General features: G+C 59.8%; 54 protein-coding genes (2 of these 54 cut by a window edge). 33 read left to right on the forward strand and 21 right to left on the reverse strand.

What is annotated here, in order from left to right:
* The 6 genes in view from HX814_RS27585 to HX814_RS27610 are tightly spaced (at most 55 nt apart) and all read left to right on the forward strand, a layout consistent with a single transcriptional unit that may run on beyond the window.
* A protein-coding gene (locus tag HX814_RS27585; RefSeq protein ID WP_003210841.1) for a Rieske 2Fe-2S domain-containing protein crosses the window boundary here: on the forward strand, positions 1-135 show its final stretch. The gene continues 1,242 nt to the left of window position 1, outside the view; only the last 135 of its 1,377 coding nucleotides appear in the window; its start codon lies beyond the left edge, outside the window; the stop codon is at positions 133-135.
* Positions 132-620: a benzoate 1,2-dioxygenase small subunit gene (gene benB, locus HX814_RS27590; RefSeq protein ID WP_008433833.1), complete on the forward strand. Its 489-nt coding sequence runs from the start codon at positions 132-134 to the stop codon at positions 618-620. The genes HX814_RS27585 and benB overlap by 4 nt, the downstream gene beginning before the upstream one ends.
* Positions 621-630: 10 nt before the next feature.
* On the forward strand, positions 631-1,653 hold the full coding sequence (gene benC / locus HX814_RS27595; RefSeq protein ID WP_177009961.1) for a benzoate 1,2-dioxygenase electron transfer component BenC: 1,023 nt from the start codon (positions 631-633) through the stop codon (positions 1,651-1,653).
* A gap of 10 nt (positions 1,654-1,663) precedes the next feature.
* Positions 1,664-2,425: a 1,6-dihydroxycyclohexa-2,4-diene-1-carboxylate dehydrogenase gene (locus HX814_RS27600; protein WP_008433831.1), complete on the forward strand. Its 762-nt coding sequence runs from the start codon at positions 1,664-1,666 to the stop codon at positions 2,423-2,425.
* Between the two features lie 55 nt (positions 2,426-2,480).
* Positions 2,481-3,815, forward strand: a complete 1,335-nt coding sequence (locus HX814_RS27605; RefSeq protein WP_177009962.1) for an MFS transporter — start codon at positions 2,481-2,483, stop codon at positions 3,813-3,815.
* A 30-nt stretch (positions 3,816-3,845) separates the two neighbouring features.
* Entirely contained in the window at positions 3,846-5,093 is a 1,248-nt protein-coding gene (locus tag HX814_RS27610) for an OprD family porin (RefSeq protein ID WP_102604629.1), read from the forward strand.
* Here the strand turns inward: HX814_RS27610 and HX814_RS27615 are convergent.
* On the reverse strand, positions 5,090-5,308 hold the full coding sequence (locus HX814_RS27615) for a DUF2790 domain-containing protein (protein WP_102369131.1): 219 nt from the start codon (positions 5,306-5,308) through the stop codon (positions 5,090-5,092). The two genes, HX814_RS27610 and HX814_RS27615, sit on opposite strands and share 4 nt — an antisense overlap.
* 110 nt (positions 5,309-5,418) lie before the next feature.
* Here HX814_RS27615 and HX814_RS27620 point away from each other — a divergent pair, with 110 nt between their 5' ends.
* On the forward strand, positions 5,419-6,336 hold the full coding sequence (locus tag HX814_RS27620) for a LysR family transcriptional regulator (RefSeq protein WP_087694537.1): 918 nt from the start codon (positions 5,419-5,421) through the stop codon (positions 6,334-6,336).
* A gap of 2 nt (positions 6,337-6,338) precedes the next feature.
* On the opposite strand, the gene HX814_RS27625 is transcribed toward HX814_RS27620, so the two are convergent.
* Entirely contained in the window at positions 6,339-7,133 is a 795-nt protein-coding gene (locus tag HX814_RS27625) for a helix-turn-helix domain-containing protein (protein WP_003217152.1), read from the reverse strand.
* 127 nt (positions 7,134-7,260) lie between these two features.
* On the opposite strand from HX814_RS27625, the gene HX814_RS31815 reads away from it, so the two are divergent.
* The 4 genes from HX814_RS31815 to HX814_RS27645 are packed head-to-tail and all read left to right on the forward strand — an operon-like array spanning position 7,261 to position 10,442.
* A complete protein-coding gene (locus tag HX814_RS31815) occupies positions 7,261-7,449 on the forward strand; it encodes a DUF1656 domain-containing protein (RefSeq protein ID WP_032899212.1) in 189 nt (62 codons plus the stop codon).
* Between the two features lie 10 nt (positions 7,450-7,459).
* Positions 7,460-8,368 carry an HlyD family secretion protein gene (locus HX814_RS27635; protein WP_177009963.1) on the forward strand — a complete coding sequence of 303 codons (909 nt, stop codon included), beginning with the start codon at positions 7,460-7,462 and terminating at the stop codon, positions 8,366-8,368.
* Positions 8,368-10,236: an FUSC family protein gene (locus tag HX814_RS27640; protein ID WP_177009964.1), complete on the forward strand. Its 1,869-nt coding sequence runs from the start codon at positions 8,368-8,370 to the stop codon at positions 10,234-10,236. Before HX814_RS27635 ends, HX814_RS27640 begins: the two co-directional genes overlap by 1 nt.
* Before the next feature lie 20 nt (positions 10,237-10,256).
* A complete protein-coding gene (locus HX814_RS27645) occupies positions 10,257-10,442 on the forward strand; it encodes a hypothetical protein (RefSeq protein ID WP_003217145.1) in 186 nt (61 codons plus the stop codon).
* A gap of 415 nt (positions 10,443-10,857) precedes the next feature.
* Here the strand turns inward: HX814_RS27645 and HX814_RS27650 are convergent, their stop codons facing one another.
* The 10 genes from HX814_RS27650 to HX814_RS27695 all read right to left on the reverse strand — a co-directional run bounded on the left by HX814_RS27650 (position 10,858) and on the right by HX814_RS27695 (position 20,963).
* Positions 10,858-12,312: an autotransporter domain-containing protein gene (locus HX814_RS27650; protein ID WP_177009965.1), complete on the reverse strand. Its 1,455-nt coding sequence runs from the start codon at positions 12,310-12,312 to the stop codon at positions 10,858-10,860.
* Positions 12,309-12,695 carry a hypothetical protein gene (locus HX814_RS27655; RefSeq protein ID WP_177009966.1) on the reverse strand — a complete coding sequence of 129 codons (387 nt, stop codon included), beginning with the start codon at positions 12,693-12,695 and terminating at the stop codon, positions 12,309-12,311. The genes HX814_RS27650 and HX814_RS27655 overlap by 4 nt, the downstream gene beginning before the upstream one ends.
* Positions 12,696-12,846: 151 nt before the next feature.
* Entirely contained in the window at positions 12,847-13,455 is a 609-nt protein-coding gene (locus tag HX814_RS27660) for a TetR/AcrR family transcriptional regulator (RefSeq protein WP_177009967.1), read from the reverse strand.
* Positions 13,456-13,524: 69 nt separating this feature from the next.
* Positions 13,525-15,189: a cation/acetate symporter ActP gene (gene actP / locus HX814_RS27665; RefSeq protein WP_106803955.1), complete on the reverse strand. Its 1,665-nt coding sequence runs from the start codon at positions 15,187-15,189 to the stop codon at positions 13,525-13,527.
* A complete protein-coding gene (locus tag HX814_RS27670) occupies positions 15,186-15,497 on the reverse strand; it encodes a DUF485 domain-containing protein (protein WP_177009968.1) in 312 nt (103 codons plus the stop codon). The genes actP and HX814_RS27670 overlap by 4 nt, the downstream gene beginning before the upstream one ends.
* A gap of 264 nt (positions 15,498-15,761) precedes the next feature.
* Positions 15,762-16,571 (reverse strand): AraC family transcriptional regulator, encoded by an 810-nt coding sequence (locus HX814_RS27675; protein ID WP_177009969.1) that lies wholly within the window; start codon positions 16,569-16,571, stop codon positions 15,762-15,764.
* Positions 16,572-16,698: 127 nt separating this feature from the next.
* The gene (locus HX814_RS27680) at positions 16,699-17,883 is read right to left on the reverse strand and encodes an acetyl-CoA C-acyltransferase family protein (RefSeq protein WP_177009970.1); all 1,185 of its coding nucleotides are present in this window, start codon (positions 17,881-17,883) and stop codon (positions 16,699-16,701) included.
* A 40-nt stretch (positions 17,884-17,923) separates the two neighbouring features.
* A complete protein-coding gene (locus HX814_RS27685) occupies positions 17,924-19,075 on the reverse strand; it encodes an acyl-CoA dehydrogenase family protein (protein ID WP_177009971.1) in 1,152 nt (383 codons plus the stop codon).
* Positions 19,057-20,172, reverse strand: coding sequence for an enoyl-CoA hydratase/isomerase family protein (locus tag HX814_RS27690; protein ID WP_106803951.1), 1,116 nt, complete (start codon positions 20,170-20,172; stop codon positions 19,057-19,059). The genes HX814_RS27685 and HX814_RS27690 overlap by 19 nt, the downstream gene beginning before the upstream one ends.
* Before the next feature lie 17 nt (positions 20,173-20,189).
* Positions 20,190-20,963 carry an enoyl-CoA hydratase gene (locus tag HX814_RS27695; protein ID WP_106803950.1) on the reverse strand — a complete coding sequence of 258 codons (774 nt, stop codon included), beginning with the start codon at positions 20,961-20,963 and terminating at the stop codon, positions 20,190-20,192.
* A gap of 204 nt (positions 20,964-21,167) precedes the next feature.
* Between HX814_RS27695 and HX814_RS27700 the strand changes: the two genes are divergently transcribed.
* The 4 genes from HX814_RS27700 (at position 21,168) to HX814_RS27715 (ending at position 27,341) form a co-directional block, all read left to right on the forward strand.
* Positions 21,168-22,226, forward strand: a complete 1,059-nt coding sequence (locus HX814_RS27700; protein ID WP_371318539.1) for an AraC family transcriptional regulator — start codon at positions 21,168-21,170, stop codon at positions 22,224-22,226.
* A 37-nt stretch (positions 22,227-22,263) separates the two neighbouring features.
* Complete coding sequence (locus HX814_RS27705) at positions 22,264-22,455, forward strand: hypothetical protein (RefSeq protein WP_106803948.1); 192 nt, start codon at positions 22,264-22,266, stop codon at positions 22,453-22,455.
* 133 nt (positions 22,456-22,588) lie between these two features.
* Complete coding sequence (locus HX814_RS27710) at positions 22,589-26,071, forward strand: indolepyruvate ferredoxin oxidoreductase family protein (RefSeq protein ID WP_106803947.1); 3,483 nt, start codon at positions 22,589-22,591, stop codon at positions 26,069-26,071.
* A 40-nt stretch (positions 26,072-26,111) separates the two neighbouring features.
* Positions 26,112-27,341: a pyridoxal phosphate-dependent aminotransferase gene (locus HX814_RS27715; RefSeq protein WP_218175068.1), complete on the forward strand. Its 1,230-nt coding sequence runs from the start codon at positions 26,112-26,114 to the stop codon at positions 27,339-27,341.
* Here the strand turns inward: HX814_RS27715 and HX814_RS27720 are convergent.
* Positions 27,259-28,077 carry an AraC family transcriptional regulator gene (locus HX814_RS27720; protein ID WP_106803946.1) on the reverse strand — a complete coding sequence of 273 codons (819 nt, stop codon included), beginning with the start codon at positions 28,075-28,077 and terminating at the stop codon, positions 27,259-27,261. The genes HX814_RS27715 and HX814_RS27720 overlap by 83 nt on opposite strands.
* Positions 28,078-28,152: 75 nt before the next feature.
* On the reverse strand, positions 28,153-29,178 hold the full coding sequence (locus HX814_RS27725; RefSeq protein ID WP_177009972.1) for a GlxA family transcriptional regulator: 1,026 nt from the start codon (positions 29,176-29,178) through the stop codon (positions 28,153-28,155).
* A gap of 96 nt (positions 29,179-29,274) precedes the next feature.
* On the opposite strand from HX814_RS27725, the gene HX814_RS27730 reads away from it, so the two are divergent.
* The 7 genes from HX814_RS27730 (at position 29,275) to HX814_RS27760 (ending at position 36,541) form a co-directional block, all read left to right on the forward strand.
* Positions 29,275-29,991 (forward strand): NAD(P)H-dependent oxidoreductase, encoded by a 717-nt coding sequence (locus HX814_RS27730; RefSeq protein WP_106803944.1) that lies wholly within the window; start codon positions 29,275-29,277, stop codon positions 29,989-29,991.
* Positions 29,992-30,008: 17 nt separating this feature from the next.
* Positions 30,009-30,824: an enoyl-CoA hydratase/isomerase family protein gene (locus HX814_RS27735; protein ID WP_177009973.1), complete on the forward strand. Its 816-nt coding sequence runs from the start codon at positions 30,009-30,011 to the stop codon at positions 30,822-30,824.
* Between the two features lie 18 nt (positions 30,825-30,842).
* Positions 30,843-31,610, forward strand: coding sequence for an SDR family NAD(P)-dependent oxidoreductase (locus HX814_RS27740; protein WP_177009974.1), 768 nt, complete (start codon positions 30,843-30,845; stop codon positions 31,608-31,610).
* Positions 31,611-31,761: 151 nt separating this feature from the next.
* Positions 31,762-33,027: an OprD family porin gene (locus HX814_RS27745; RefSeq protein WP_177009975.1), complete on the forward strand. Its 1,266-nt coding sequence runs from the start codon at positions 31,762-31,764 to the stop codon at positions 33,025-33,027.
* A 154-nt stretch (positions 33,028-33,181) separates the two neighbouring features.
* Positions 33,182-34,867, forward strand: coding sequence for an AMP-binding protein (locus HX814_RS27750; RefSeq protein ID WP_177010024.1), 1,686 nt, complete (start codon positions 33,182-33,184; stop codon positions 34,865-34,867).
* A gap of 59 nt (positions 34,868-34,926) precedes the next feature.
* Entirely contained in the window at positions 34,927-35,697 is a 771-nt protein-coding gene (locus HX814_RS27755) for an enoyl-CoA hydratase/isomerase family protein (protein ID WP_177009976.1), read from the forward strand.
* A gap of 13 nt (positions 35,698-35,710) precedes the next feature.
* On the forward strand, positions 35,711-36,541 hold the full coding sequence (locus HX814_RS27760) for an amidohydrolase family protein (protein ID WP_177009977.1): 831 nt from the start codon (positions 35,711-35,713) through the stop codon (positions 36,539-36,541).
* Between the two features lie 19 nt (positions 36,542-36,560).
* On the opposite strand, the gene panB is transcribed toward HX814_RS27760, so the two are convergent.
* Positions 36,561-37,394 carry a 3-methyl-2-oxobutanoate hydroxymethyltransferase gene (gene panB / locus HX814_RS27765; protein ID WP_177009978.1) on the reverse strand — a complete coding sequence of 278 codons (834 nt, stop codon included), beginning with the start codon at positions 37,392-37,394 and terminating at the stop codon, positions 36,561-36,563.
* 25 nt (positions 37,395-37,419) lie between these two features.
* Positions 37,420-38,037, reverse strand: a complete 618-nt coding sequence (locus HX814_RS27770; RefSeq protein ID WP_177009979.1) for a LysE family translocator — start codon at positions 38,035-38,037, stop codon at positions 37,420-37,422.
* A gap of 148 nt (positions 38,038-38,185) precedes the next feature.
* On the opposite strand from HX814_RS27770, the gene HX814_RS27775 reads away from it, so the two are divergent.
* Complete coding sequence (locus tag HX814_RS27775; protein WP_177009980.1) at positions 38,186-38,638, forward strand: Lrp/AsnC family transcriptional regulator; 453 nt, start codon at positions 38,186-38,188, stop codon at positions 38,636-38,638.
* On the opposite strand, the gene HX814_RS27780 is transcribed toward HX814_RS27775, so the two are convergent.
* Both HX814_RS27780 and HX814_RS27785 read right to left on the reverse strand, forming a co-directional pair.
* On the reverse strand, positions 38,558-39,997 hold the full coding sequence (locus tag HX814_RS27780; RefSeq protein WP_177009981.1) for an MFS transporter: 1,440 nt from the start codon (positions 39,995-39,997) through the stop codon (positions 38,558-38,560). The genes HX814_RS27775 and HX814_RS27780 overlap by 81 nt on opposite strands.
* A 141-nt stretch (positions 39,998-40,138) precedes the next feature.
* Positions 40,139-41,071: a LysR substrate-binding domain-containing protein gene (locus tag HX814_RS27785; protein WP_177009982.1), complete on the reverse strand. Its 933-nt coding sequence runs from the start codon at positions 41,069-41,071 to the stop codon at positions 40,139-40,141.
* A 111-nt stretch (positions 41,072-41,182) separates the two neighbouring features.
* Between HX814_RS27785 and HX814_RS27790 the strand changes: the two genes are divergently transcribed.
* The 8 genes from HX814_RS27790 (at position 41,183) to lhgO (ending at position 51,459) form a co-directional block, all read left to right on the forward strand.
* Positions 41,183-42,904 carry an acyl-CoA dehydrogenase family protein gene (locus HX814_RS27790; protein ID WP_177009983.1) on the forward strand — a complete coding sequence of 574 codons (1,722 nt, stop codon included), beginning with the start codon at positions 41,183-41,185 and terminating at the stop codon, positions 42,902-42,904.
* 30 nt (positions 42,905-42,934) lie between these two features.
* On the forward strand, positions 42,935-44,122 hold the full coding sequence (locus HX814_RS27795) for a CaiB/BaiF CoA-transferase family protein (protein WP_177009984.1): 1,188 nt from the start codon (positions 42,935-42,937) through the stop codon (positions 44,120-44,122).
* Between the two features lie 32 nt (positions 44,123-44,154).
* A complete protein-coding gene (locus HX814_RS27800; protein ID WP_177009985.1) occupies positions 44,155-44,949 on the forward strand; it encodes an enoyl-CoA hydratase in 795 nt (264 codons plus the stop codon).
* A complete protein-coding gene (locus HX814_RS27805) occupies positions 44,946-46,493 on the forward strand; it encodes a 3-hydroxyacyl-CoA dehydrogenase (RefSeq protein ID WP_177009986.1) in 1,548 nt (515 codons plus the stop codon). The genes HX814_RS27800 and HX814_RS27805 overlap by 4 nt, the downstream gene beginning before the upstream one ends.
* Positions 46,494-46,511: 18 nt before the next feature.
* Positions 46,512-47,714 carry a 3-oxoadipyl-CoA thiolase gene (locus HX814_RS27810; RefSeq protein WP_177009987.1) on the forward strand — a complete coding sequence of 401 codons (1,203 nt, stop codon included), beginning with the start codon at positions 46,512-46,514 and terminating at the stop codon, positions 47,712-47,714.
* 93 nt (positions 47,715-47,807) lie between these two features.
* Entirely contained in the window at positions 47,808-49,133 is a 1,326-nt protein-coding gene (locus HX814_RS27815) for an OprD family porin (protein ID WP_177009988.1), read from the forward strand.
* 81 nt (positions 49,134-49,214) lie between these two features.
* Positions 49,215-50,201, forward strand: a complete 987-nt coding sequence (gene glaH / locus HX814_RS27820) for a glutarate dioxygenase GlaH (protein WP_177009989.1) — start codon at positions 49,215-49,217, stop codon at positions 50,199-50,201.
* A 61-nt stretch (positions 50,202-50,262) separates the two neighbouring features.
* Positions 50,263-51,459 (forward strand): L-2-hydroxyglutarate oxidase, encoded by a 1,197-nt coding sequence (lhgO, locus tag HX814_RS27825; RefSeq protein WP_177009990.1) that lies wholly within the window; start codon positions 50,263-50,265, stop codon positions 51,457-51,459.
* Positions 51,460-51,465: 6 nt separating this feature from the next.
* Here the strand turns inward: lhgO and HX814_RS27830 are convergent, their stop codons facing one another.
* Positions 51,466-52,374, reverse strand: coding sequence for a LysR family transcriptional regulator (locus tag HX814_RS27830; protein WP_177009991.1), 909 nt, complete (start codon positions 52,372-52,374; stop codon positions 51,466-51,468).
* 85 nt (positions 52,375-52,459) lie between these two features.
* On the opposite strand from HX814_RS27830, the gene HX814_RS27835 reads away from it, so the two are divergent.
* Positions 52,460-52,969 (forward strand): SRPBCC domain-containing protein, encoded by a 510-nt coding sequence (locus tag HX814_RS27835; protein ID WP_177009992.1) that lies wholly within the window; start codon positions 52,460-52,462, stop codon positions 52,967-52,969.
* Here the strand turns inward: HX814_RS27835 and HX814_RS27840 are convergent.
* Positions 52,941-53,837, reverse strand: coding sequence for a LysR substrate-binding domain-containing protein (locus HX814_RS27840; RefSeq protein ID WP_256344150.1), 897 nt, complete (start codon positions 53,835-53,837; stop codon positions 52,941-52,943). The genes HX814_RS27835 and HX814_RS27840 overlap by 29 nt on opposite strands.
* A 99-nt stretch (positions 53,838-53,936) precedes the next feature.
* On the opposite strand from HX814_RS27840, the gene HX814_RS27845 reads away from it, so the two are divergent.
* The gene (locus HX814_RS27845) at positions 53,937-54,719 is read left to right on the forward strand and encodes an NAD(P)H-dependent oxidoreductase (RefSeq protein WP_177009994.1); all 783 of its coding nucleotides are present in this window, start codon (positions 53,937-53,939) and stop codon (positions 54,717-54,719) included.
* A gap of 768 nt (positions 54,720-55,487) precedes the next feature.
* Here HX814_RS27845 and HX814_RS27850 read toward each other — a convergent pair.
* Positions 55,488-56,765, reverse strand: partial view of a hypothetical protein gene (locus HX814_RS27850; RefSeq protein ID WP_177009995.1) — the 3' portion only. The gene runs 270 nt beyond the window's last position; 1,278 of the gene's 1,548 nt are visible here — the last part of the coding sequence; its start codon lies beyond the right edge, outside the window; its stop codon occupies positions 55,488-55,490.

A 56,765-nucleotide genomic window follows, 5' to 3' on the forward strand; every position in this document is an offset into this window, starting at 1 on the left:
CAGCTCAGTGGCGTCAAGACCGAGGACGAAGGCCTGTTCGTGCGCCAGCACGCCCACTGGGCCCAGAGCCTGCAACGCGCTATCGAACGGGAGCAGCAAGGCTTGATCGCGACGGACAAGGAGGTGCTGGCATGAGTGCTTCCCGTGACCGCCTGCTGGACTTTCTGTACCGCGAAGCCCGCCTGCTGGATGACCGCCAGTGGGATGAGTGGCTCGAATGCTATTCACCCAAGGTCGAGTACTGGATGCCGGCCTGGGACGACCACGACACGCTGACCGAAGACCCCCAGAGCGAAATCTCGCTGATCTATTACCCCAGCCGCGACGGCCTGGAAGACCGGGTGTTCCGGATCAAGACCGAGCGCTCCAGCGCCAGCACCCCGGAGCCGCGCACCGCGCACCTGATCACCAACCTCGAAGTGCTGGCCGACGACGGGCAGCACGTGGAGTTGCGTTTCAACTGGCAAACCCTCAGCCATCGCTACAAGACCACGGATACGTACTTCGGTACCTCGTTCTATCGCCTCGACATCCGCGCCGAACAGCCGCTGATCACGCGCAAGAAGGTGGTGCTGAAAAACGACTACATCCATCAGGTCATCGATATCTACCACATCTGAGGACACGCCCATGACGTACTCCATTGCCCTGAACTTCGAGGACGGGGTAACCCGTTTCATCGACTGCAAGGTGGGTGAAAAGGTCCTCGACGCGGCCTTTCGCCAACGTATCAACCTGCCCATGGACTGCTCCGACGGTGTGTGCGGCACCTGCAAATGCCGCTGTGAAACCGGCGTTTATGACTTGGGCGACGACTACATCGAAGACGCCCTGAGCGAGGATGAAGCCGGCGAACGCCAGGTGCTCACCTGCCAGATGGTGCCGCAGTCGGACTGCGTGATTGCCGTGCCGGTGCCTTCCGGTGCCTGCAAGACCGGCACCGCGCAATTTGCCGCGACGGTGGCGAGTATTACCCGGCATGCCGATGCAGCATTGGAAGTCAGCTTCGAACTGGATCAGGCGCCGGTGTTCCTGCCGGGGCAATACGTGAATATCGGCGTGCCCGACAGTGGGCAGACCCGCGCGTATTCCTTCAGCAGTCGCCCCGGCGACAAACGCGCGAGCTTCCTGATCAAGCATGTGCCCGGCGGGTTGATGAGTGGCTGGCTGGAGCGTGCCCAGCCGGGCGACGCGGTGCCGATGACCGGGCCGCTGGGCAGTTTCTACCTGCGCGAAGTGGCGCGGCCACTGCTGTTGCTGGCAGGTGGTACGGGGCTGGCGCCGTTCCTGTCGATGCTTGAAGTGTTGGCCGAGCGCGAGGAAACCCGGCCGGTCAGGCTGGTCTACGGCGTGACGCGGGACCAGGACCTGGTGATGGTCGAGGCGCTGGAGGCGTTCGCCCAACGCCTGCCCAACTTCGGTTTTGTCACCTGCGTGGCCGACCCCCAGACCGCTCACCCCCGGCAGGGGTATGTCACCCAGCACATGGCCGCTGACGTGCTGAACGATGGCGACGTGGATGTGTACCTGTGCGGGCCGCCACCGATGGTCGACGCGGTACGCCAGCACTTCAAGAACCAGGGCGTCACCCCCGCCAGCTTCCACTACGAGAAGTTCACCCCCAACGCCATCGTCACCGGCGACGCCGCCTGAGGAATCCCCCATGACTCCACGTTTCAACACCCAGGTTGCGCTGGTGACCGGCGCCGCCCAGGGCATCGGTCGGCGGGTTGCCGAGCGTTTGCTGGAAGAGGGCGCCTGGCTGGTGGCCGTCGATCGCTCGGAACTCGTGCATGAATTGCAGCATGAGCGGGCGCTGATCCTCACCGCCGACCTGGAGCAGCATGCCGAATGTGCCCGTGTGATGGCCGCTGCCAAGGCGCGGTTCGGGCGTATCGACATCCTGGTCAACAACGTCGGCGGGACTATCTGGGCCAAGCCCTTCGAGCACTACGCCGAGAACGAAATCGAAGCCGAGGTGCGCCGCTCGCTGTTCCCGACCCTGTGGTGCTGCCATTGCGTGTTGCCCTACATGCTGGAGCAGGGCAGCGGTGCCATCGTCAATGTCTCGTCCGTAGCCACGCGCGGAGTGAACCGTGTGCCGTATGGCGCGGCCAAGGGCGGCGTCAACGCCTTGACCGCGTGCCTGGCCCTGGAGACCGCCGGCAGCGGCATTCGGGTCAACGCCACCGCACCCGGTGGCACCGAGGCGCCACCGCGGCGGATCCCGCGCAACAGCCAGCCCCAGAGCGACCAGGAGCGCGTCTGGTACCAGCAGATCGTCGACCAGACCCTCGACAGCAGCCCGATGAAGCGCTACGGCAGCATCGACGAACAAGCCGGCGCGATTCTGTTTCTGGCCTCTGATGAGGCCTCCTACATCACGGGCGTTACCTTGCCGGTAGGAGGCGGCGACCTCGGCTGACCCAGCGCCGTACCTGCAGACACTGACTCACAACAACAATAATGAGAGCACTGCCATGCGTACCCATGACGTCAATTCGATTATCGATAATGCCCGTTTCAATCGTTTCCACTGGCTGGTGGTCAGCCTGTGTGCTGTGCTGTTGATCTTTGACGGTTATGACTTGTTCATCTACGGCGTGGTCTTGCCGTCGATCATGAAGGAATGGGGACTATCGCCCCTGCAGGCCGGCGCTCTGGGCAGTTATGCGCTGTTCGGGATGATGTTCGGCGCGCTGGTCTTCGGCAGCCTGGCCGACAAGTTCGGTCGCCGCAAAGGCATCGCCATCTGTTTTGCCTTGTTCAGCGTCGCCACGGTGATTAACGGTTTTGCCAGCAACCCGACTGAGTTCGGAATCTGCCGGTTTATTGCCGGGCTCGGCTGTGGCGGCCTGATGCCCAATGCGGCCGCACTGATTACCGAATACGCACCGAAGAAAATGCGCAGCATCCTGATGGCGGTGATGTTTGGCGGGTACTCGCTGGGCGGCATGCTGTCGGCCGGCGTGGGGATTTTCATGCTGCCGCGTTTTGGCTGGTCGTCCATGTTCTTCGCCGCGGCGATCCCGCTGCTACTGATGCCGTTGATTGTGTACTGGCTGCCTGAGTCCATCGGGTTCCTGATTCGCCAGGGCCGCAAGGAACAGGCGCGTGAGCTGCTCAAGCGCCTGTCGCCGCAGACCCGGATCGACCCGCAAGACCAACTGCTCGTCAGCGCCGGTAAAGGCAAGGGCGCTTCGGTGCTGGAGTTGTTCCGCCACGGCCTGGCCTTGAGGACGGCGGCGATCTGGGTCGCGTTTTTCTGCTGCCTGTTGATGGTCTACGCCCTGAGTTCCTGGCTGCCCAAACTGATGGCGGGTGCCGGTTACAGCCTGGGATCGAGCCTGTCGTTCCTGCTGGCGCTGAATTTTGGCGGCATCGCCGGGGCGCTTGTCGGTGGCTGGCTGTGTGACCGGCTTAACCTGGTGAAGGTGGTGATCGGTTTCTTTATCGCCGCGCTGCTCTCCATCAGCCTGCTGGGTATCAAGAGCCCGATGCCGGTCCTGTACCTGCTGATCTTTTTTGCCGGCGCCACCACCATCGGCACGCAAATCCTGCTGTACGCCGGCGCCGCACAACTCTATGGCTTGAACATTCGAGCCACCGGCCTGGGCTGGGCTTCCGGTATCGGTCGTACCGGCGCCATCGTCGGCCCGCTGCTGGGCGGCGCGCTGATGGGGATTGAACTGCCGCTGCACCTGAACTTCATGGCCTTTGCCATCCCCGGGGCCATCGCCGTGCTGGCGATGACGGCGTATGCGCTGAATGAACGTCGGGGCCGGCAGGAGGTGATCGCCGCCCCGGCGCAGTAACTGTCGATAACAATAACTAAGAGCAACGACATGAACACACAACGTATCTGGCTATCCCTGTTGGGCGTGCCCCTTGCGGCGACGGCGGCCGAGGGCGGGTTTTTCGAGGACTCCACCGCCACCTTGCAGGCGCGCAACTATTACTTCAGCCGCGATTTCTCGGACATCGTCGGCGCCAACAAGCAATCAAAGGCAGAGGAGTGGGGCCAGGGTTTTATCCTGACCTATAAATCCGGCTACACCCCGGGGCCCGTGGGCTTTGGCCTGGATGCCCTGGGCACCCTCGGCCTCAAGCTCGACAGCAGCCCGGACCGCACCAATACCGGCCTGCTCCCGGTCAAGGGCGACGGCAGCGCCCCGCATGATTACAGCCGTTTGGGCCTGACCTTCAAGGCCAGGTTTTCCAGGACCGAATTGAAGGTCGGCGAACTGCAACCGAACCTGCCGGTGCTGGCCTTCAGCGATATCCGCTTGCTGCCGCCGAGCTATCAGGGCGTGAGTGTCAGCTCCGGCGAAATCGCCGGCCTTGCGCTGCAGGCCGGGCACTTGACCACCACCCGCCTGCGCAACGAAGCCGGCGACGAGAAAATGATCGCCATGCTCGGCCATGTGCCGCAACGCGGCGCTGAAAGTGATGGGTTCAACTACGTCGGCGGCGACTACGCCTTCAACACCAACCGCACCAGCGTCAGCTACTGGCATGGCCAACTCAAGGACATCTACCGCCAGGACTTTGTCGGCCTCAAGCACAGCCAGCCAATGGGTGAGTGGACGCTCGGCGCCAACCTCGGCTACTACGATGCCCGGGAAGACGGCGACAAACTGCTCGGCAAGATCGACAACCAGGCGTTTTTCTCGCTGCTGTCGGCCAAGCATGGCGGCCATATCTTCTACGTCGGTTATCAAGCCATGTATGGCGACAGTGCCTTCCCGCGGGTCTTCGCCAACATCACGCCGCTGGGCAACGAAGTACCCACCTACGAGTTTGCCTACACCGACGAGCGCTCCTGGCAAGTGCGGTACGACTATGACTTCGTGGCGCTGGGCATTCCGGGGCTGACCACCACCGTGCGTTATATCACCGGTAACAACGTGACCACCGGCGCGGGTTATGAAGGCAAGGATCGCGAGCGCGACCTGGATATCGGCTATGTGGTGCAAAGCGGCACATTGAGCGGCCTGGGCATTCGGGTGCGCAATGTCATGGCCCGTTCAAACTACCGCAGCGACATCGACGAGAACCGGCTGATCCTCAGTTACACCTGGAAGCTGCTTTAAACCCCGCCCTGGCACGTGCCCATGACCTGGTAGTTGACAGTGTGGCTGGCGCCCTGGCTGTCGAGATACACCATGGTCGCCGGTTCTACCTGGCAACTGCCCGGCACGGGCGTGATTGAAACAACGTGTTGGATATCCAGCGCTTCATTGCTGCCGGCCGCCATGGCGCCGGCGGCGGTGAAAAACAGGAGCAGGCTGAGCCATTTGATATTCATGATGAGTTCCTCTGTGAGTAGGGTTCATTTTAGTGATTGCCGCAGCGGGATAAAGACAGGAACAGGTGAATGACTCGTACGTATCACGTAGCAATCGAGGGGCAATGTTGATGGATTTGCTCAATGGCATGCAGGTGTTTGCCCGGGTTGTCGACACAGGCAGCTTTGCTGCGGCGGCCGAGGCGCTGGACCTGTCCGGGGCACACGTATCACGGTTGATCTGCGAGCTGGAAAAACACCTGCAGACCCGCCTGTTGCAACGCACCACCCGGCGCCTGGGCCTTACCGATTCGGGCGAGCGCTTTCTGTTGCGCTGTCGCGACATTCTTGAAGACGTCAGGGAAGCCACGGCAGAAGCCAGCGGCGCGCACCTTAACCCGCGCGGGCGATTGCGGGTGCATTGCATGAGCGGGTTGGGGGTGCTGATCACGCCGCTGATTGCCCGCTACAGCGAGCAATACCCGGACGTGTCCATCGAGTTGACCCTGTCCCAGCACAACCCGGACCCGCTTGAAGAGGGTCACGACGTGGTGATCTCCATCGCCCATTCGTTGCCGGATTCGGCGCTGGTCAGTCAGACGATCGGGCAGTTGTTCAGTGTGCCCTGTGCGGCACCGGGGTATCTGGCCCGGTACGGCGTGCCCGAGCATCCGCAGCAGTTGATGCAGCATCGACGGTTGCATCTGCAGGATTTCCAGGAGGATGCGTGGTTGTTCAAGGGGCAAGAGGGCGAGATTGCGATTTCGCCGGGTGACACCTTCAGGACCAATGTCGCGGATGCGATGGTCAAGGCGACTCAGGAAGGAATGGGCATCAGCTTGTTGCCGTTCTTCAGCGCCAACCCGGCGCTGCGCGAGGGCTCGTTGGTGCGGCTGTTGCCCGGATATCGGCTACGGGAGCGGAGCATTTTCGCGGTGTATCCATCAAGGCGCTTTCTGGATGCCAAGGTGCGGACGTGGGTCGGGTTTTTGCAGGCGCGATTGCCGGGGTTGTTGGCGGAGCAGTTGGCAGTGATTGAGGCACCTTGAGGCTAGCGCGTTGCCGTACGGCGAATGTAGCGCGCCGGCGACGAGCCCAGTGTCTTGCGAAACATGCTGATGAACGAACTGACCGACTCGTACCCCAGCGCCTCGGCGGTTCGTTGCACCGACTCGCCCTCGGCCAGGCTCTGCAAGGCCACGATGATTTGCCATTGTTTGCGCCATTGGCCAAAAGTCAGGCCCGTTTCGCTCTTGACCAGGCGGGCCAGGGAGCGCTCGCTCATGGCCACCTGGCGTGCCCACTGGGCCATGGTGCAACGGTTTGACGGGTCCTGGGCCAGGCCGCGGGCGATGAAGCGCAACTGCGTAGCAGCGGGGAGCGGCAGGTACAACTGCTCCGAAGGAGCCAGTTCCAGTTGTTCAAGGAGCACGCTCGCCACGCGCGAATTGGCAGAGGCAGGCGGATAATCCTGGGGCTGGGCACTCAGGTGCAGGATCAACGCCAGGACCAGCGGCGAAAGCACCAGCGTGCAGCATTTCTCCGGTAGCGCGGCGGCGCCGGGCTCGACAAACAGATAGCCGATCCTGCCGTTGGCGGTCACCCGGTTGCTGTGGGCGATACCGCCCGGAATCCACACGCCGAAGCCCGACGGCACCATCCACACGCCATCCTCTACGGTACACACGATACCGCCGTGATACGCCACCACCAGTTGGCCTTTGCGGTGGCTGTGCACGGGGAATTCGGTGTCGTTGCGCTGGCTGCCGAGCATCAACGCGACGGCGGGCTGATCAAAACTGTCCAGTTCGAATTGATCAACGCCCTGGAGCTTCATCTCGCCCATGTTGCACCGCCTCGATTGTCTGAAATTGATTATATCCTGGCAGCATACTCAATATCGGCACGACCTTGCAGTCCCTACCATCTTCATCAAGGCGATCAAGGTGATTGCCGACTGCGAGATTCAACCGATGCTCAGCGAAATCACGATTGCCCACCTCTACATTCCTCCGTTCTTGCTCTACGTCGGCGTTGCAGCCCTGGTGTACGGGCTACTGGAGCGGGCCCTGCGGCGCTGGCTGGATTGGGCCTGGCACCCCAGCCTGGCGCGTTTCTTTGTGTCGCTGATCGTGCTCTCGACCTTGGTTCTGAGCTTTTGAGGGCAGCGCGATGATCATCAAACACATCCTCAAGACCCTCGTCACCCTGGTGCTCGGGCTGGCCGCATTGCTGTTCTGCACGCAACTGTGGCGTGCCTATGAGTTGGCCCCCTGGACGCGGGACGGGCGTGTCAGCGCGCAAGTTATCCGTATTGCCCCCGAGGTGTCCGGCCAGGTCGAACACCTGCTGGTGGGTGACAACCAGTGGGTCGCCAAGGGCGCGTTGCTGTACCAGATCGATCGCAGCAGCTACTTGCTTGCCCAGCAACAGCGCACGGCCGAGCTTGCCGAGGCGCGCAGTGTTTTCGAGCAGCGCAGTGCACAGCTCAAACGCCGCAACCAGCTCGGCGATGCGATTGCGCGGGAGGAAGCCGACAACGCAGCCCGGGACCTGGCGGTGGCCAGGGCGCGCCTGGATGCGGCCCGCAGCCAACTGGCCCATGCGCGGCTGGATCTGGACCGCACGACGATTCGTTCGCCGGTCGACGGCTATGTGACCCAGTTGCGGCTGCAGCCGGGTGACTACGCGGCAGCGGGCGAGACCAATATCTTTGTGGTCGATAGCCATAGCTTCTGGGTCACCGGTTACTTCGAGGAGACCAAGCTGGCCGGTGTTCGGGTGGGGGCTGCGACGTCCATCAAGCTGATGGGTTTTTCACCGCTGCTCGAAGGGCATGTGGCGAGCATTGGTCGGGGCATTGCCGACGGTAACGAGCTGCGCAGTAACAGTGGTTTGCCCCAGGTGGCGCCTACGTTCAGCTGGATACGCCTGGCCCAGCGCGTGCCCGTGCGGATTGAACTGGACAAGGTGCCGCCCGGTGTGGAGCTGGCGGCGGGGATGACCGCCAGCATCGAGGTTGCCGAGGAGGGCACGGCGCCGCGCTGGAGGCTGGTGCAATGGCTTCAGGCGTTCATGTGATGCTCCGTGCACTGCGCATGCTGGGGGCATGGGAAGCTGCTACCTCGGGCTATGTGCTGCGTAGTCTTTTGGCGGCCTCATTGGCCCTGTGGCTGGGGTTCCAATTACACCTGGATTCGCCGTTCTCGGCCGCCTCAACCGTGTTGTTGCTGATCCATCCGCTGCAGGGGGCAGTGGTTGGCAAGGGCTTCCACCGGGCACTGGGCACCCTCGTGGGGTTGGCTGTGGCATTGGTCCTGACCAGCCTGTTCGCCCAGCAAATGCTGCTGTTTATCCTCGGGATCGGGGTATGGCTGGGCCTTTGTGTCGGCGCCATGACCGTGTTTCGGCACTACCAGGCCACGGCGGCGGTGGTCGCCGGCTACACCGTTTGCCTGGCCCTGGGGCCCGCCATCGTCGCGCCACAGCAAGGTTTCGAACATATCGTCGGGCGGGGCACGGCCGTTGTTCTGGGGGTGTTGAGCCTGAGCCTGGTGGCCACATTATTCAGCCGCAAGACCGTCGAGCGCACACTGACCATGGCACTTCGCGACGTCTCGTCGCGCACCCTGCGGTTATTGGCCGTGCGGTTTGACGGCGGGCCGGCGCGTGCGCAGGACCCGCTGGCCATCGATATCAGCAAAGTGGACGACCTTCTCGGGATTGGTCGGGGCGAGTCGGTGCTGATCCGCGCCAGGCTGGCGACCCTGCAGGCAGGACTTGCGTATCTGCATGCCGTGGTGCTCGACGAATGTGCGATACCTTCGCACGCTGGAATCGGCGCACAGTTGCGCCAGCTGGCTGAAGCCATGCCCGGGTTTTGCGTGGCGGCCGATCGTGTCCGGGAGCTGCAAGCCAGCCTTGAACCAGCCGCGAGCCAGCGGCGTCTGAATGAACCATTGGCCGAACTGGCCAGCGCCTTGTCGAGTTTTGCCTGCCTTGAGCGCGCGCCCCTGCCGCCGGCCCGCGCCGTGGGGTTTCACCGACACTACGGCGCTGCACTGCGTAACGGTGTGCGAGCGTTGCTGGCCACGCTGGCGACCGGTGCTGTCTGGTACCTCACCGGCTGGGACCAGGGGCCAACCTTGCTGGCCGTACTGGGTCCGTTCTGCACCTTGTTGGCCACCAGCGCGGCGCCCGAGCAAGGCATTGCGAGCCTTGCCAGGGGAACCTTCTACGCAATCCTGGCAGCGGCGGGGTGTAAGTTCCTGCTGTTGCCGCACATCAGCGGGTTCGGGTTGCTCACGGTGGTGCTGGCTGCGTTCTGGGCGGTCGGGATTCATGCCACGACCCGGCCGCGCCATGCCCTGCAAGGCGTCGCCTACCTGATTACGTTCAACACCCTGGTCGGCACCGCCGGGACCGCCCAATACGACTTCGCTGACTTCGTGAATCAAGCCCTGGCCTGGATGGTGACGCTCGCTATCTGCCTGCTGGCCTTCCAGTTGCTGCCGGGGAAACCCGCCAGCCACGCCGACGTCCTGAGGACCGCGCTGCACAAAGACACGCGCCAGTTACTGCGTCGCTGGCACCGCATGGATCTTCTGAAGTGGCAGGCCACGCAACAGCACCGGATGGTTGCCCTGCAAGCGCTGTCGGGCGCCGATGAGGCCGGTGCCGTCTCGCTTCAACTGGGTCGACAGTTAAGGTTGCTGCACCGCAAGACACGCGACCTGGAGCCTGATTCGTCAATCGCCAGGTGTGTGCAAGCGGGCGATCGGCGTATTGCCAGATATGCCTTCGATTCAGCGATCAGCGCGGCCCAGGCCCGGCGTACGTCGAGATCACTGATCCGCCTTGGTGCCCGCGACCTGGCTGCTTGTTACCGGGATTTGGCGCGGTTGCTCGACCAATACCAGCGTGCCGATATCCGAACCAGTTTCAGCTAAAACAACGAAGGTGAGATGAAATGAAGCAACTCCTTATCTGGACGCTTTTCGGGATGATCGTGTCTGTGCCAATGGCGGTGCAGGCATCGGACGGGGCTGAGGCGCTGGCACGCTGGCAACAGCAATTCAAACAAGAGCAAAAAAAGCTCGCCGAGCACCGGGCGCCTGGCCGTGATTCAAGGCCCAAGGCCGATCGCCAGCGATGAGCCGGTTCCCGGGGAATTGCAATCTGTTCAGAGCGAAGTGACGAGTTCGGTGTGATGCCCGGCGGTGCTGTTGCTTTATAGGCTGTCCGGGTCGCCAAAAAACATTTTGATTGGGCTCTAGGACAGTATTTTCAGACATGAAATCTTAAAATATGCCCCCAATCTTGCCCCCAGTAGCATAAGGTAAAGAGCGATCGCGAGCGGCGTTTTCTGATAGAGACCAAGATGGATTAAGGTGTCTTTCAGTGTAACTTCTCATTGGATATGGTGGGGGAGTGCAGGGCTCATCAAGAACAAGCAAATCCGCTCTCGGTCGAGAGCAGCAACTCCGATAGGCTATGCTCGACACAATATTGATCGCCGCTAATGTAGGGCTAATGCACAGCGATCGCCAGTCTCACGGTCCATTACCGCGTTAGAGATCGTAGCTAAAGCTAGCCATTATCGAGCGATCATCCTGCCGGTTGCCAAAGGTACTCATCGCATTCAAGTTCATGCCCCATCCTGAGGGAAGATGAATATCGACTTGCGCGCTCAGGCGCCCGAATGGTCTTTCGTCCGTCCCGTTGACGGGGGTTTTGATGTTGAAATTGGGCGCGTTGCGTTGAAAGCTTTCAAGCGTTCGATCACTGTCGGTCAGGACTTGCTCTGTGGTCAGGCGCAGCAGTGACTCTACGGATGCCCCGTGGCTATTGATGCGCTTTCCTATCTGCCCACCCAGGCTGGCATTCAGTTGTTCGTATTGCTGGCCGCGCGCACCCATTTGTAGTAATGAATCGCCTTGCTCGGAGTAGCCACTGATTCTGCTACGCCAGTAATCCAGGCCGATCACCGGGGCCAACTCAACCGACTCAAAGTGAAACCACCGGCCTGCACGTACTGCGGCACTCAGCACATTGGCATTGGGTGAGGCAGCCAGGTTGTCGAACACGCCGGCCCGTGAGATATCGAACTGGCCGGCGCCATAGGCCAACCCCATGTTGATAAATGTCCGTTGTGCGGCAAAGCTCGCCATGACCGCGGCCTGGCCCATCTGCAATGCGGTGTTGCTGCCACCTTTGCTTGCTTGCCTCGATTCAATATCTGAGTAGTTAAGAGCCGCGCCGAGCGTCCATTCACTTGAGAGTCGGTAGTCGACTCCGATACTGATGGCGTTGTTCTTGAAGGTGTCTTTTCCAGGGGCGAGCCCAGGCCCGGGCATCTGCGAATGGTCGGCCCCATTAGCGACGCCACCGTTGATAAAAACTGTCCAGGGTGAAGCCTGATTACGCGCCTCAATATCGATACCCCGCAGGTCATATCGACTGATCAGCGGCTGAAGAAAGTGGTTGCCTGCTGAACCGACCATGGTCGATTGCACGCTGAGGGTGTTTCGAGCATTGATGATATTGGCGATATAACTCGCAATCAGCCTTTCAAAGCGATCGGTGTAATGAATGCTGTCCTTCATTAAATAGGTGTTCTGTTGCGCAAGGGACAGTGTGTCGCATTGGTTGGCCTCGCAATTATCCAGGCTGGTGATATGAGTGAAACCATATTTCGCGGGGTCACTTACCGTGTTTTTTAGTAAATTCAGTACATCGAAATAGTAGATGTTAACGTTGGAAATATTAAGCGCCAGCAATTGCTGGTTGAAGGTCTTGGCACTAATTGAAAGCGCTTCAAGGGCCGGGTCTGCCGCGAGCGAAGGGTCTGTCAATAACGAGACGTCATCAGAACCGATCAGCACAAAGTTATGTGCGCCCAGTGCCTGAAGTGTTCGGATGCCGGTTTCTATATTGCTGACGTAGGTATCCAATGCGGCGAGGGACGCATCATCGAAAATATCGTTGGTGCCAATCCAGATGCCAATCAGGTCATTTTTGCTCAAGGATTTTTTCCACTGACCACGTCACTGCTGAACTTTTCTATTTGGGTCAGAAAACCGGTGGGCGCCCCCACCAAGGCGTCGTCAAAACCGGTATATCCGCTCTTTGCGCCGCCGATTGCATAACCGTTGGTATCGCTGAAGGCCAGCCCGGACAGGCCGGGTAGGACCTCGGCCCATGTGCTGCCATTGGTGAATTTCCCATCCGCGCCCGGGTAGCGACCAGGCGCGTTGCCGATGGCTGCGCCAAGTTCACGCACAGAAATGCCGTTGTCGGTGAGGCTGTCGCCAAAGGAATAGAAAGAATTGCCCTGGGCGGAGTAAGACGATAGCGACAATACGCCGGCGATCAGGATACTGCGGACTCGCGTGTCTGTGATGTTCACTGTCTCTACCTGTTTTTATTGTTTTGGCAGCGTTTCCGACACTGCGGAAAAGTGTGTTGGTTATGCAGTCACATGTTTATGTCAGCGAGGATTATGCGCAGGGCAAGGCGTGATACAAATGTCAGAACTCAAAAAATCACTTATGTGTTTTCTAAACTAAACGACTGAGAGTTGTACGTTTATGTGTTAGCAACTTGTTTATTGCTGTGGTGAGGAAATCTTGCAGGAATTCATGCTGTTGGTGCTGATCCAGCGCTAAACCCGTCAGCCAGGCGGGCGCGCACTGCAGCAAGTTGGCGATCATTTTGGCAATCGGTACTGCATGAGGATCAACGATCTGGGCAGGTGCGCCCAAGGTCATATGAAGACCGCCTTCGTAGTCTTCACGCAGCCTGTACAAGCGCTGCTGTTGTTCTTCGGTCAAGCACCCAATGTCCCGCTCCGCCAGGCGCAAGTGCCACGGCATTTCTGCATGCAGGCGCAGGTGTACCTGGATCAACAGGTTGAGTTTTTCCGGCTTTTTTACCGCTGCGCGCCTCACGCTGGCGACGCCGGCAAGCAACTCCTCATACAGCTCTTCAATCAGGTCGAACAACAGCTCCTGCTTACTGGGGTAATGGTGATAAAGCGCACCCGGTGACAGGCCCAGGGAGGAGGCAAGTTCACGCATGCCGACCTGACTGAAACCTTTGCTGGCCAGCAGTTCCAGCACCTGAGGACGGTACTGGGTGAAATGCGAGCGTCGTTCAGAAACAGGCATCGTCGGGCCTCCCGATAACGCAAAAAAAAGGAGCGTGACGCGATGGCGCCACGCTCCCGGAAAGAGTTTTCAGTGTTGTGCGGCTTTCTCCGCCCCCCAGCCGGTTTCGGCGCGCACGCTTTGCTGCTCGTAGGCATCCCGCTCGGTAGTTGTGCTCGGACTGCGATCCAGGCAGGAAACGCCCCACGCGACGGCGAAGGCCAACGGCATCGAGAACAGGGCGGGGTAGTCGTACGGGAACAAGGCCTCGGGGTGATGCAGTACCTTGACCCATACCCCCGGCGACAGCAGCACCAGCGCAAGGGAACTGACCAAACCGCTCAGCCCGCCCCACAGTGCGCCACGGCTGGTCAGGCCTTTCCAGTACATGGCCAGCAGCAGAATGGGAAAGTTTGACGAGGCCGCAATACCAAAGGCCAGCGCCACCAGGAACGCCACGTTCTGCCCCTTGAACAGAATCCCCAACGCAACTGCCAGCACACCCAGGATCACGGTGGCCCAACGGCTGACGCGCATTTCCTTGCCACTGTCGGCTTTGCCCTTGCACAACACGTTGGCGTAGAGGTCATGGGAGATGGCGGACGCGCCGGCAAGCGCCAGGCCCGACACCACGGCCAGGATCGTCGCGAAGGCGACGGCGGCGAGGAAGCCGAACATCAAATCACCGCCCAAGGCTTGCGCCAGATGCATGATTGCCATGTTTACGCCGCCCACCAGTGGCCCGCCGATCACGCCTTGGTCGAAGTAGCTGGGGTCGGTGCCGACGATGCTGATGGCAGCGGTGCCGAGGATGCACACCAGGATAAAAAACAGACCGATCAAGCCATAGGCTACCAACACCGATTTGCGCGCCGCCTTGGCGTCCGGAACGGTGAAAAAACGCATCATGATATGCGGCAAACCGGCGATGCCGAACACCAGCCCCAGGGACAGGGAAATCATCGACACCGGGTCCGTGGCGATCTTCAACGGCCCGAGAATCAGCTGTCCGCTCTGATGTGTCGCGACGGCGCTGTCAATCATGCGCTCCATGCTGAAACCAAAGTGCTGGAATGCCAGCCCGGTCAGCAGGATGCCGCCACTGAGCAACAGCACGGCCTTGATGATCTGCACCCAGGTGGTCGCCACCATGCCGCCGAAAGTGACGTACACCACCATCAGCACACCGACGCAGACCACTGCAACTTCATAGTCGAGGCCGAATAGCAAGTTGATCAATTGCCCGGCGCCGACCATCTGCACAATCAGGTAGAAACATACGATGACGAACGAGCTGAACGCCGAAAACAAGCGAGTGGTCACCGGGTCGAGGCGATAGGCGATGATGTCGGCCAGGGTGTAGCGCCCTAGGTTGCGCAGACGCTCGGCCATCAGAAACATAATCAAGGGCCAGCCAAGAATCGCGCTGACCGAGTAAATCATGCCGTCGAAACCGGTTGAAAACACCATGCTCGAAACACCCAGCAGCACGGCGGCGGACATGTAGTCGCCGGCAATCGCAAAACCGTTTTGTACCCCGCTGATGCCGCCGCCGGCAGTATAGAAATCCGCCGCTGAGCGTGTGCGGCCAGCCGCCCAGTAGGTGATGCCGATGGTGGTCACGACGAACGCCAGGAAAATCGCAATGGCAGTCATGTTGGGCTGGCGCGCAACGGCTTGGCTGGTTTGAGCCAGGACCGCAAAGCTGCACAGGCAAAGCACCGCCGTGGCGAATAACAGGCGAGAGGCCTTCATGGTTGCACCTCCAACAGCAGCGCCTGGTTCAGCTTGTCGAACACGTGGTTGGCGCGAAACACATACAGCCCGGTCAAGAGCCAGGAGCCGACAATCAGGATGAGTGCCGACCAGATCCCCACCGTGATGCCACCGCCCACAGGCACATGCAACAGGACATGGGGGAACCAGGACACCGCCGCGACAAACAGCGAATAAAGCGCTAACACAATGGCACTGAGGGTGAAGGTCAGGCGAGTGCGACGCCGGACCAGTTCGCGATAACGCGGGCTGCTGCGCAACGCCTGATAGGCAGGGTGCAATGACATGTTGAGCTCCTTGATACCTTGATTGTTATTGGCTGGAGTTTTTTGTTATGGGGTTGCCGTGCTTGCGCACCGCGGGTGCTGCACTACGCCCCGCCGCGTTTCCATAACGCGTGGAGTGCGTGCCGGAATCAGCCTTGCAGGTGTGATGAGGACGTCATGTCCGGTGTAGGTGGCGTTAGCTTATCCAGTGCCTCACAGGCATTTAAATAACCCGATGCGCCGATTAACTTGCATAACCCGCCAGTTCATTGCGGCGTCTGGGCCTCAGGTTCTTCGCGGGCTGCACCAGCGCGTGGGGGAAAGGCCGAAGGCCTTCTTGAAGTGCCGGGTCATATGACTCTGGTCGAAGAAGCCGGCTTCGATCGACGCATCCGACAAGCCTTGCCCGGCTTGGACGAGAGCCTTTACGCGATCGAGGCGACGCAGCGTCAGATAGCGATGGGGGCTGGTGCCGAAAAACTCGCGGAAGTCACTCGACAGGCTCCAGCGGTCGCGCCCGGCGCAATGAGCGAGGTCATCGAGGGTGATTGCCTGGTCGAGGTTGTCGTCGATGTATTCGCGCGCGATGGCAGCAGCCGCAAAGTGATGGGACGTACTGACAAGGTCACTGCTGGCGACGCTGGCGAGGGTGATGACAAATGTGTAGAGCGCGTCATCCTCGGCCATGGAGTCCAGGTCGGCATCCAGTGTGTTGAGCAGTGCGTCGGCGGCCACCGCCAGTTGCTGATTCTGAGTGATACCGGCGCCGAAAAAGGGCAGGGCGCTGCCCTTGATGATGTCTTGAACCAGCGAGGGCGGCACATACACGCCGCGATAGTGGAAACCAGCGTCGGAGCCGGCGCAACCATCATGGGATTCATCCGGGTGAATGATCATGGTTTCGCCGGGCAGGCACAGTTTGGATTCACCTCGATAGTGAAAGCGGTGTACGCCCGACAGGGTCCGCCCGATTGCGTAGGTATCGTGTCGGTGCGGATCAAACGCGTGCGAACCGAAGTAGGCTTCAAAACGCTCTACTTTTGAGGTCGGCGCTGCGTGTCTCACCCAGTCTTGTTTCGGTTGGTCGTTTTGCATGTTGGCGCACCGAGGCGATACCGCTGTTGTCTGGCAGAGCATAAGCAGATGCAACGCCGTTTGGCTTGGACGTTTGTGGGTTTAACCTGGCCTGACGGTTTTCGCGGGGCAAAAGCCGACCGGCGGGTTACATCCGCTCGAGAACGGCGGCAATCCCTTGCCCACCGCCGATGCACATGGTGACCAGGGCATAGCGTCCGCCACTGCGTTGCAACTCGTGGATCGCCTTGATCGCAATCACTGCACCGGTCGCCCCCACCGGGTGCCCGAGGGAGATGCCCGAACCATTGACATTGACCTTGTCCGGGTCAAACTCCAGTTGCTGTGCCACGGCACAGGCCTGGGCCGCAAAGGCTTCATTCGACTCAATCACATCGATGTCCTGGATGCTCAAGCCGGCGCGCTTGAGGGCCAGGCGGGTCGCCGGAACAGGGCCGATGCCCATGTAGTCCGGATCGACACCGGCATGGGCATACGCGACCAGGCGCGCGAGGGGCTGCAGGTTGTGTTGCTGGATCGCGCTGGCGTTTGCCAGCACCACAGCAGCCGCGCCGTCGTTGAGGCTTGAGGCATTGCCGGCGGTGACCGTTCCGCCTTTCTGGAACGCCGCATGCATTCGGCCCAGTTGTGCGAGGTCGAGATTGGCGCGCACGTTTTCATCGGTATCGAACAGCACCGTCTGGCGCTTGACTTGCACCTCAACCGGGACGATCTGCTCCTTGAATCGGCCTTCGCTTACCGCGCGAGCAGCGCGTTCCTGGCTCTGCAGGGCCAGACAGTCCTGCATGTCACGGGTAATGCCATAGCGCTCGGCAATATTTTCGGCGGTCACGCCCATGTGCGTGCGCTTCCACGGGTCATGCAGGATGCCATTCATGTAATCCACGGCCTGGCTATCACCCAGACGGCTGCCCCAGCGCAGGCCGGGCAGCAAGTAGGGGCCACGGCTCATGGACTCCGCGCCACCGGCTACGGCCACTGAATAATCCCCCAGCAGAATGCCCTGCGCTGCACTCAGGATGGCTTGCAGCCCGGAGCCACACAGGCGATTGACGTTAAAGGCCGGGGTTTCCTGGGGTATCCCGGCACCCATCGCCGCGACTCTGGAGAGGTAAGCATCCCGGGGCTCGGTGGGCACCACATTGCCCATGACAACGTGGCCGATAGGCTCGCCACCGATCCCGGCATGGATCAAGGCGCCTTTGACGGCGACGGTGGCCAGGTCAACAAGTGGCACATCTTTCAGGCTGGCGCCAAAACTGCCGATGGCGGTACGCGCCGTGCCAACGAAAAACACATCTTTGTGGGCCATGGAAGGCTCCCGTTTTGAGAAGTAAAGGTTCGAGGGGTAGTCAGATCGAGTAGTTCGCCAGCTCGCGGGCAATCAGCAACCGCTGGATTTCGCTGGAACCTTCGTAGATCTGAGTAATACGGGCATCGCGGTAATAGCGCTCCACCGGGTAATCCTCCAAGTAGCCATAACCGCCATGAATCTGGAGGGCTTTGGAGCACACGCGCTCTGCCATCTCCGAGGCAAACAGCTTGGCCTGGGAGGCTTCGGACAGGCAGGGAAGGCCCGCGCTTTTCAGGCGTGCAGCGTGCTGGATCAACAAGCGTGCGGCATTGAGTTGTGTGTGCATGTCGGCCAGCAAGTTGGCAATGCTCTGGTGCTCGTTGATCGGCTTGCCAAACTGCACGCGGTCGCGGGCATACACCAGTGCCGCCTCAAACGCCGCGCGGGCGATGCCCAGCGCTTGGGCGGCGATGCCGATGCGCCCGCCTTCCAGGTTGGACAGAGCAATCGACAAGCCCTTGCCCCGTGCGCCGAGCAGGTTGGCTTCGGGTATACGGCAATCGTTCAGGGTGACGGCGCAGGTATCGGAGGCGCGAATGCCCATCTTTTTCTCACTGCGCTCAACGCTGAAACCTGGGGTGTCAGTGGGTACCAGAAACGCCGACAGGCCTTTCTTGCCCAGCGCAGGGTCCGTGACCGCAAACACAATCGCCAGCTTGGCCCGCTTGCCGTTACTGACAAACTGCTTCGCGCCATTGAGCACCCAGTGCCCCTCATGCAGTTCTGCGCGGGTCCGCAGGTTATGCGCCTCTGAGCCGGCCTGGGGTTCGGTCAGGCAAAAGCAGCCGATGGTTTTGCCGCTGGCCAGATCCACCAGCCACTGATTCTTTTGGACCTGGCTGCCGTAGTTCAGGACCGGGCCGCAGCCCACCGAGTTGTGGATGCTCATCAGTGCCCCCACTGCACCATCGCCTGCGGATATTTCTTCCACGGCCAGGGCATAGGCCACGTAGTCGATGTAGGTGCCGCCCCATTCCTCGGGCACGACCATCCCGAGCAGACCCAATTCGCCCATTTGGGCTACCAGGTCATCTGTGATCCAGCCGGCTTTCTCCATGGCTTCGGCCTGGGGGGCAATCTCGCCACGAGCGAAATCGCGGGCCATGTCGCGGATCATGCGTTGTTCGTCGCTCAGTTCGAGATCGTGCATGCCAGTGCTCCTGGGTAGCGGCGAGCAGCGCCGGGGGCGAAGTCGCAGAAAAAATCCTGCACCTGTGCAGGCTCAAGCTGGGCCAGGGTCGCCGGACGCCAGACAGGGGTTTTGTCCTTATCGATGAGCAGTGCGCGAACGCCTTCCATCAGGTCTCCCGCCGCGAACCACCGAAGGTTGAGTTGCAGCTCCTGGGCAAAACAATCGCTTAGAGACAGTTCGCGGCCACGGCGCAGCAGCTCAAGGGTGATGGCCATCGCCATAGGCGACCGGCTATTCAGGACATCGACCGTTTCTTCGGCCCAGTCCTGAAACTCCGGCGTCGTTTCTGCCTGGAGTGCTGCGTGAATCGACTGCACGTCTGGGTGCGAGAAGTGCTGATCAATGGCGGGCTGCATTGCCTTAAGCTCCGACCCAGGGAATTTATTGACACCCAGTGTGGCGATCAGCGACCGCAACGCTTGTCCGGGTTGCTGGGGCCAACTCATGTTGTTCAGACAGTGATCCAACTCCGCGATCTGCGTGCTGCTGATGCACCAGTCTGCGAGCCCGGCATACAGGGCGTCGGCAGCGCGCACCTGAACACCCGTTACGCCGAGGTAGTCGCCCAAAGCGCCCGGCAGGCGCGACAAGAAATAACTGCCGCCGACATCGGGGAAAAAACCGATCGCAACTTCAGGCATGCCCATTCGGGTGCGCTCGGTGATCACGCGCAGGCTCGCGCCTTGGACCAGTCCCATGCCACCCCCTAGTACCAGGCCGTCGATCAGCGCCAGCACTGGCTTTGGATAGGTATGAATGTACTCATCCAGCGCGTATTCCTCGGCGAAGAACACCTGGTGCACGCCATCAGCTACTTGTTGGCTTTCGTACAACATGCGGATATCGCCGCCGGCGCAAAAGGCCTTCTCGCCAGCCGCGCGCAAGACCACTGCCACCACGTCCGGATCCTGCTCCCACGCGTGCAAGTGTTGCTGGAGCAGGCGCACCATGGTGAGTGTCAGCGCATTGAGGCTCTGCGGGCGGTTTAGGGTCAGGTGGCCTATGCGATTACGTACGGTTGCCAGAATCGAGGGTTCAATTTCTGTGCTGCTCATGCTGAGTCCTCGGCCTATCAGCAGTGTTTGAACTGCGGCGCACGTTTTTCGACGAAGGCGGCCATGCCTTCCTTCTGATCTGCAGTGGCAAACAACGAATGGAACACCCGGCGCTCGAAACGCACGCCTTCACTGAGGCTTGACTCGAAGGCGCGGTTGATACTTTCCTTGACCAACATGGTGGCTGGCAGGGAGTTTTCGGCGATGGCGCTGGCGACCTTGAGGGTTTCCTCCAGCAGCGTTTCAGTCGGAAAAACGCGCGCGACCACGCCGGCGCGTTCGGCTTCTTCTGCGCCCATATGGCGCCCCGACAGGCACATTTCCATGGCCTTGGCTTTGCCAATCGCACGGGTCAGGCGCTGTGTACCACCCACGCCCGGCAACACCCCCAGGGTGATCTCCGGCAAGCCGAAGCGTACATTGTCGGCCGCGTAGATGAAGTCACACATCAAGGCTAGTTCGCAGCCACCGCCCAGGGCATAGCCGGCCACTGCGGCGATCAATGGCTTGCGGCGACTGGCAATGCGGTCAGCGGCCGAGAAGAAATCATCGAGAAACACCTGGGGGTAGGTGAACTCGGCCATTTCCTTTATATCGGCACCGGCGGCAAAGGCCTTGGGGGAGCCGGTGATGACCATGCAGCCGATTTTCGGGTCTTTTTCCAACTGATCCAGGGCCAGATTCAGCTCGGTGATTACTTGGGTGTTAATGGCATTGAGTGATTTAGGGCGGTTCAGCGTGATCAGGCCCACACGCTCATGGACTTCCAGCAGCAGGGTTTCAAAAGGCATGGTTCAGACTCCGTAGGTTTGCATTAACGGCCAGACCGTGGCGGCTTACTTAAGGTGGCCATTCGAGTAAGGTTGCGTTGGATATGGACTTTGGCCTAGCTTAGCCAGCGTACCCGGTGCCTTGAAATAACCCGACCCGCCGAATAGTTTGCATATCGCGCCATGTCAGCCGTCAGCAGAGGAGTGCAGCAGGTGGACCATTCCGTGGATAACACCTTACCCATGACCTTCGTTCAAGGCCTGCTGCAAGGGGCTCTGAACATCTGCAGCGAGGCCGATATCCGGGCTTTCATCGGCGCCGCAGGCATAGCCGGGCACTTGCTGGAGGCGCCGGGCGCGCGGGTCACCTACGACCAGTTTGTGCGCTTGTACCAGCAGGTTGCGTTGGGCACCGATGATGAAGTGATGGGGCAGTTTTCCAGGCGCATGCGCAGCGGCACGCTCAAGTATTTGTGTTCGAGCCTGCTTGATGCTCGTTCGCTGGGCAACGCGATGTACCGCTTCACACGGTTCTGGAACCTGTTGCTGGACGACTATCGTTTTAGCTACAGCGAGCACGAAGGCCAACTTGTTATCTCGCTGGAGGCACGTAACCCAGGCGCCAACGCCCAGCGCTGGGGTCACGAACTGATGATGAAACTTGTGCACGGCGTAGCGTCGTGGTTGGCCGGCCAGGAGATCCCGCTGCACAGCGTGGCGTTTCCTTTCGCGACGCCGGTGTATGCGTCGGAATACATGCATATGTTCCCTGGCCCCATCCGTTTCGAGCAGCCGTGCACGGCGTTATCGTTCGACGCCGCGTGGGGTGCACTGCAGTTTCGTCGCAGCAAGGCCGAGTTGCTGCCGTTCCTGCGCGAAGCCCCGCGATACTGGCTGTTCACCACGCTCAAGGAGCGCCTGGTGGCGCAACAGGTGCGGCAATACCTGCTGGCCCATCTCAAGCAGGCTGACACCATCCAGGGCGCGGCGACCGCGCTGCTGCTGTCCACCCGTACGTTGACGCGCCGGCTCAAGGAGGAGGGCACCAGTTACCAGATGGTCAAGGACGCACTACGCCGAGACATCGCCGTGCAGCAGTTGATCCACACAGACCTGTCCATCACGCAGATTGCCCTGGGCTTGGGGTTTGATTCCACGGCGGTGTTTCACCGTGCTTTTCGCGGCTGGACCGGCAGTACACCTGGCGCGTATCGACGCCCAGGTGCGGACCTACAAACGTACAATCCAATTGCGGCGCCAGCCGATAAAGTCAGCTCCACATGACGGCTGATCCAGGCTGTCATCGCTACGGAGCAAGGTTATGACCCCCTTTCTGAGTTTGATCATTCGCCCTCATCGCAAACGCAGCGACAGTGTCTACCTGCTGCTGGCGCTCCTGATGGGGGGCTTCTTCGGTGGCGTCATGGGGCTCAAGATTTCACTCGCGGCAGGGCTGGCGATTGGTGCGTTCTCCACGCTGGTGCTCTACACGATGTGGCGTTCGCCGGGCTAGCCAGCCCTCTTACCGCTTAGCCCCAAAGACAGACGTAATACGCGCGGCCGCCCCATGCAGCCGCGTGAGGTCAAGTCGCGCCTGCTCTTAACTAAAAACAATAAATACCCCAGCCAAGGGGTGGAGTTGAATGATGACCCTGAAGACCGTCCAGCTTGACGATAAATACACGCTTTCCCATGGGCGTATTTTCATCACCGGCACCCAAGCCCTGGTTCGATTGTCGATGACCCAGCGTCAGCGTGATCAGCAGCAGGGCCATCACACGGCCGGCTACATCTCCGGCTATCGGGGCTCGCCGTTGGGCGGTCTGGATGATCAGTTGGGCAAGGCGAAAAAGCACCTTGAGCAGCACCACACCCTGTTTGTGCCGGGTATCAACGAAGATCTGGCGGCCACCACCATCTGGGGGGCGCAACAGGCTCATCTGAGCGGTGAGGGCAAGTACGACGGCGTGTTCGGCATGTGGTACGGCAAGGGACCCGGCGTTGACCGCACAGGTGATGCGTTCCGGCATGCGAACCTCGCGGGCACCGCGCAGTTGGGCGGGGTGCTGGTGCTGATGGGCGATGACCATACTTGCGAATCGTCCAGTACTTGCCACCAGAGCGAATTTGCCATGGTCGACGCCATGATTCCGGTGCTCAGTCCGTCCGGCGTCCAGGAAATCCTCGACTTCGGTCTGATCGGTTGGGCGTTGTCGCGTTACAGCGGCTGCTGGGTCGGCATCAAATGCGTCAAGGACACCGTCGAAGCCACGGCGACCATTGACGTGGACATAAACCGCGTGAAGATCCATATCCCCCAGGACTTTGCCCTGCCGCCGGATGGCCTCAATATCCGCCAACCCGACACCCCACACGCACAGGAAGCGCGGCTGCACCGCTACAAGCTGAATGCGGTGCGCGCCTTTGCCCGTGACAACGCGCTGGACCGCGTAGTCATTGATGCCCCTGGCGCTACGCTTGGCGTGATCACCCACGGCAAGAGCTACCTGGATGTACTGCAAGCACTTGACGACCTGAACCTCAGCGAACAGGCCGCCGCTGTCATGGGGTTGCGCATTTACAAGGTCGGGATGGTCTGGCCTCTGGAACCCAAAGGCGCGCTACGTTTTGCCGAGGGTCTGAACAAAATCCTGGTGGTGGAGGAGAAGCGCAGCCTGCTCGAATTCCAGCTCAAGGAGCAGTTCTACGGCCGCGCCGTCGCCCCGGTCATTGTCGGCAAACTGGATGAGGCGGGCCAGACGCTGTTCCAGTCGGAAATGGCCCTTGACTCCAACCAGATCGCTATCGCCCTGGGTGAACGCCTGCTCGAACTGGGTAGCAACTCCAGCCTGCGTCTGCGCATTGAAGAGCTGCGTGCCTACCAAGTGGTTAAGGGCGACACCGAGTTGCTGGCACGCAGTTATTACTTCTGCAGCGGCTGCCCGCACAGCTCGTCCACGGTGCTGCCGGAAGGCAGCAAAGGCTACGCCGGTATTGGCTGCCACTGGATGGCGCAATCCATGGACCGCTCCACCCTGGGCTACACCCATATGGGCGGCGAAGGCATGGTGTGGGTCGGCGAGGCGCCGTTTTCCAAGCGCAAGCACATGTTCCAGAACATCGGCGATGGCACCTATTTTCACTCCGGGTATCTGGGCATACGCGCCGCCGTATCCGCCGGCACCAACATCACCTTCAAGATTCTGTTCAACGACGCCGTGGCCATGACCGGCGGGCAGAAACACGATGGCGCATTGACCGTGCCGGCCATCGCTCATCAAGTCAGTGCCGAAGGGGTCAAGCGCATCGTGGTGGTCAGCGATGAGCCCCACAAATACCCGCTGGAGACCGCCTGGCCCGCCGGCGTGACCTTCCATCACCGAGACGAACTCGACAACGTCCAGCGCGAGATCCGCGAGGTGCAAGGCACGTCGGTGCTGATCTACGACCAGACCTGCGCAGCGGAAAAGCGTCGGCGCCGCAAGCGCGGTACTTTCCCCGATCCGGCCAAACGCATCGTGATCAACGACCTGGTGTGTGAAGGCTGTGGTGACTGCGGCGTGAAGTCCAACTGCGTGTCAGTGCAGCCGGTGGAAACCGAGTTTGGTCGCAAGCGTGCGATTGATCAGTCTTCCTGCAATAAAGACTATTCCTGCGTCAACGGCTTCTGCCCAAGCTTTGTCACCGTTGTTGGCGGCAGCCTGAGCAAGCCGGAGGCGGCCGTGCAGGGGCAGGCGGTACCGTTGCTGCCGGAACCGATGCGGCCGAGTATCGATGATCGGGTCTACAGCATTTTAGTCGCGGGCATGGGCGGCACTGGGGTCGTCACCATTGGCGCCATTTTGGGCATGGCTGCGCACCTTGAAGGGCGCGGCTGTGGCTTGCTCGATATGGCGGGCCTGGCCCAGAAGGGGGGATCGGTGTGGAGCCATCTGCGCTTCGGCCCCGACCCGCAGTCGATCAAGACCATCCGTATCGCCGCCGGTGGCGCCGACCTGGTGCTGGGCTGCGACCTGATTGTGGCGGGCAACACCAAGACCCTCGCGGCAACGCGCCATGGCAGCACCTACGTCCTGGCCAACACCCAGGAAACCATGCCGGGTGCCTTTACTCGCAATGCCGATATGCAATACCCCACCCAAGCGCTGCGGCGCAATATCGTCGAGGCGGTGGGCCAGGATCATGCCGAGTTCGTAGATTGCGGTCGCATCGCCACAGCGCTGTTGGGCGATAGCATCGCCGCCAACATGTTCATGCTCGGGTTTGCTTACCAGCGCGGGCTGATTCCTATCTCTGCGACTTCAATCGAATCGGCCATCGAACTCAATGGCGCGGCCAAAAAGATGAACACAGAAGCCTTCCGTTGGGGGCGCCAGGCAGCGGTCAACCCGCAAGCCGTCGAGCAATTGCTGGAGTCCAAGGCTGCCGGCCAGGGTGTGCGTATTTCACCGGAGCCCGTCAAGACACTGGATGAGGTGATCGCTGTCCGTCAGCAGTTCCTTACCGAGTATCAGAACAGTGCCTACGCCCAACGCTACAGCGCCTTGGTCGAACAGGTACGTAACGCAGAACAACGGCTCGGCACTGGACGTAGCGAACTGACCCAGGCCGTTGCCAAGTACTACTTCAAATTGCTGGCGATCAAGGATGAGTACGAAGTCGCACGCCTGCATGTAGAAAGCGGTTTCCTTGACCGCATCTCCCAGCAGTTTGAAGGCGACTACAAACTGGTGTTCAACCTGGCCCCACCGCTGTTTGCCAAACGCGCGCCTGATACCGGACTGCCGAAGAAAAGCGAATTTGGCCCCTGGATCGTGCCGGTGTTCCGCCTGCTCGCCAAGCTGCGTGGGCTACGGGGGACTGCGCTGGATGTGTTCGGCTACTCCGTCGAGCGCCGTCAGGAGCGCGCGCTGATCCAACGCTACGAGGCGGTGATTGCTGAGGTATTGCCGCTGCTGGAGGACGGTGGCGCGCATTACGACACGCTGCTGGAGCTGGTTTCGCTACCCGAGCAGATCCGCGGTTATGGGCACGTTCGCGCCAAAGCCATGGCGTTGGCCAGGCAGCGCGAAAGCGTTTTGCTGGATGTGTTGCGCGGTCGTGTGATCGCGCTGAAAAAAGTGGCTTGATTCACCCAGGTCGCACCGATTATCAATGGAGGATAAAACCATGAACTCACTGATCAAACCGCCCGTTATCGCCGCCCGTATGGACGATGTGGCGCCGTTTCATGTGATTGATATCCTGACCCGCGCCAAGCGGCTGGAGGCGGAAGGGCGCGACATTGTGCACATGGAGGTCGGCGAGCCCGACTTCCCGACACCCCCCGCCATCATTGCTGCCGGCCAGGCGGCCCTGGCCAACGGCAAGACCACCTACACCCCGGCGCTGGGAATTCCCGAACTGCGCCAGGCAATCGCCGATTACTACTTGCAGCGCTATGGCGTCACGGTGCCGGCGGCACGCATCGTGGTGACGGCGGGTGCTTCGGGTGGGCTGTTACTCGCACTGGCCTGCCTGGCCGAGCCGGGCAGGGAATGGTTGCTGACCGATCCTGGATACCCGTGCAACCGCAATTTCGTGCGAATCTTTGAGGGCGTGCCTACCTCGATTCCGGTGGGCGAAGCGCATAACTTCCAGCCCACCCTGGCTGACCTTGAAGCCCATTGGAATGATTCGACCGCCGGCGCGCTGTTTGCCTCACCGGCCAACCCTACAGGCACCATGCTCAGCCTCGAACAGGTCCGCACGTTCGCAGAATTTATCCGCGCCAAGGGCGGGCATTTTATTCTCGATGAGATCTACCAGGGCCTCACCTACGACCAGGAGTCCACCACCGCACTGCAGTGCTGCGAGGGCGTCTGGATCGTTCAAAGTTTCTCCAAATACTTCCAGATGACCGGCTGGCGCCTGGGCTGGCTGGTGGTGCCAGAAGGCTATACGCGGCACATCGAAAAGCTTGCGCAAAACCTGTTCCTGTCGCCGTCGGCACCAGCCCAGTACGCGGCGCTGGCAGCCTTTAAGCCCGAAACCCTCGACTTGGTGGAAACGCGTCGCATGGAGTTCCAGTGCCGTCGCGACTTCCTTTCTGCCGAGTTGGCAAGGTTAGGCTTTCGTGTGGTGGCCAAGCCGGAAGGCGCGTTTTACATCTATGCCGACTGTTCAGCATTCACCACCGACAGCTTTGCATTCGCCATGACGCTGCTGGAAGAGGCTGGGGTGGCAACGGGGCCGGGTCTGGATTTTGGGACCAATCAGCCGGAGCGCTATATCCGCTTCTCCTACACGACCAGTATTGAAAGGCTCATAGAAGCGGTTAGTCGTATGGAGCAGTTTCTGCAGGTGCGCCATGCTCTGGGAAAAGCCAACGGGAAGGGGCAATCCCAAAACTGCGCGTGAAGTGCCGGGACATATGGCTCTGGTCGAAGAAGCCCGCATCGACCGCGGCTTTGGACAAGGTCTGCCCGGCTTGTACCAATAGTTTTACGCGGCTTAGCCGGCGTGCGGTGATGTAGCGATGGGGGCTGGTACCGTAGAACACCCGAAAATCCTTTGACAGGCTCCAGCGGTCGCGCCCCGCGCACTCTGCGAGCTCGTCAAGGGTGATTGGGCCGTCCAGGTTGTCATGAATATAGTCCCGCGCCCTGCGCGCGGCCTCGAAATGATGGGCCGTGCGTGTGCGGGGTTGGCCGGTAACGGCCGCGAGGGTGGTCACGAAGGATAGCAGTGCATCTTCTTCAGACATGGGATCGAGGTCTTGCGCGTGCAAGAGTTCGAATACCGTCGTCGTCAGACGTGGGTCCTGGGATACCGCGTTTTTCAGGAACGGCAACGGTTTGCCCTGGAGGATTTGTTGTACCAGCGCGGGCGGCAAGTACAGGCCCTGATAGCGAAAGCCAGCGTCGGTACCGGCGCGGCCATCATGCTGTTCGTCGGGGTGCACTACCATCACTTCACCAGGGGCGCAAACTTTGGCCTCACCTCGGTAATTGAAGCGGTGCGCGCCGTGCAGCGTGATGCCGATCGCGTAGGTATCGTGCTGGTGCGTGTTGAACGCATGGGTGCCAAAAAATGCTTCGAGTCTCTCTATGGGGGAGGTCTGCGGCGCGTGTCTGACCCAGTCTTTTGTCTGCATCGGGAGCGGCTACTCAGTGATTTCCCGCAGAGTACGTCTGCACTGGGGGCCGTGGCTTGCACGTTTGTGGTTGGACTATCGTTGTCGATTGCCACCCGTTGTCGCGAACCGACTGCGATAAGCGGCTGGCGTCGATCCCACTTGCTGGCGAAACAATCGCGTAAAGGAACTGGCGTTCTGATAACCGACTTGATTGGCAATCTCCTCGATGCTCAGATCGCCGCTCTCGAGCAGGGTCATGGAGATCTCAATACGCAGATTTTGCAGGTAGGCGAGGGGCGTTGTCCCCAGCACGCTGTTGAAGTGGCGGATCAGCGTACGCACGCTGACTGACAGCGCAGAAGCAAGCTCAGGCAGGCTTATATCCTCGGCGAAGTGCTTGAGCAGCCAGTGCTGTGCCTTGGCGACCATGGTGTCGCTGTGCACCGTTTCCATCTGCAGGGGCAGATAAGGCAGTTGAGTGGTCTGGCTGGTGTCGATAAGCATCGTTTTGGCGGTCAGGGTCGCGGTATTCGCGCCACAGAAATGCTCAACCATCCTGACCCCTTGCAGCAGATACGATGCATTGGCGCCGGCACACCACAGGCGGTCTTCCTCAGTCACCATCGAGCGCAATTGCAGGTTCACCGTGGGGTGGCGCTCGCGAAACAGCCGCTCCAGCCACCAGGTGGTAGTGGCCTGGCGGCCCTGCAATAAGCCTGTTTCGGCAAGCAGGAAGGTACCCGTGCAATTAGCGGCCAGCACCGCGCCCTCGCGCCATTGCGCCTTGAGCCACTCTAACTGCGGAGCGGCGGATTCGAGCATCTGTTCGAAAGCGTCATGCCCGGCGTAGTACAGCCCCGGAATAAAGATCATATCGACCTTCTCTTGCGGCAGTGGGGTGGCAATGTTCAACGCCAATCCATTGCATGCCGTGACGGGCTTACCCTTGTTCGACACGAACTGCCAGGAAAAAGGCCGGGCAATGGCTTTACCGGTCTTGTGTTGCTGGCGACTGAGGTGCGCATTGGTGACATGGAACACGTCGGCGATGCCGGCGAGGCTGGAGGCATAACAGCCATCGAGGGCAAGAATGGCGACGCGTACCGGGGCGATTTTCATAATGGCAAATTACGCATAAAAATAGTCATTAATGCCAATTTAGCACCGCGATCCGCTTCCGTACAGTGAGCTCATCAGCCATTGACCGGAGCTTTCATGAACGTACTGATTGTCCACGCGCACAACGAACCGCAGTCATTCAACACGGCCATGTTCAACCTCGCTGTGGAGGTGTTGAGCGGGCAGGGGCATGAGGTGGACGTGTCTGATTTATACGCGATGAACTTCAACCCTGTCGCCAGCGCCAGCGACTTTGGCCAGCGCGCCAACAGCGAGCACCTGGTCTACGCCCTGGAGCAGCGCAACGGTTACACCACTGGCACCCTCGCGCCGGACATCCTCGCTGAACTGGAGAAGATCAAGCGCGCCGACCTGATCATCTTCAACTTCCCGATCTACTGGTTCAGCATGCCGGCGATCATGAAGGGCTGGTTCGACCGCGTGTTCATTTCGGGGTACTGCTATGGCGGTGCACGCATTTATGACCGCGGAGGCTTGAAGGATAAAAAAGCCATGCTCGCGTTCTCCCTGGGCGGGCAGGACCATATGTTTGGTCCCGGCGCTGTGCACGGTGAGCTGGAAATCCTGTTGCAGCCCATCCAGCGCGGTGTGCTGGGCTATGTCGGTCTTACGGTGCTGCCGCCATTCGTGGCCTTCCATGTGCCCTATATCAGCCAGGCGGCGCGTGAGGACTACCTGGCGAAGTACCGCGAGCATCTGTTGACCCTGGATCAGCGTGCCGCGCTCGAGTTTCCGTCGCTTGACGACTACGACGAAATCCTGCGCCCAAAACCTTCGACGGCTCACGCGTGAAGGTCTGCGAGGTCGATATGACAGCTGCTTTAAACACAGATGCAGGCGTTCAAGTCGAACGCCAAGGGCTCATTGGTTTCATCACGTTGAATCGTCCTGAGACGGGCAACAGTGTGGATCTGGGCATGGGGCTGGCGCTGAGAGATGCGGTGCGCTCGTTGGTAGTGAACCCGCCAAGCGTTGTGGTGCTGCGCAGCAGTGGCGCGCACTTCATGGTGGGGGGCGATGTGCGCCGCTTCGAGGCTTTGTTGAATGTCTCCAACGCGGCGTGCGCCGATGAGTTGGAAACCCTGATCAGTGCCGTCAACGAAGCGGTAACCGGGCTGACGCAATTGCCCTGTCCGGTGCTGGCTTTGATCAACGGCGCGGCCGCTGGCTTTGGCCTGTCGCTGGCCTTGGCATGCGACATTCTGGTCGCGGCCGACGATGCAAGCTTCCTGATGGCGTACAGCGCAATTGGCGCAACGCCAGACGGCGGTGCTACCTGGCATCTGCCACGGCAGGTTGGGTTGCATCGGGCCATGGCCATCGCGTTGTTGAACCCGAAACTGAGCGCCGCGGACGCGAAGGCCGCGGGCCTGGTGACTGAAGTGGTGCCTCGCGATGAACTACACACCGCTGGCCTGGCCATCGCCCAGCGTTTGGCCGACGGCCCCGCGGCGGCGCATGCGGGGATCAAACGCTTGCTGCGTAGCGGCCTGGACGCAACCCTGGAAACGGCCTTGGCAGCCGAAAAAGCCACGTTCGTGGCGGTTTCCGCCAGCGCTGACTTTGCAGAGGGCGTCGCCGCGTTCTGCCAGCGACGCAAAACTCAATTTGGTGCTTCTCGTTAATTCTCCAAGAGGTCTTTCATGAACATCGAAGGTTCGGTTTTTTTCATCACGGGTGGTGCTTCAGGGTTAGGCGCTGCCACAGCCAAATGGTTGGTCGAGGCCGGTGCCCAGGTAGTGTTGGCTGATCTCAATACAGCGGCAGGTGAAGCGCTGGCGAATGAACTCGGAACGGCCGCGTTGTTTGTGCATGCGGATACGGTCGACGAACACTCCATGCAGGTCGCTATTGATAAATCGTTGAGCCGCTTCGGTCGGGTGGATGGACTGATCTGCTGCGCCGGCGTTGCGCCTGGGCAGAAGGTGCAGAGTAAAGTGGGGCCGCATGACTTGGAGACCTTTGCACGGGCAATCACGATCAATCTGGTGGGTACGTTTAACGCCATCCGATTGACCGTCGCCGCCATGAGCAACAATGTGCCCAATGGCGATGGCGAGCGCGGGGTGATCATCACGACCGCTTCCGTGGCCGCCTTTGATGGGCAAATCGGTCAGGCGGCCTATGCGGCATCCAAGGCTGGCGTGGTTGGCATGACACTGCCGATTGCCCGCGAGCTGGCACGTGTCGGCATTCGAGTCGTGACCATCGCCCCCGGCATCTTTGAGACGCCGATGCTGCTGGGTCTACCGCCAGCAGTACAGGAGTCCCTAGGCAACACGGTGCCGTTCCCGTCACGCCTTGGACGCGGTAGCGAGTACGCGCAACTGGTAGCGTCGATCGTGCAGAACCCCATGCTCAACGGCGAGGTGATTCGCCTCGATGGTGCACTGCGCATGGCCGCCCAATAAGAAGTAACGCAAGTTACAGCTTAATGTGAACAGGAAGTTTGAATAAGTTTGGTGACGTTGGGAGTCATTCCAGCGGCACTAAAGTGTGCGTCACAGTCGAAAACAATAAAAAACAGCAATAACAATAAAAATAGCGAAAGGTAGACTAACCATGCATTTCAACTTCGGTACAGTTATGCCCGCACTCTGCGCAGGCGCGGCCCTGGGTATTGTCGGATCGGCTCACGCAGACTTTCTGGGGGACAGTAAATCCACTTTGGAACTGCGTAACTTCTATATGAATCGCGACTTCCGACAGGGCGGCTCGGCGCAAAATAAAGCAGAGGAATGGGCGCAAGGATTTATGTTGCGCTTAGAGTCCGGCTACAGCGAGGGCCCGGTAGGTTTCGGTATTGATGCCATCGGGATGCTGGGGCTGAAACTGAACTCCAGCCCTGATCGGGTTGGCACTGGCTTGCTCAAGACCAATGCGGTCGGCCCAAAGCGTGCCAAGGATGAATATGGCGAATCTGGCTTTACTGCCAAGGTACGTATCTCCAAGAGCACCTTGAAGCTCGGCACAGTCCAGCCGGTGTTGCCGCCTCTGATGCGCAATGACTCACGCCTTATGCCGCAGACCTTTCGCGGGGCCTGGTTGGCCAGTAACGAGATCGAGGGTTTAAACCTTGACCTGGGCCGTCTTGATCGGGTCAATCAGCGCGACTCTTCGGACAATGAAGTGATGACGGTCTTCAATGGCGGCAAGCGCAATATAGTGCTGGGAAGTGCCAAAACCAGTGATGAATTTCTGTTTGGCGGAGGTCGTTATCAATGGACCCCGACACTGTTCACCAGTTATTACTACGGTGGTCTTGATGGCATCTACAAACAACACTTGATCAATCTGGTGCACCAATTGCCGTTGGGGGGTGGGCAAAGCCTTAAGTCCGATATCCGATTTGCACACTCGGGTGCCGATGGCGGAAGTAACGTGGACAACGATGCTCTGGGCGCCTTGTTTACCTACAAAATGCTTGGCCACAGCTTCAGCGCCGGCTACCAGCACCTAAGCGGTCGCACCGGTTTCGCCTACGTCAATGGCGCGGACGATGCTTTGCTCAACCAGGTACAGATCAACGACTTTGGCAACCGCGATGAGCATTCATGGCAGGTGCGCTACGACTATGACTTCGCCGCGTTGGGCATTCCCGGGTTGACCCTGATGACCCGCTATCTCTCGGGTGACAACGTGGACCGCGGGGCGGGGCTGAGCGAAGGCAGAACCTGGGAGCGCAACACGGATCTGGGGTATGTCATTCAGAGCGGACCACTGAAAAACCTGGCGTTGAAGCTGCGTAACGCCACCACCCGCAGCAACTTCCTGAGTGATCTGGATGAGAACCGCCTGATCGTCAGCTACAGCTTGCCACTCTGGTAGGCCCGAAATAGTCGCAGACTGGCGCACACCCGCAGGGAATTACTGGCTTGGCAAGATTGGCATAAAAAACGTCAATTTTGCCAATGTGCCAGCGCTGTCGACTCTCGTACTGTGCATACAGGCACAGCAGTACTTCAATGTTGAGACAGACACGATGAACACAATAAAAAGAAGTTATTCGCGTGGCGCGGTTCATATTCCGTTGATAGAGAAAACCCTGGGAGATTTCTTTGACGACGTGGTCGCGCGATTTCCCGATAATGAGGCGCTTGTTTCGTGTCATCAGAATATCCGGCTTAGCTATTCTCAACTTCAAGCTGAAGTAAACCAACTGGCGAGTGCCCTGATTGCGTTGTCACTGGCGCCAGGCGATCGTGTGGCCATCTGGGCAAACAACAGCGCCGAATGGTTGATAACCCAACTGGCGACGGCCAAGGTCGGGATCATCCTGGTCAACTTCAATCCAGCCTACAAAACCATGGAACTTGAGTACGCGTTGAACAAGGCGGGCTGCAAGGCATTGATCACCCTGTCGGCATTCAAGACCACCGATTACCTGCAAGTGATCAGAACGATTGCCCCGGAAATCACCACCTGCGCGTCTGGGCAGCTCAGTGCTGCGAGGCTGCCCGCGTTGCATACGGTGATCCACCTGGGCGAGGAGCAAGTGCCCGGTTTTATGCGCTTTCGCGATCTGATGAGCCTGGGGAATGCCTTGGACGAGCGCGTCCCGCGTGTCGCGGCGACGCTGAAGAACACTGATGCGATCAACATCCAGTTCACCAGCGGCACCACGGGCTCGCCTAAGGGCGCAGCGCTGACCCATCGCGGCATTCTCAATAATGGATTTTTCCTCGGCGAGGGCATGAGCCTCACGGCCACTGACCGTCTGTGCATTCCCGTGCCGTTGTTTCACTGCTTTGGGATGGTGGTTGGCAACCTGGCGGCATTGAGCCATGCCAGCACCATTGTCTACCCAAACGATACGTTTGACCCGGTGCGCACCCTTGAGGCAGTACAGAATGAGCGCTGCACCGCCCTGCATGGGGTGCCGACGATGTTCATCACCGAGCTGGACCACCCACGGTTTCACGAATTTGACCTGTCCACCTTGCGCACCGGCATCATGGCCGGTACGGCGTGCCCGATCGAGGTGATGCGCCGCGTTCAGCGCAACATGCATATGCGCGATGTCACCATTGCCTACGGCATGACCGAGACCAGCCCCGCCAGCTATCAAAGCACGTGTGAGACACCGCTGGAAAAACGTGTGTCGACCATCGGCAAAGTGCATCCCCATCTGGAAGCCAAGGTGGTCCACCCTGAGTCAGGAGATACTGTGCCGACCGGTGTAGTGGGGGAGTTGTGTATTCGCGGTTATTCGCTGATGCAAGGCTACTGGAATGATCCGGAAAAGACCGTTCAAACCATCGACAGCGACGGCTGGATCCACAGCGGCGACCTGGCCACGATGGATGCCGAGGGCTACGTCAGCATCACCGGGCGTATCAAGGATATGGTGATACGCGGCGGCGAAAATATTTCCCCGCGCGAAATCGAGGAGTTCCTGTATCAACACCCGGCCATTCAGGATGCGCAGGTGATCGGTGTGCCGGATGAGAAGTACGGCGAGGAGCTGTGTGTCTGGGTCATCGTGCGCCCAGGCCTGGTGATCAACGAAGACGAAATACGCGAGTTCTGCAGCAGCCAGATCGCTCGTTACAAAATCCCACGCTACATACGCTTCGTAGACGGCTTCCCGATGACGCTCTCCGGCAAGGTACAGAAGTTCAGGATGCGCGAAATCATGGAAGAAGAGCTTGCGTTGGCTGTGTGCTAGAGCGTTGCTGACATTCAATGATGCGCCAATTCAGAGGCGCCACCGATAAGGAGTGAAACATGGCATGGCAGATTGAAGTGATGGAGGGGTGTGCGGTTGTGCGCATGAATACTAACAAGGTCAATGTGCAGAACGACACCTTCTTCAAGGACCTGCATGATGCCTTCGATCGGCTCGAAACCGAGTTCAGCGAGTTGCCGGTGATTCTAACCGGGCAGGGCAATGCCTTTTCAGCCGGTATCGACTTCAAGTACAGCTTTGATGTATTTGGCAGCCAGAACAACGAGCGAATCCGCCAGTGGTACGCCGAATACCGCGCGACCAACCTGCGTATTTTCCAGTACCCGCGCCCCACGGTGGCAGCGATCAACGGGCATGCCATTGCCGGCGGTCTGATCACGGCTCTGGATTGCGACTTCCGTATCGCTGCGCGCAAAGAGGCCAAGTTCGGCCTCAACGAAGTGCCTATCGGTATTCCGATGCCCGCCGCGTATGTGGAAATCATCAAGTACGCGTTGGGTGATCAGGTCGGCGCGCTGACCACCCTCAAGGGTGAGCTCTATTCGCTGGAGCAGGCCGAGAAGCTCGGGTTCTTCCATGAGGTGGTGGAGGAATCGCAACTGCTGGCCACCGCGATTGCCTATGCGCGCTGCATTACCCCCGATTGCAACGTGGCGTATGCCATGTCCAAGAAGGCCTTGCAGGATTCGGTCATGCAGCAGATTGACCTGCGTACCACGCTGCTCGACCAGGAACTGCCCACCGGCATGAGTGATGAGGGTAATCGCCGGGCCCAGGACAAACGCCGCCGGGAAATCATGGGTGAATAGGAGTTAAAACGCCGTGGAAATAATCGACGCCTGGATGCAGTTTCCCAACAAGCGTTTTTTGCAGGACTCGATGTTTGAGTCATTGCGGCGCTGGCCAACAGCATGGAAGGCTTTAGCCGAAAATACCCCTGACATCACCACGGCCGAGGCGCTTGAGACCTTCCGAAAGGGCGGAGTATCCAAGGTCTTTGCCAGTGCCTGGTGGGGGCCGGCTGGGCCGATGATCACTAACGAAGAAGTGGCGGCTGCGGTCTCGGCGCAACCGGAGCGGGTCATTGGCGTAGCGTCAGTGGACCTGAGCCGGCCGATGGATGCGGTAAGGGAGTTGCGTCGTTGCGTCAGGCAATATGGCTTCAAGGCCTTGCGCGTGTTGCCCTGGCTATGGGGGCTGCCGCCTGATGACCGCCGATACTATCCGCTATACGCCGAGTGCATCGAGCTGGATATCACCTTCTGTTTGCAAGTGGGCCATGCAGGCCCGATGCGCCCGTCTGAGCCCGGGCGCCCGATGCCTTATCTGGATAACGTAGCACACGAGTTTCCTGAGCTACGCATCGTCGGTGGACATATCGGCTTTCCGTGGGTGGCCGAAATGATTTCCCTGATGATGAAGCACCCGAATGTCTACGTGGATACATCGGCCTACAAGGCGTCGCGGTTTCCTGACGAGCTGGTGGCGTATATGCGTGGGGCGGGAAAGGGGAAGGTATTGTTTGGCACAAACTACCCGATGCTGACGCCGGCGGATTGTCTGGATGGACTCGCAGCCTTGGGTCTGGACGATAATGTCCGGCGTCTGTTCCTGGCGGAGAATGCGCGCCAGGCGTTCAAACTGAGTCGTTGAAACGCCTGGGTTCCGAGGGTCAGAACGTATGTTCAGGCCCCGGGAACTCGCCGGCCTGCACCTCTCGCGCAAAATCACTGGCGGCGGTATGGAGCACAGACCTGAGGTCCGCATATTGTTTGACGAAGCGCGGCAGCCGGCCATTGCGCAGCCCCGTCATGTCCTGCCAGACCAGCACCTGTGCATCGCACTGGTTACCTGCGCCAATGCCAACGGTCGGAATCGATACCGCTTCAGTGATCTCACGGCCTACCTCGCCCGGCACCATCTCGACCAATAACGCAAAGGCGCCGGCTGCCTCGAAGGCCTTTGCACTATGGATCAGACGTTGTGCGTCTTCACCGCGCCCCTGCACCCGGTAACCACCCAGCTGATGCTCCATCTGAGGCGTGAAACCAATGTGCGCCATGACCGGAATACCGCAGGTCGTCAGCTTCTCGACCTGAGGCAGCATTTCAATGCCGCCCTCCAGTTTGACCGCATGGGCGCCGGCCTCTTTCATAAAGCGCACGGCAGTGTGAAAGCATTGTTCCGCCGAGGCCTGGTAGGAGCCGAAAGGCAGGTCGGCAATTACCAGCGCTCGTTTCGTTGAACGACTGACTGCGCGCACCAGCGGGATCAGTTCGTCCACAGTGACCGAGAGCGTAGATTCGTTGCCATAGACATTGTTGGAGGCCGAATCACCTACCAATAGTACCGGGATGCCGGCCTCCTCGAAGATGGCTGCGCTGTACATGTCGTAGGCGGTGAGCATCGCCCACTTCCGGCCCTCCATCTTCATCTGCTTCAAGTGCGGAATACGGATACGAGAAGCCGGTTGGGCATTGCCATAGGGTGCAGGCTGATCAGTCATTCTTGTCGCCTCACTGAAATAGGGGTTAACCCAGTAATTGCTCGATGAACAATACGATCGCGATAAGGATCATGGCTGCACCGGAAAAGCGACTGACACGCCGTGCCGCAGCAGGCCGTGCCCGCAGCACTGTCTGGGATCCATAGCCGACCAACAGATAAACCACTGCGCAGCTCAGCGTATGAACGAGCCCCAGCGCAATCATCTGCATAGGTACCGGCCAGGTCGCCGTGCTATCGGTGAATTGCGGCAGCAGGGCCAGGAACAGCAGGAATACCTTGGGGTTCAAACCACTCACACACAGCCCCTTGATCGCCCAGCGTTGCCACGAATCGGACACCTGAACCTGATCAGCGTGGGGCGTGGAAGGGTGAGCAATCATATTCACGCCCAGCCACAGCAGGTAGCCCGCGCCGGCGACAGTCAGCACTGACAAGGCCAGTGGATGCCTGGCAACCAGTGTGCCGACACCGCCAGCAACGATCAGGGTGGCGATGATATGCCCGGACAGCAACCCACCGATGGCAGGCAGGACCACGCGGCCTTTCAGCCCTGCCGAAATCGCATAAGCCCAGTCCGCACCAGGTGTGATCACGAACAGAATAGATACGGCCCAGAAGGCAACGAAGATACTCAAGGTCATGCCGCTGCCCCCCTTCGTTGGTGACTCATACATCTTTGCATCGTGGCGCCTCGCGCAATAATGAACGCGAGGAAGAATAATGAAATATTGTTAGAATGTGCTTTCAAATACAGTCATCGAAGCGCTTTGAATTGGGAGAATCTTCCGGATGGATGAGATTGATCGCAAGATTATTTCAGAGCTGCAAAAAAATGGTCGCCTATCGGTAACGGAATTGGCTGAGCGCGTGGGCCTCAGCCTTTCACCGTGCCATCGTCGCGTGCGGGCGCTGGAAGAGTCCGGGGTATTAATGGGCTATCGTGCGCAACTGGACCCCGGCGCCCTTGGCCTCAACTTTTCTGCCATGGTGTTTGCGACCCTGCGTGAGGGTGACAAGGCCGCCGTTCATGCGTTCGAGGCTGCGCTGATGCAGATTCCTCAGGTCATCGATGCCCAACGATTGTTCGGCGAGCCGGATTACCTGCTTCACGTCATTACCCAGGACCTGCCGGCCTTTCAGCGGCTCTACGATGAGAGTCTGTCAGCCTTGCCCAATGTGCAACGGTTGACCTCGACGCTCGTCATGAAGCGAGTTATCCAGGATCGGCCGCTGCCCGTGTGACGGTTGCGTCGACGCTGTAACTGCCTCGCCGGCCAACTCATCGGCGTCTGCCTGTTCCGCGCAGGACAGCTCGGAGGCGTTATGCCCGATACGTTTGAGCAGCAGCAGCATGCACGCCAGCGACACCAGGGCATAGGAAGCCGAAGCGATGGCCACCCCAATGATGCTGCCGGTGGAGTTGAGCAGCCCCTGGGCAAGGACGGGGGTGGCACCGCCTACCAACAGTGAACAGAGCTGGTAGGCGATCGACAAACCGCTGTAGCGCACTTTTGTGGGAAAGGCTCGCGCGAGAATGCCACCGACGGCGCCGTAGAACATCGAGTGCGGAATGGTCGCCAGGCACATGCCCACTACCGCAATCCAATAGATCTTTGTTTCGACGGCAAAGAACATCGCCGGCATCAGAATCAGTTCGGGAATCACCATAAAGGCGACGGCTTTGCGCATATCTATCTTCGACACCAGGATGGCGCCAAAGGGCTGGGCGATGAACTGGACGATCAGAGAAATAACGATGACGCTGAGAAAAGTGCTTTGTGCATAGCCCAGTTCCTTGGTGGCCCAAGACAGCGCAAAGGTGCTTTTAAAGTAAGTCACATGGATGATCGGCAGCACGCCGGCGCCCAGCAGCACGATCTGCCAGTGATTGCGCAGCACCTCCAGGATTGGCAGTTTGACCGTCTTCTTTTGCGCCATAAGACGCTTCATGTCGTCGGACTCTTCGAGCTTGAGACGGATGACCATGCCTACGATGACCAGCGCCGCTGATAGCAGGAATGGGATCCGCCAGCCCCACAGCATGAAGTCTGTCACCGGCAGGGCGCTCAAACCGAAAAACACCAGCGTCGCCAGCAGGTTGCCGGCGGGCGAACCTTGCTGGGCGAAGGCGGCGTACAGGATGCCTTTACCTTTGGGCGCGTTTTCACTGGCGATGAGGATGGCGCCACCCCATTCGCCGCCGACGGCGACCCCCTGAATTACCCGCAGTACCACCAGCGCGATCGGCGCCCAGATGCCGATTTGCAGGTAGGTCGGAAGTAAACCGATGCACGTGGTAGCTATGCCCATCATCACCAGGGTGATCACCAGTGTGGTTTTGCGGCCAATCTTGTCACCCAGATGACCGAAGATAATGCCGCCTACCGGGCGAGCGATAAATCCGGCCCAGAGCGTCAGGAATGAGAGGAGGGTGGCAGTGCCAGGGTTGAGGTCTGAGGGAAAGAACACTTTGCCGAAGACCAGTGCAGCCGCGATGCCGTACGCGTAGAAGTCATACCACTCGATTGTCGTGCCGATAAACGAGGCAACACCTGCCTTGCGAGCTCTTTTGTGAGCGGCAATATCCTGGGCGGTATTCATAGTGAGATCCTGTTGTTTTTATTGGAAACAACCCTTCTTCACTGCGCGAAGGGTTATGAGCGGATCGGCCCGCCAAGGCACACGCAAGGCCGATAGCTCAGAGCCTATACAGCCAACAGTGATAAAAATAATGATTAAAAATTATTGCGTGATACGGGATTTCGTATCGTTGAGGTCATTGGTAGAGGGGAGCGTAGGCTGCAACGTTTTGAACCGTTCCAGAAAACTTTGCGCGGCGGCGGACGGCGTTGCGGCCAAGCGGATGGCGTGAATTTCGGAAAGTGCGCCGTCCCCATTGATCGCGCAATAGCGCACGCCTTCGCGCAGGGTCTTGGCCAGGGTTTGTGGTACAAGCGCCACGCCCATTCCGTAAGCCACCATGGTTACCACCGTCTGCCAGAGGCGTGTTTCGTGGCGGATGCGCGGGCTGAAACCTGCGTCGACACAGCGTGCGATGATCAGGTCGTGGTAGTGCGGCGACACCGTGCGCGGGAACAAAATGAAATCTTCATCTGCCAGCGCCTGCAGGTCGATGCTGTCGCGGTCAGAGAGCCGATGTGACGTTGGCAGGCAGCAGACAAAGGGTTCGCGCAACAGCCGTTCGCACTCGATGCTGTCGGGGAATTTGCTCCAGTGCACAAACCCAATATCGATTTGCCCGCGTTGCAACGCCTGGGCCTGTTCCGCGCTGTTCATCTCCATCAGTACGATCTCCGTATCGGGGTGGTCCTGTTCGAAGGTTTTTACCGCCTCGGGCAAACCGCGGTACAACACAGAATTGACGAACCCCACACTCAAGCGACCGGCAAACCCTTGGGCGGAGCGCAGGGTCAGGCGCTTGGCCTGCTCGGCACGCAATAACAGGTAGCGCGCTTCATTGAGCAGGACCTGGCCCGCATTGGTCAGGCTCACCGACTTGTTATTGCGGTTCAGCAACTGGATATCCAACTGACCTTCGAGCTTCTTGATGTCAAAACTCAGGGCCGGTTGGGAGATGAACAGCCGTGTGGCAGCGCGTCCAAAGTGAAGCTCTTCGGCCACCGCAACAAAATAACGCAGCTGTTTGAGATCCATGGCACGCCCTCGGCTTATGATAATTTTTTATTATCGTAGTTGATTTATTTTGTATTAGATACTTATCGATGCTGACCCTACTCTGATTCCACAAGAACCAGGAGAGTCACCATGAATGCCGTGTCCAAAGCGCTCCACGACCCCTTGAATATTCCTGATAGTCGTGGCCTCAATCTGTTCGAATGTGACGCCGGCCTTGCCGCGCTGCTAAAGGTTTACCTGCCCTCCGATCTCTATCAACACTGGTTGCCGACCTGGCAACAGCTGGGGGCTCGGGCCGGTAACGAACTGGATGTACTGGCTCTGTCGGCCGACAAGAATCCGCCCAAGTTGTTGCCGCGCACCCGCCGTGGTGAAGACATCCAGAGCATCCAGAAGCACCCGGATTTTGTCGAACTGGAGCGCGTAGCGTATGCCGAGCTGGGCCTGGCAGCCATGAGTCACCGCGATGACGGGACGCTGCCACTGGTCAAATATGCCCTCACGTTTCTGTTTGTGCAGGCCGAGTTCGGCCTGTGCTGCCCCGTGAGCATGACCGACTCCCTGACGCGTACCTTGCGAAAATTCGGCGCGCCGGAACTGGTGGCGCGCTACCTGCCGTCCCTGGTCTCTCAGGACTTTGACACGCTGTTCCAGGGTGCCATGTTCATGACCGAGCAGGCTGCCGGTTCGGATGTGTCGCGCACTCAAACCCGCGCCACGCTTAAGGACGGCGAATGGCTGTTGAGCGGCGAAAAGTGGTTTTGCTCCAACCCGGATGCCGACCTGGCAATGGTCCTGGCGCGCCCGGATGACGCCCCGGACGGGATGTCCGGTGTGAGCCTGTTTTTATTGCCAAAGCTGCGTCCGGACGGTTCGCGCAACGCCTACCGGATTCAGCGTCTGAAAGACAAACTCGGCACACGCTCGATGGCCAGCGGTGAAATCACCCTGGAAGGCGCCACGGCCTACCTGATCGGTGAAGTGGGGCGCGGTTTTCAGCAGATGGCCGACATGGTCAATATGTCACGTCTGTCCAATGGCGTGCGCGCCGCCGGCCTGATGCGGCGCGGCGTGAACGAGGCCTTGTATATTGCTCGGCACCGTCGCGCGTTTGGCAAGCATTTGATCGAGATGCCATTGATGCAACGGCAATTGCTGAAAATGATGCTGCCTACCGAGCAGGCGCGCTCGATGTTTATGCAGATTGCCACGTTGCTGCCCAAGGCGGATGCGGGCGATGAAGCGGCGCGCAAGTGTGTACGTATCCTCACGCCACTGATCAAATTCCGCGCCTGCCGCGATGCCCGCCGTGTGACGGGTGACGCCATGGAAGTACGTGGCGGGATTGGCTATATCGAAGAGTGGAGTGATGCGCGGCTGGTGCGTGATGCTCACCTGGGCTCCATCTGGGAAGGCACCAGCAATATCGTGGCCCTGGATATCGGCCGTGCCGTCGTCCGTGAACAAGCGCTTGAACCGCTGCAGCAGCACCTGTCGACACTGCTGGCCGATGCTGGCTTGCCCGCGCAGAGCCATTGTCTGTTTGCAAGCCTGTTGGATCGCACGGTGGCGCGTATGTCGACCGTCGCCGGCGAGCGACGTGACGACGAAGTGCGCCAGGCCGGTAGTGCCCTGTATCACATCGCCACGGCGATTTTCATGGCGTGGGAAGCCAGCCAACAACCGGATAACAGTCGCCGTTTGGCCCTGGCCCATTTGTTATTGCAACACAAGCTGCTGCCCCGCGACCCGCTCAACCCTGAACCCTCGATCGACGCGCAATTGCTGTCACGCCTGGCCGACGAAAGTCCGCTTTCTCGCGCCGAGGCCATGCAGCTGCTGCCGGTTTGAATCCTTTTTCCATTGATCGCAGGTGCACTGATGAACCATTCCAAAGGGGCCCTCGACGGCCTGAAAGTGATCGACCTCAGCCGTGTGCTGGGCGGCCCTTACTGCTCTCAGGCGCTCGCCGACCATGGCGCCGAGGTCATCAAGCTGGAACCGTTGAGCGGCGACGAAACGCGCGGATGGGGGCCACCCTTTGAAGGTGCCGACGCCTCGTACTACCGTGGCGTCAACCGCAACAAGCAGGGGATCGCCGTGGACCTTTCCCGGCCCGAAGGGATTGAATTGCTGATGGGCCTGCTTGAAGGCGCCGATGTGCTGATCGAAAACTTCAAACCTGGCACCCTGAAACGCTGGGGTATCGATTACAGCGAAGTGTTGAGCCAGCGTTTCCCCAGCTTGATCCACTGTGCCATCTCCGGATTTGGCGGCGATGGCCCGCTCGGCGGCCTCCCAGGCTACGACGCCGTGATCCAGGCCATGGCCGGCCTTATGAGCGTCAATGGCGAAGCCGACAGCGGCGCGTTGCGCATCGGCCTTCCGATTGTCGACATGGTGACGGGGCTCAATGCACTGGCTGGCGTACTGTTGGCACTTAATGAGCGTCATTGCAGCGGCCTCGGGCAATCCCTCGACATCACCCTGTACGACTGCGGTGTGTCGCTGTTGCACCCCCATGTGCCCAACTACCTTGCCGCCGGTAAAACGCCGCGCCGCACCGGCAATGCCCACCCCAACATTGCGCCCTATGACAGCTATGCCACGGGTACCGAGCCGATTTTCCTGGCGGTGGGCAATGATCGCCAGTTTGCCAAGTTATGTGAGCAGTTGGGCGCGGGCGAAATGTTTGAAGACCCTCGATTCGTCAATAACGGCGCTCGCTCGGTCAATCGCGAGGCGCTCAAGCTTGCACTGGAACAGCATATGGCTCGCCATGATGGTCCGGCGCTGGCTCAGCAGTTGATCAGCGTGGGCGTGCCGTGCGGGGCCATTGCAACCATCGATACCGTGGTGGCCCACCCACACACGCAGCATCGCGGCCTACTGGTGGACATCGGCGACTACCGTGGCATCGGCTCGCCGGTGAAGCTCTCGCGTACCCCGGCGACCTATCGCAGCCCGCCACCGACCTTGGGGCAAGACACGCGCAAAGTGCTTGAGAACCTCGGGTTGGACGCTCAGCAGATTGAGCGCCTCTATGCCGCCGGCATCGTTCGTGGTTAACGCCTGCCCACTTACCTGGCCACGGAGCCCCTATGAGCCACGCATCTGATTGTCCCGAACCCTTGGTTCTGCACGAACAGCCCGCACCGGGCGTTGCACTGTTGCGCCTCAATCGCCCCAAGGCTCGCAATGCGTTGAATATGGCATTGCGCGAAGAGCTGGCAGCACAGTTTCGACGTCTCGACGCATGTCCTGATACACGCGTCATCATCCTTACTGGCAGCCCTACGGTGTTCGCCGCCGGTGCGGACCTGGGTGAAATGGTCGACGCCACTGCGCTTGAGCTGTATGCCCGACATGCCGAGCGGCATTGGCAGGCGATTTCCGGATGTCGCAAACCGGTGATTGCCGTCGTAAACGGATTCGCTCTCGGCGGCGGCTGCGAGCTGGCGATGCACTGCGATGTGATTATCGCAGGGGAATCGGCCCGTTTCGGCCAGCCCGAAGTCAAGGTCGGGATCATGCCCGGCGCGGGCGGCACCCAACGCTTGTTGCGTGCGGTGGGCAAATTCCAGGCGTTGCGCCTGCTGTTCACGGGCGACCAGTTCACCGCCAGCGAAGGCCTGCGCATGGGTATGGTCAGCGAAGTAGTACCCGACGCGCAGACCCTCACCGCAGCCCTGGCAATGGCGGTGGCCATCGCGGCTATGCCGCCCATCGCCGTCGCGCAGATCAAAGAAGTGGTGCTTGCCGGCATGGATCTGCCGCTGGAGCAGGCACTGACCCTGGAGCGTAAATCCTTTCAACTGCTGTTCGGCTCCTACGACCAGAAAGAAGGCATGCAGGCGTTTTTGCAAAAGCGCACACCGGAGTACCTCGGCCTATGAACGCATTACCCATTCAGCGAATCGGTGTGGTCGGTGCCGGTGCCATGGGGCAGGGCATTGCCCAGGTCATGGCGCTGGCCGGCTTGAACATCTCACTGTTCGATGTGCGCCCGGGGGCGGCGCGCACCGCGCAAAGCGCATTGGTGACGACGCTGGCCATATTGCAGAGCAAGGGCCGTATCAGCCAGCAGGCGGCGCGTGATGCGCTGGCGTTGGTGCAGGTGGTTGATCGCCTGGAAGCGCTGGATGACTGTGAGCTGGTGATCGAAGCGATTGTCGAAGATCTTGAGGTCAAACAGCAGCTGTTCCGGCAACTGGACGAACTGCTCGATGAAACCACACTGTTGGCGAGCAACACGTCGTCGTTGTCCATTACCGCGATTGCCTCAGTCTGCAGGCATCCAGGGCGGGTGGCCGGCCTGCACTTTTTCAACCCGGTGCCGCGGATGCGCCTGGTCGAAGTGATCGGGGGCATCGCTACACAGTCCGACGCGCTTGAGCGGCTACGCGCGTTGGTCCGCAAGGTCGGCCATTACTCGGCGGATTCCAAGGACTCCCCGGGGTTTATCGTCAACCATGCCGGTCGTGCCTACGGTACCGAAGCGTTGCGCATGCTCAGCGAAGGGATCGCCACACCGGCGCTGATCGACGCGCTGCTTCGGGACGGCGCGGGTTTTCCAATGGGGCCGTTCGAGTTGCTGGACCTGGTGGGGCTGGACGTCAGCGTACCGGTGATGGAATCGGTGTATCACCAGTTCTATGAGGAACCGCGCTACCGACCCCATCCATTGCTGCGCTTGATGCAGGCCGGCGGGCACCTGGGACGAAAGACTGGCCAGGGCTTTTATCGATACGACGGCAACAGCGCCAGCCCCTCGGCGCTCCAGCCCGTACCGACGTGCGCGCAACTTCCCGCCGTGTGGGTGGCTGCGGACGATGATCTGGGCAAGACCCGTGTGCTGGCACTGCTTGGGCAATTGGGCGCACACGTCGAGACAGGCGCGAGCCCATCGCCCGACGCCTTGTGCCTGCTGGCGCCCTTGGGTGACGACACCAGCGAATCGGCTTTGCGCCATGGTGTCGACCCCACCCGCAGCGTAGCGATCGATACCGTGCTGGAGTTGGGTGCGCTGCGCTGCCTGATGGTCAACCCGGCAACCCGCGTCGATATGCAGGAGGCCGCCCATGCGCTGTTCAGTCGCGACGGTGGCCACGTGGTGATGCTGCGCGACAGCTGCGGTTTTGTGCTGCAGCGCACTCTGGCAGCAATCGTCAACCTGGGTTGCGACATCGCTCAACAGGGCATCGCCAGCGTCGAGGATATCGACATGGCGGTGCGCTTGGGCCTCGGCTACCCCCACGGGCCGCTGGCGTGGGGAGACACCCTGGGCGCGGGGCGACTGCTGCTGATTCTGGAGCGTATGCATACCCTCACCGGCGACCCGCGTTACCGCCCCAGTAACTGGCTACGCCGCCGGGCACGCCTGGGAATCGCCCTGTGCAGCGCCGAAAACTCAATGCCGGCAGCCGCCGAGCCACTTTGATTGAGCGAGAAATTTGCCATGCTTGATGCCTATATCTACAGCGGTTTGCGCACCCCCTTTGGCCGTCACGGCGGCAGCCTGTCGGGCATGCGGCCGGATGACCTGGTCGGCAACCTGCTGGCGCACCTGATGCAGACCTCAGGTCTGCCGGAACATGCCGTGGAGGATGTGATCCTCGGCTGCACCAACCAGGCCGGCGAGGACAGCCGTAACGTGGCGCGCAACGCATTGCTCAGCGCCGGGCTGCCGTGCTCCGTTCCAGGCCAGACTGTCAACCGCTTGTGTGCCAGCGGATTGTCCGCAGTCATCGATGCGGCGCGGGCGATCACCTGCGGTGAGGGGACGCTGTACCTGGCCGGAGGCGTCGAAAGCATGTCGCGGGCGCCGCTGGTGATCTCCAAGGCCGAGGGTCCATACAGCCGCACCCAGGAGTTGGCGGACAGCACCATCGGCGCACGTTTTTCCAATCCGAAACTGGTTCAGCGGTATGGCAACGACAGCATGCCGCAGACCGGTGACAACGTCGCCCTGATGTATGGCATAACCCGCTATGAGGCCGATCACTTTGCTGCCGCGTCGCAGGGACGTTATGCCCACGCGTTGATGTCGGGCTGGCTGTCCGATGAGATCCTGCCGGTGGAGGTGCCCACTGGGCGCAAGGGGCAAACCCAGCTGATCAGCGTTGACGAACATCCACGGCCACAGTCCGATTTTGCTGCGTTGTCGCGGCTCAACCCGCTGTTCCCCGGCGGCGTCGTGACTGCCGGCAACGCGTCGGGCATCAACGATGGCGCCGCAGTCTTGCTGTTGGGTAATCGAGCCATCGGCCAGGCCCACGATGTTGCGCCCATGGCCCGAATCCTATCTTCGGCAGTGGTAGGCGTAGAGCCGCGCATCATGGGCATCGGCCCGTACCAGGCGATTAACGTGGCGTTGCAGCGCGCCGGTATCAGCCTGGCACAGGTGGATCTGATCGAGATCAACGAGGCATTTGCGCCGCAGGTGTTGTCCTGCCTCAAGGCGCTGGAACTTAGCTTTGACGACAGCCGCGTCAATCCTTTGGGCGGCGCGATTGCTATCGGGCATCCATTAGGGGCCTCAGGCGCCCGGTTGGTGCTCAGTGCCTGTCGCACTTTGCAGCGTAACCAGCAGCGCTACGCCGTGGTCAGCCTGTGTGTGGGGGTTGGACAGGGCGTCGCGATGGTGATCGAGCGCGTTTGACCCTTGCATGACGGGGTATTAAAGGGCGGCCCCCAGGCCGTTCCTCGATAAATGTCATCCATAACAACAATAATCTCACTGGACATACTTCCCATGAAAATATCCCTGGCCCTCACGGGCTTGAGCGCCGGCGCTTGCCTGCTGTTCTTCGGTCAGCCCGCGTCGGCGGACTTTGTCGGCGACAGCAAAGCCACGCTGGGCCTGCGCAATTACTATTTCAACAACGATTACCGCGACCGGGCAGGGCCAGCCAGTCAGAGTAAAACCGCGGAGTGGGCCCAAGGTTTCATGCTCAATTACACCTCGGGGTTTACCAATGGCCCTCTAGGATTTGGCCTCGACGCCATGGGCTTGCTCGGCGTGACGCTGGACAGCGGGCAAGGGCGGCATCGTGGCAGTTCGATGATTCCATCCGCAGGAGACCACGCCACTGACGAATGGAGCCGCCTTGGCTTGACCGCCAAGATGCGCCTGAGCCAAACCGAACTGCGCTACGGCACGCTGATGCCCAAGCTGCCGATCCTGCAAGCCAATGACGGCCGCCTACTGCCGCAGACCTTTGAAGGCGCCCAGATCTCCAGCACAGAAATCGACAACCTCAGCCTGACGGCGGGTCGTTTGGAATATGCAACCGGGCGCGGCTCCACAGACAGCACCGGACTGGCCGTCGCCGGTGGTACACGCCAGAGCACTGCCTTCGTATTTGCCGGCGGCGATTTCAAGGTCAACAAAGACCTGACGCTGCAGTACTACGTGGCCAACCTTGAGGACTATTACACGCAGCAATTTTACGGCCTGCAGCACGTGCTGGGATTGGGTGAAGGGCAGGCGTTGAAGACCGACCTGCGCTACTTCGACACCGATTCCAGTGGTGCCAATGGCCGCGCGGCAGGGCGTAGTGCCGGTTATCGCACCAGTGGCTACAGCGACGATACCTCGGGTGAGATCGATAACCGTACCTGGAGCGCCATTTTCACCTACAGCCTCGGTGGCCACGCATTGACGGGCGGCTACCAAAGCATTTCGGACGCCAGCAACTTTGTCCAACTCAACCAGGCATCGCTGCCGGACAAAGGTGCTACCGGCACATCCCTCTACCTGTTCACCGATCGCATGATCACCAGCTTCAACCGCGCCGGTGAACAGACCTGGTTTGCCCAATATGCCTACGACTTTGCCGCCGCCGGTCTCCCTGGCCTGCGCGCCTCGGTGGTCTACCTCAAGGGCGACAACATCAAGACCACCACCGGCCGCGATCAACAGGAGTGGGAACGCGACCTGGCACTCGACTACGTGATCCAGGACGGCACCTTCAAGGGCCTTGGATTCGCCATGCGCTCGGGCGTGTTGCACTCCGAGGCGGATGCCAATCAGGACCAGACCCGCATGACGGTGAGCTACACCGTCGCGCTGTTCTGAGGTGTTGATTCAGTAATTTCCATCGGGTGCACGACGCTGTCGTCGTGCGCCTTTCTACTCGGCAAAAAAGAGGATGTAGCAATGAATGCCTTCGCCCCGCTCGACGTTGCGGTCATGCAGCCACCAGCAACCTTCCAGGGCTTTTCAATCAAGCCTTCGGCCCAGTCTCCACGCCTGCTTGAATTAACGTTTGCGCAATCGACGGTCAGTGCGTTTTTGAGCGCTGTGGCTCAACTGCCGGTGCAGGCGCTGGAGTACAAGTCTTTCCTGCGATTCCAATTTGGCCAGATCCTTGATGAGCTCTGCGGCGGTACCCTGCGCCCAGTGCTGGTGAACACGGTGATGGACCGAGCAACCGGGGGACTGCTGATCGTCCCCCAAGGCCTGGATAACGTGTCCCAGGCCGACGACATGGTCAAATTTTCCACCGCCGTGGCGCATTTGCTCGGGCGCTCTAACTTCGATGCCATGAGTGGTCAGTTCTATGCGCGGTTCGTGGTGGAAAACGTCGACACCTCAGACAGCTATTTGCGTGCTCCGCACCGTGTGATGGAGTTGCACAACGACGGTACCTTCGTGAATCAGATCACCGACTACGTGCTGATGATGAAGATCGACGAACAGAACATGGAAGGCGGTAACTCGCTGATCCTGCACCTGGATGACTGGGCGGATATGGACACGTTCTACAAGCATCCCCTGGCGCGTCGTCCCCTGCGCTGGACGGCGCCGCCGAGCAAGAACGTCAAGGAGGATGTGTTCCATGCCATCTTCGACACCGATGAAGTCGGCCGGCCGACCATGCGTTATATCGACCAATTCGTGCAGCCTGAGAATTTCGAAGAGGGCACCTGGTTATACGCGCTCGGCGAGTCACTGGAAAACAGCGATGCCAAGCTGTCCGTGCCGGTCGCTGTGGGTTCATTCCTGCTGATCAACAACCTGTTCTGGCTGCACGGCCGCGATCGCTTCACTGCGCACCCGGGCCTGCGTCGTGAGTTGATGCGGCAACGTGGTTACATCAGCTATCCCAAGCTGGCGCATCAGCACGGGCAAAGCGCCAACTGACACGGCGCGGGGGTGCAGACGCCCCCGTTTGCCCATGACGGATGTAAGAGAGGGAATACAGGTGTACGACTTTGTGATTATCGGTGGCGGCATCATCGGCATGTCCACCGCCATGCAGTTGGCGGGCGAATACCCGGATGCGCAGATTCTGCTGCTGGAAAAGGAATCGGGCGCGGCCCGTCATCAGACCGGGCATAACAGCGGTGTGATTCACGCCGGGGTTTACTACCCCCCTGGCAGCCTCAAGGCGAAGTTCTGCCTGGAGGGCAACCGGGCGACCAAAGCGTTCTGTGATGAGCACGGCATTCGCTACGACACCTGCGGCAAGCTGCTGGTGGCCACCAATGACGTCGAGATGCAGCGAATGCAGGCGCTGTGGGACCGCACGGCGGCCAACGGGCTGGAGCGTGAATGGCTGACTGCAGATGCGCTGCGTGAAAGGGAGCCGAACATTATCGGCCTTGGCGGCATTTATGTGCCCTCAAGCGGTATTGTCAATTACGCCGAAGTCACCCGGCAAATGGCTAACGAGTTCACCCGCCAGGGCGGTGTTATCCGTTACAACAGCGAGGTCATCGCGCTCGATGAGCGCGAGAATGAGGTGGTGATCACGACCACTACCGGGGTTTATCAGGGTCGATTTCTGATTTCCTGTTCCGGGCTGATGGCTGATCGTGTGGTGCGGATGCTCGGCCTGGAGCCTGAGTTCCAGATTTGCCCGTTCCGGGGCGAGTACTACTTGCTACCCCATGAGCATAATCAAATCGTCAATCACTTGATCTACCCCATTCCCGATCCTGCCATGCCGTTTCTGGGCGTGCACCTGACCCGCATGATCGATGGCACGGTGACGGTCGGCCCCAATGCCGTACTGGCGCTGAAAAGGGAAGGCTACAAGAAAACCGATTTCTCACTGGTGGACATGTTCGAGATCTTCACATCTCCTGGGGTGTTGAAAGTGCTCAAGGCTAACTTCAAGCCTGGGTTGATCGAGATGAGAAACTCGATCTTCAAGCGCGGCTATCTCAAGCAGGTGCAAAAATATTGCCCTTCTATCAAGCAGGATGAGTTAAAACCCTATCCGGCAGGTGTCCGCGCCCAGGCCGTCTCCAACAGCGGCAAGTTGATCGACGACTTCCTTTTCGTGAACACAAGGCTCAGTGTGAACGTGTGTAACGCGCCGTCGCCGGCAGCTACATCGGCGATTCCTATCGGTGCGTATATCGTCAGCAAGGTCAAGGTGCAACGCGGCGCTTGAAGGCATTCAGCCGAGTGCCTGGCAAGTGTCCACCAACAGTCCGCGCAGCCATGTGTGAGCGGGGTCATGGTGAGTGCGCTCATGCCACGCCACAGTCTTGCCGAAACCTGGAATGTCCAACGGCGGTTCACGCATGAGCAGCCCATCGGCATGCAATGCCAAACGGCGGGGCACCACGGCGATCAGGTTGCTGGCACGCAAAATCTCCGGCAGCACCAGGAAGCTGGTCACCGAGACCGTCACGCGCCGTGACCTGCCGATGCGGGCGAGCGCGTGATCGGTCACCCCTTCAAAAGCGCCACCAGCGGGGGAGACCAGCGCATGATCCAGCGCACAAAAGCGCTCCAGGGTCAGCGCCTCATGCCGCGACTCAGGGTGATCGTCGCGCATCACGCATACATAACGCTCATCGAACAACGCTGCAGAATGCAGGCCTGGCGGGGTGCTTTCCGGTGTCACGAGGGCCAGGTCGATATCGCCACGGTCCAGTTGGCCAGGCAGTTGCTGAGGGTCGACGGGTTGCACGGTGATACGAATATTCGGCGCATGCACACGCAGTGCGCTGAGGAAAGGCACCACCACGGCCCGTAACGCGTAGTCGGTGGACGCCAGTGAAAGCGTCATCGTTGCCGTGTGCGGTTCAAACGCATGGGGTTGCAGCATCTGCCCAATAGCAGTGAGCATCTGCTTGACCGGCCCGGCCAATTGTTCAGCCCGAAGCGTCGGCACCATGCCGCGTTGCGCACGCACGAACAACGGGTCGTTAAAGCTTTCGCGCAAGCGTGTGAGCATGCCGCTGACGGCGGGCTGGGTCAGTGACAATCGCGCGGCGGCACGGGTGACGCTACGCTCATCCAACAAGGCATCGAGGGCCTTGAGTAGGTTTAGGTCGAGGTGCCTGATATCAGGATTCATGATGCTCTGCATAAAAGATGACGATTGGTTTTATTTCACGCTAGCACCGACCATGGCACCAGTCCATTACCACTGAGTGCTGAGCATGAAAGAGATCATCTGGCCGCAAGGCTACCTGCCGGGCTTCACCGAGAATTTTGTCTCCAATGAAATCATCGTCGCCGGCCTCGCCGCCGCCGATATCTGGCCGTTGTTGAGCCACGCGTCGCAATGGCCGAGCTATTACGCCAACTCGGCTAATGTGCGCTTGCATGACGGCCCGGGTCCTGAGCTACAAGACGGGATGCGCTTCTACTTTGAGACCTTCGGATTCCCGGTCGAGGCGCAGTGCAATGAATTCGTCCCGCCGGCTGATGGCCAACCAGGGCGGATTGCCTGGCACGGTTGGGCGGGCGAGGGCGATACCCGCCTGGATGTACACCATGCGTGGCTGATAGAGGATCTGTCGCTGGGGCGCGTGCGCATCCTTACCCAGGAAACCCAGAAGGGTAAGCCGGCAGTAGAACTGGCCCTGGCTCGGCCAAACCCAATGATCAATGGCCATCAGGACTGGTTGGATGGATTGGTCAGGGCTGCACGTGAGGCGCGCCAATAAGCGCGGATTGCAATAACCACTGTCGGAGTTGCTCGACGGGTGTACGCAGGGGCGCGCTAGCACTGTGAACCAGGTAGTAGCCCTTGTTGACGGACAGGGTTGCTTCGAACACCTGCTCCAGTTGCCCTTGCTCCAGGGCCTCTTCGACCAGCCAAGGACTGGTCAGCACCACCCCCTGACCACGCCGCGCCGCATCGATGGCGAGTTCGGGCTGGTCGAAACGCAGGCCGGTTGCAATTTGTGCATCGACCATGCCGAGCTGTGCGAGCCACGCGGGCCAATGCGCATGCGATGTCGTGTAGAGCGGCGTCGTGCGCGTAAGGTCGGCGAGCGAGTGTAATTGCAGGCGCTCGCGATACAGCGGGCTGCAATACACCCGGACCTCATCCGCCAGCAACAACTCGGCCACCAACTCTCGAACCTGCCCATCGCAATGGCGTACGGCAAGGTCAAATCCATCGTGGCTGACGTCAACCAGATCCGTGCTCGCACTCAGGTGCAGCTTGAGTTGAGTGTGCTGGCGAGTGAGTGTCGGCATACGCCGAGCGAACCATGAATTGGCAAAGGCAGGAGGCAGGCTGAGACGCACTTCCTGGGCGTGTCGATGACGCAGCGCAAGGCTGGCGTTCTCCAACGTCTGAAGTGCGGGTTGCACCTGTTGCCAGTAGGCCAACGCTTCCTGAGTAGGATTCAGCTTGCGCACGGTGCGAGTGAACAACGACACGCCCAGCCAACCTTCAAGCTTACGGATCTGCTGCGTCACGGCTCCTGGAGTCACAAACATCTGCTCGGCAGCCAGGACGGCACTGCCGGTGCGCATTACTGCGTCGAAGCAGGCGATGGACTTGAGGGGGATATCAGGTTTCATGGCGCAGTTTTTCTCTTTCATGAGGCGATAAACGATGATTTGTCATACCCCAGGTCAGGCATAAGAATCAAAGGCGTCATTGGCCCTGAGGAAATGCAGATGAATGTCCTGATTGTATATGCCCATCCGGAACCTCGGTCTTTCAATGGTGCACTGAAAGACCTGGCGAGTGAAACCCTGGCGGCCCAGGGGCATAGGGTTCAAGTGAGTGATCTGTACGCGCTGGAATGGAAGGCGCCCCTGGATGGCGCGGATATCACCACGCCGCGCGTAAACGCAGAGTTTCTGAACCTCCCCGCTGAACAGGAACACATGTTCTCCCAAGGCCAACCGACCTTTGATGTGGAACAGGAGCAGGCGAAGGTGCTCTGGTGTGATCTGTTGATTTTCCAGTTTCCGATCTGGTGGTTCTCAATGCCAGCCGTGCTGAAAGGCTGGGTTGACCGCACCATGACCCGTGGCTTTGCATACGCGGCCGGTGAGAAATACGACAACGGCAAGTTCAAAGGCCGCAAAGCCATGGTCTGCGTCACCACCGGCACCGCCGAAAGCCTGTATCAGCCGGATGGGATCGACGGCTGTATGACCCACATTCTCTGGCCGATCCACAACGGGATATTCCGCTACCTGGGGTTTGACGTGCTGCCACCCTACGTTGCCTGGATGCCGGGCAATGTGTCTGAACAACAGCGTAAAGCTTACCTGGTCGGGTACGAGCAGGTGTTGCGTTCGATCGATAGAGCCAAACCGCTGTTTTTCCATCCGCACGAAGATTATGACGAGGATCAGCGTCTCAAGCCCGGGGTATTGGCCCGGTCGGGTTTTCAGTGGAACCCACGGGCGGGGCAAGGCCACGACCAGGCGGCTGACGACTTCACCTGATCGACGCTGACTGACCTACGAACAATTGGATATTTAAACAGCTACGCAACCTCCGACGACTTGCACCAAAAAACTTCATAGGGGGTCAGAAGATAGTAGGCAATAAGCTGATGTGGTCGGATAGCGCTCGACGGCGGTTTGGGAGCGGTAGCGTATAACTTTTCCGAGAAGGGGCTGTGGGACCACAGGCTGGGGGCATCCTTTTCAAACCGTCCAAAGCATGCCCTCAGATGTGCCCCCGATGTAGCAATGCACTGGAAGTGGATGGAGCTCCATGGTTTGGCGAATGGCAGAAATGATCAGCCGAACAGCCTTCCCGACGACGCCTAAAGACTCTCAGGGTCGCCGAAGAACATTTTGACTTGGCTCTAGCTCGGTAGTTTCAGTTTAAAAAAAACCTAATATGCCCCCAATTTTGCCCCCACTCAGAAGCCTTACATGAGCGATCACGAATGGCGATTCCTGACGAAATCCAGAATGGCTCTGGATGGCTCTGGAAAGCTTTCGGTGTACGTCCAAACTGGGTAGGGTAGGGGACTGGAACGCCCAGACGTTCTCCCTCGGTGACCTGGAATCAAAGCAGGTTATGTGCAGCCCAGTTCTTGTCCGGCCCGCCTAACGCAAAGCGGCCGGTGCGATTTTCTACCTGCCTGTGTAGCTTGGCACTGCGATAAACATGGCTCAGTTGGCAGCATCTCTGTATTCGCACCTAGCAGACGGCGGGCTTGCCCCCCCCGTCTGCCCGCTTCAACCCTGGAAGACCGCTACTTACAACCCTTCAATAAACATCTCTTGAACTTGATCGGCACATTCAAACGCAGCCTCAATTGCTTTTTGATTCGCCCGCGTAATCTCCCCCAGCACGTCGCGTAGCGCATCCAGGCCGTCATCAAGACTACCTGCCTCCATCACACTTCTAAGCGCTTGCACATAGCGCTCTTGCCCAGGATACATATCGATGCCGGCCCGCTCGGTCTGCCCGAACACGCGGTAAATCAACCGTCCCTGAATCATCATGTACGCTACTTGTAGTTCCAGGCTGCTCCACAACTCGTCACTGCTTCGGAGCGCGAACACAGTCGCCAGGGTTTGTGCCAGCAGGTATTGCCCCAGCATCTCTGCACGGTCTGAGCTCTGATGCACTTGTAGGCGAGCGCTCACCAGCAAGAATGTGGCGAAGCAGCAGTCAGTCAGTGCCGTAATGAGCTCTCGACCTTGTGGATTGTCCAGGCGCATACGGCTGACGGCATCGTTGATGACATCGTCGTATATCGCAGACAGAACGTTGTCTAGCAGGTGAGGTAGCTGTGGTTCGCCCCCGCCAACCGAGCGCTGCTGCAGGTTGCCCAACGCCACAACCAGCTCTTTGAGCATGTTGGTCATCACCAGTACTTCGTTCTCTGAAAGCTGATCGAAGTACTGGAAATCGTAGTCGTTGATGTAGAGATTCTTCGCCTCGCAGCGAATGCTGCGAATCTCGCTGATCGGGAATTGCTCGAGTTTGCGAAGTGTCCCCTTGGCCCACACTGCCTGAGCGGTCACCACCAAGAAGTCCTTGGCAGTCTGCAGGAAGGTGTTATCGACGATCATCAGGATGTCGTATGGCTTGATCTGCCCAGCCGATATCTCGATGACCTTCTCGACCTTGTACACCTTGATCGAGGGTGCCACCTGGATCTGGTGGGACAACCTGTGTCGCTTGGCCACTGCATTGAGGATCTGCAGCTGATCTTGCTGATAGCTGCCTTCGAACGCGGGCTTGCGGATAGGCTCAGGCTCAGGCTCAGGTTGCGGTGGCCGAGGAGGAATAACAGCTGCAGGCGGGGCGCTGACAGGCTCTTCGCGTACAACTGGCGCCTGGCCGGCAGCAGGCTGCCCAATGGGCGCCTCGACTGCATGCCCCACCGGCTCGGCAGGTTCCTGCAACTGCTCCGCTAACTTCTCCAGCAGTTGCAGCAGAGCCTCGGGCTTCATGCTCGAACCGGCCATGCCGAACGCGCAGCCATTACCCAAGATCAGTTCAGAGCCTTTTGTGGCCCGACCCTG

The organism is Pseudomonas sp. C8002 (assembly GCF_013385765.1).
In the GTDB taxonomy this organism is placed as follows: Bacteria; Pseudomonadota; Gammaproteobacteria; order Pseudomonadales; family Pseudomonadaceae; genus Aquipseudomonas.

Excerpts from the sequence above, each read along its gene's own strand:
- HX814_RS27755 (WP_177009976.1), top strand. The coding sequence starts at position 34,927 with ATGGCATGGCAGATTGAAGTGATGGAGGGGTGTGCGGTTGTGCGCATG.
- HX814_RS27790 (WP_177009983.1), top strand. The coding sequence starts at position 41,183 with ATGAATGCCGTGTCCAAAGCGCTCCACGACCCCTTGAATATTCCTGAT.
- HX814_RS27775 (WP_177009980.1), top strand. The coding sequence starts at position 38,186 with ATGGATGAGATTGATCGCAAGATTATTTCAGAGCTGCAAAAAAATGGT.
- HX814_RS27845 (WP_177009994.1), top strand. The coding sequence starts at position 53,937 with ATGAATGTCCTGATTGTATATGCCCATCCGGAACCTCGGTCTTTCAAT.
- HX814_RS27720 (WP_106803946.1), bottom strand. The coding sequence starts at position 28,077 with ATGCAGACAAAAGACTGGGTCAGACACGCGCCGCAGACCTCCCCCATA.
- HX814_RS27800 (WP_177009985.1), top strand. The coding sequence starts at position 44,155 with ATGAGCCACGCATCTGATTGTCCCGAACCCTTGGTTCTGCACGAACAG.
- HX814_RS27805 (WP_177009986.1), top strand. The coding sequence starts at position 44,946 with ATGAACGCATTACCCATTCAGCGAATCGGTGTGGTCGGTGCCGGTGCC.
- HX814_RS27830 (WP_177009991.1), bottom strand. The coding sequence starts at position 52,374 with ATGAATCCTGATATCAGGCACCTCGACCTAAACCTACTCAAGGCCCTC.
- HX814_RS27680 (WP_177009970.1), bottom strand. The coding sequence starts at position 17,883 with ATGGCCCACAAAGATGTGTTTTTCGTTGGCACGGCGCGTACCGCCATC.
- benB (WP_008433833.1), top strand. The coding sequence starts at position 132 with ATGAGTGCTTCCCGTGACCGCCTGCTGGACTTTCTGTACCGCGAAGCC.
- HX814_RS27745 (WP_177009975.1), top strand. The coding sequence starts at position 31,762 with ATGCATTTCAACTTCGGTACAGTTATGCCCGCACTCTGCGCAGGCGCG.
- HX814_RS31815 (WP_032899212.1), top strand. The coding sequence starts at position 7,261 with ATGCTCAGCGAAATCACGATTGCCCACCTCTACATTCCTCCGTTCTTG.
- HX814_RS27660 (WP_177009967.1), bottom strand. The coding sequence starts at position 13,455 with ATGCCTGTTTCTGAACGACGCTCGCATTTCACCCAGTACCGTCCTCAG.
- HX814_RS27835 (WP_177009992.1), top strand. The coding sequence starts at position 52,460 with ATGAAAGAGATCATCTGGCCGCAAGGCTACCTGCCGGGCTTCACCGAG.
- HX814_RS27600 (WP_008433831.1), top strand. The coding sequence starts at position 1,664 with ATGACTCCACGTTTCAACACCCAGGTTGCGCTGGTGACCGGCGCCGCC.
- HX814_RS27730 (WP_106803944.1), top strand. The coding sequence starts at position 29,275 with ATGAACGTACTGATTGTCCACGCGCACAACGAACCGCAGTCATTCAAC.
- HX814_RS27770 (WP_177009979.1), bottom strand. The coding sequence starts at position 38,037 with ATGACCTTGAGTATCTTCGTTGCCTTCTGGGCCGTATCTATTCTGTTC.
- HX814_RS27645 (WP_003217145.1), top strand. The coding sequence starts at position 10,257 with ATGAAGCAACTCCTTATCTGGACGCTTTTCGGGATGATCGTGTCTGTG.
- HX814_RS27615 (WP_102369131.1), bottom strand. The coding sequence starts at position 5,308 with ATGAATATCAAATGGCTCAGCCTGCTCCTGTTTTTCACCGCCGCCGGC.
- HX814_RS27685 (WP_177009971.1), bottom strand. The coding sequence starts at position 19,075 with ATGCACGATCTCGAACTGAGCGACGAACAACGCATGATCCGCGACATG.
- HX814_RS27705 (WP_106803948.1), top strand. The coding sequence starts at position 22,264 with ATGACCCCCTTTCTGAGTTTGATCATTCGCCCTCATCGCAAACGCAGC.
- HX814_RS27620 (WP_087694537.1), top strand. The coding sequence starts at position 5,419 with ATGGATTTGCTCAATGGCATGCAGGTGTTTGCCCGGGTTGTCGACACA.
- HX814_RS27610 (WP_102604629.1), top strand. The coding sequence starts at position 3,846 with ATGAACACACAACGTATCTGGCTATCCCTGTTGGGCGTGCCCCTTGCG.
- HX814_RS27780 (WP_177009981.1), bottom strand. The coding sequence starts at position 39,997 with ATGAATACCGCCCAGGATATTGCCGCTCACAAAAGAGCTCGCAAGGCA.
- actP (WP_106803955.1), bottom strand. The coding sequence starts at position 15,189 with ATGAAGGCCTCTCGCCTGTTATTCGCCACGGCGGTGCTTTGCCTGTGC.
- HX814_RS27675 (WP_177009969.1), bottom strand. The coding sequence starts at position 16,571 with ATGCAAAACGACCAACCGAAACAAGACTGGGTGAGACACGCAGCGCCG.
- benC (WP_177009961.1), top strand. The coding sequence starts at position 631 with ATGACGTACTCCATTGCCCTGAACTTCGAGGACGGGGTAACCCGTTTC.
- HX814_RS27695 (WP_106803950.1), bottom strand. The coding sequence starts at position 20,963 with ATGCCTTTTGAAACCCTGCTGCTGGAAGTCCATGAGCGTGTGGGCCTG.
- HX814_RS27710 (WP_106803947.1), top strand. The coding sequence starts at position 22,589 with ATGACCCTGAAGACCGTCCAGCTTGACGATAAATACACGCTTTCCCAT.
- HX814_RS27740 (WP_177009974.1), top strand. The coding sequence starts at position 30,843 with ATGAACATCGAAGGTTCGGTTTTTTTCATCACGGGTGGTGCTTCAGGG.
- HX814_RS27605 (WP_177009962.1), top strand. The coding sequence starts at position 2,481 with ATGCGTACCCATGACGTCAATTCGATTATCGATAATGCCCGTTTCAAT.
- HX814_RS27640 (WP_177009964.1), top strand. The coding sequence starts at position 8,368 with ATGCTCCGTGCACTGCGCATGCTGGGGGCATGGGAAGCTGCTACCTCG.
- HX814_RS27815 (WP_177009988.1), top strand. The coding sequence starts at position 47,808 with ATGAAAATATCCCTGGCCCTCACGGGCTTGAGCGCCGGCGCTTGCCTG.
- HX814_RS27840 (WP_256344150.1), bottom strand. The coding sequence starts at position 53,837 with ATGAAACCTGATATCCCCCTCAAGTCCATCGCCTGCTTCGACGCAGTA.
- HX814_RS27670 (WP_177009968.1), bottom strand. The coding sequence starts at position 15,497 with ATGTCATTGCACCCTGCCTATCAGGCGTTGCGCAGCAGCCCGCGTTAT.
- HX814_RS27635 (WP_177009963.1), top strand. The coding sequence starts at position 7,460 with ATGATCATCAAACACATCCTCAAGACCCTCGTCACCCTGGTGCTCGGG.
- HX814_RS27725 (WP_177009972.1), bottom strand. The coding sequence starts at position 29,178 with ATGAAAATCGCCCCGGTACGCGTCGCCATTCTTGCCCTCGATGGCTGT.
- HX814_RS27715 (WP_218175068.1), top strand. The coding sequence starts at position 26,112 with ATGAACTCACTGATCAAACCGCCCGTTATCGCCGCCCGTATGGACGAT.
- glaH (WP_177009989.1), top strand. The coding sequence starts at position 49,215 with ATGAATGCCTTCGCCCCGCTCGACGTTGCGGTCATGCAGCCACCAGCA.
- HX814_RS27750 (WP_177010024.1), top strand. The coding sequence starts at position 33,182 with ATGAACACAATAAAAAGAAGTTATTCGCGTGGCGCGGTTCATATTCCG.
- HX814_RS27785 (WP_177009982.1), bottom strand. The coding sequence starts at position 41,071 with ATGGATCTCAAACAGCTGCGTTATTTTGTTGCGGTGGCCGAAGAGCTT.
- HX814_RS27690 (WP_106803951.1), bottom strand. The coding sequence starts at position 20,172 with ATGAGCAGCACAGAAATTGAACCCTCGATTCTGGCAACCGTACGTAAT.
- HX814_RS27795 (WP_177009984.1), top strand. The coding sequence starts at position 42,935 with ATGAACCATTCCAAAGGGGCCCTCGACGGCCTGAAAGTGATCGACCTC.
- HX814_RS27810 (WP_177009987.1), top strand. The coding sequence starts at position 46,512 with ATGCTTGATGCCTATATCTACAGCGGTTTGCGCACCCCCTTTGGCCGT.
- HX814_RS27735 (WP_177009973.1), top strand. The coding sequence starts at position 30,009 with ATGACAGCTGCTTTAAACACAGATGCAGGCGTTCAAGTCGAACGCCAA.
- panB (WP_177009978.1), bottom strand. The coding sequence starts at position 37,394 with ATGACTGATCAGCCTGCACCCTATGGCAATGCCCAACCGGCTTCTCGT.
- HX814_RS27625 (WP_003217152.1), bottom strand. The coding sequence starts at position 7,133 with ATGGGCGAGATGAAGCTCCAGGGCGTTGATCAATTCGAACTGGACAGT.